A 57,671-nucleotide genomic window follows, 5' to 3' on the forward strand; every position below is an offset into this window, starting at 1 on the left:
TGGCGAGCGCGCCGCATCCTTGACAGCCTTCTGCGGCGCGCGCCATGCGCCAATCCCGAGCATCTAGGGTTCATCAACCGTCCCTTGACGGAGTGCTGGCCCGACCTCGGAGTCGAACAAATGGGCAGCGGGATATGATTCGTCGATATTGATGATCGGCGGTGGCATTCAGGAAAGATTTCCGCCTCTGGCGGCAAAAGCGGGACGAGCAATATTCCTACGGCGTCAGATCGCTCTGCTCGCGCTTGAGCAAGGTAGCGTCGCGCGACTCCTGCTTGGCGTGAAACAGCAAAGGGCATTCAATCACGATGCAGCTTTACGTGCTGTCGGGCTCAACGCCACGTGGATCGAGCCCAACGCCGCCGTTGGCAACCGCGACGCGAATTATGACGCCGGGCCACATGCGGCGGTGGCTGCAAGGGTACCGAGCCTCTCCCGCACTTTCGACCCCATCGCCGAAGTGCGACTACTCCAGGACGCCGAAGCCGGTCTTATCGCCAGCGGGCCAGCCAAACTCTCACCTTCCTAAACGGCAGCCGCTAAGGTGAGCCGTCGAAAGCCGACATTCAGGTTAACGTCAGCTGGCCGTGTTAGGGCTCGCTTATTCAAGGCGGTACCGGCGCTTGCCGAAGCTAAGAAGGGTTGGCATGCCCTTTGCCGTGCTTGATGTGCGGCAACACGGTGAGAGCTCCGCTGAAGCAAGCGAGAGGGAGCAATGCCCTCGAGACCGTGTCCGATTTTGACTGGAAAATATTCCGCGACAAAAGAGACGAAAGGTGTGGAATGACTTTGGACACCAAGATGGAACTGCGTATGGGGTCCCCGGCTCCTGCGCTGAAAGTGGAGAACTGGCTGCGTGGCGAGCCCCTCACGAGCCTTCGGCCCGGCAAGGTCTACCTCGTTGAATTTTGGGCGACTTGGTGCCGACCATGTGTCCACGCCATGCCCCATTTGATCGAACTGCAGGAGAAATATAAAGACAGCGGATTTGAGATTATCGGAGTCGCAGCTTGCGAAAAGGCTGCAACCGCGGACGAAGCGCGGACCAACGTGGATGCCTGGCTGACCGAGAAGTTCCCGAATCTGAATTATCGGACAGCGTTCGATTGCACTGGCGAAATGAAAAAGCTCTGGCTGGAACCCAGCTCTTCGTTCGGGATTCCCACCTCGTTCGTGGTCGACCGCGACGGCCACATCGCTTATATCGGCCACCCGGCACCTCTCGATGACGTTTTGCCGAAAGTCCTTAACGGCAGCTGGCGCAGCAGCTATGAAGCGAAAGCCGTCGATGCAAAGCGAATCTCGCGTGTGCGCGAATCGTCGCTGAGTCAGCCGATATACGCCAAACTTGGGCCGGCGATGCAGGACGAGGATTGGGCAGCGGCACTATTGGCCATCGAAGAAGGCCTCGCCGTGATGCCAGACTCTTTTGATTTTCGGCGGGTTCATGCGGATATTCTGCTTCACAAGCTGCGCGACATCAAAACCGGCTTGCCGCTTATGCGCGAATTGGTCGAGGACGCGATCAACAAAAAGTTCGAAGCGATGTCTTGGGTGGTGATGGCGCTGAACCAACTCTTCCATCCCACGATCGACAACTCCCATCTTCCGCATGATGATCGCTTTGCGATGGGCAAGGAGCTCTCCGAACAGATCCTGGAACTTAATCCTCCGCAAGGCGATGGAGACTTTAAATTCGGGTGTTACTTTCCGGTCGCTCAGTATTATTACGAGAGCGGCAACAAGGACCGGGCGATCGAGTTGATCGAGGTGGCAATCAAATCGCTGGACCATTCGGAGCCAGTGCCGGACCAAACCAAACAGCGCTACCTCACCTCGTTGCTCCAAGCCCTGGCCAACTACACGGGTGAGCCTGCCTGTCACGCGGGTCTCTGTGTGGCTCCGCAAAACAAGACTTCCGAAACTCAAAACGCTGTCACTTCCTGAGCAAGGATCGCGAAGGGCATGACAATTGGAATTGAACACCGGCAAATCCGCCCGCCCAGGCGCACTTCGCAGCAAACGTCGATGCCGCAAAAGTGCGCGGCTTGCGGCAGGTGGAATTTCCATTGCGTTTACCTCGGGTCGAACCGCCGCGCAGGCGTTCGCGCCGCGGTGAAAGGTCTCGCATTGGTGGACGTGCTCGAGGTCGGCCACGGGACACTGTTGCGTGGGATCGGCTCGCCCAAGCCATTCCCCGCCCACGCAAGCGCCCGAACCACACATCGCAGAAAAAGAGATCGTCCTTCAAGAGGAGTACTGAAATTGGGGAAAAGCGAAATTCCTCATGAACCGGTTGGCCCTGCTGTCCACGGGGACGACGAGGCCCTTGCTTCCCCGTTCGTCAAATGCCTCCTGCGGCTCATTCGTACTCAGGATTCCTTCGGCTTATGGGAAGGCCATTCGGATGCCGAGCTGCTGGCCGAGTTCATCATCACCAAGCAACAGCAACGTGCGGTACCCTTTGGCGGCGATCCCGATCCTGACGCGCTGTGGAGGCTCGACATGTTTTACACCGCCGTAGCGCTTGCGATCGAGGAGCGCTCCGGCGTGTCGACGTCGCCGACAATAGAAATGAAACCCGTGGGGGCTTCCGGCGGTTGGGCGTTCTGTCGAGACGTCCACCGGTTCGGCTTCGAGACTTTCCGCAAACTTGCTGAGGCCGGTACGAAACTGGTCGACGATGCGACTGCAGCCATTGAAGCCTAGCCCGAGATGGAGCGCATCAAGAAACCATTGTTCCAGGAAGGATCTATGTCAGACCTAGATAGGATGAGGAAAAAAGTCTGAAAGCTCCAGTTGCGTGCAGCTATTGCCAAGATGGCATTGCAGGACCTCGTCGAGGGTCTGCCGGGCAAGTGGGCCGACATACAGGAAGTCGCCGAGAAAACCCAAGCCGTTTATGCCGAGTTGGATGTTGCCAAGAGAGAACTCGCTTCAATGAAGAATTTAGGATGATGCGCACATTCACCACCCGTGACGGCTCCATTTGGATGCCGCCGTACCTGACCTCCATCGATAGCAAATCTGCATCGGCTGCTGCCGTTGTTTCAAGGTCTGCTCGCGCGATGTCATGCATCTTCACGGCGTTGATGATGCGGGTGAAATCCTCGCCCCTGCGATGACGAGGACGACGATTTCGACGGCAAGCTCAATCGCATGATCATGGTTGTCGATGATGCCGGCCGCTGCATAGGCTGCGGAGCCTGCGGCCGCGTCTGCCCCAAGAACTGCCAGACGCATGTTGCGGCCGACGAGCTCGCAACATGATCTGGCGAAAACCAGGGGAGCGGCGTGCACTTCATCTTTTTGTCGGCTCGTGGGGCTGGTCCTGTGCAGCAATGCGTCGATGGTTTACTTCGCTTTGGATTCGCTCCGTGTGGCAGTCGTCACGACGCTGGCCTGTTCGCTGCTGCTTCAGGCCGGCTACTTCGGCCGCGTGCTCTTTCTGATCTGGCAGTCCTCTAGCCGCGCTCGTGGAACTCGCCACAGGGGCCAGCATGCCGATGGTTACAGGAAAGCTCGGGTACCAGTCGTCTGACTCTGATCAACTGCGGAATGCAATTTTCAGCTGTGTCCCGGCTTGGTCGAATGCCCAGCATGTGCTGCTGCTTTGATGCGCGGATGACAGGATCAGTGCTCAGACCCACACCAATTTTGGTCACCCTCTGATGACTGAGCTGATCGTATAGGGAATCTGTGTTCGGCTAACACGCGACCATACCCCTGGGCTGACCGGTGCGTAGCAGGTTCAGGTACTTTTTTGCTGGAGATAGCATGCTGGAAAAATTCGAACGTTATCCGCTCACCTTTGGACCCACGCCGATCGAGAGGCTCGACCGCCTCGGCAAGCATCTGGGCGACAAGGTGGAAATCTACGTCAAACGCGAGGACTGCAACTCCGGTCTCGCGTTCGGCGGAAACAAGCTGCGCAAGCTCGAATACATTGTGCCCGACGCGATCGCGTCAGATGCCGATACGCTCGTCACAATCGGTGGCGTGCAGTCCAACCATACGCGCATGGTCGCTGCGGTCGCCGCCAAGATCGGCATGAAATGCCTCCTGGTCCAGGAGAGCTGGGTCCCACATGATGATGCTGTCTACGACCGGGTCGGCAATATCCTCTTGAGCCGCATCATGGGGGCAGAGGTGCGCCTGGTTGACGAGGGCTTTGACATCGGCATCCGCCGCAGCTGGGAAAAGGCACTTTATGAAGTCAAGGCAAGGGGCGGCAGGCCATATGCGATACCTGCCGGCGCCTCTGTCCACAAATACGGCGGCCTGGGCTATGTGGGGTTCGCTGAGGAGGTGCGTGCCCAGGAAGAGCAGCTTGGGTTTGCCTTCGACTATATCGTCGTCTGTACGGTGACTGGTTCAACCCACGGCGGCATGCTCGTCGGGTTCGCCAAGGATGGTCGACAGCGCAACGTGATCGGTATCGATGCCTCCGCCATGCCCGCCAAGACCAAGGCGCAGGTGCTTGGCATCGCCCAAAATACAGCGAAGCTCGTCCACCTCGGAGCGGAAATTGTCGAGGCAGACGTGGTGTTGTTCATGGACTACGCGTACCCGGGTTATGGCGTTCCATCGGAGGAAACCAAAGAGGCAATCCGTTTGTGCGCGCGGCTCGAGGGCATGATTACGGACCCCGTTTACGAGGGCAAATCGATGCAAGGGATGATCGACCTCGTCCAGAGGGGCTTCTTTCCACAGGGATCGAGGGTCCTCTACGCACATCTAGGCGGCGCACCGGCGATCAACGGGTACGGCTACACCTTTCGCAACGGCTGACGTTCGGCAGTCTGCGATTCCGCGGTCGCGCTCGAACGTGGGTAGGTAGCGTCGTTCGAGCGCTTGGCTGGAGAAGTGGAGGCAGCGACGGGCATCCACTAATTGGTACCATTACGTGCTGTCGGTGCTCAACGCCACGCGCATTGAGCGCATGCCGCCGTTGGCAACCGCGAGGCGAATTTTGACTCCGGGGCAAGAATCCACACGCGGCGGTGGCGGCACGAGGACCAAGCCGGCGAGTTCGGGCTTTCGAACTGGCGCCAAACTGCCACTGCTCGAGGACCGAGGCCAGTCTAATCACAGGCGAGCCGTCCAAGCTCTCAAGAGTGATAGGGCGAAACCCGACAGCGGCAGAAGACATGTCGGGTTCACGACAATCGGCCGCATTTGGCCTCGTGGAGAATTTCAAAGCATTTCCCGCCGCTTACCGGAGCTGAGGGAATTGGCACCTCCGTTGCAGCTTGATGTGCGGCAACACGGTGAGAGCTTCGCTGAAGCAAGCCAGAGGGAGCGATGCCCTCGAGACCGTGTCCGATTTTGACTGGAAAATATTCCGCGACAAAAGAGACGAAAGGTGTGGAATGACTTTGGACACCAAGATGGAACTGCGTATGGGGTCCCCGGCTCCTGCGATCAAAGTGGAGAACTGGCTGCGTGGCGAGCCCCTCACGAACTTTCGGCCCGGCAAGGTCTACCTCGTTGAGTTTTGGGCGACTTGGTGCGGACCATGTGTCGACGCCATGCCCCATTTGATCGAACTGCAGGAGAAATATGAAGGCAGCGGATTTGAGGCGGTCGGAGTTGCCGCCTGCGAACAGGGTCCTACCGCAGACGAGGCGCGGACCAACGTGGATGCCTGGCTGACCGAGGAGTTCCCGAATCTGAATTATCGTATCGGGTTCGATTACATTGGCGAAATGAACAAGCTCTGGATGGATCCCAGCTCTTCGATTGGGATTCCCACCTCGTTCGTGGTCGACCGCGACGGCCACATCGCTTTTATCGGCCACCCGGCGGAACTCGATGACGTTTTGCCGAAAGTCCTTAACGGCAGCTGGCGCAGCAGCTATGAAGCGAAAGCCGCCGATGCAAAGCGCATCGCGCATAACCAACTTGCAGCGCGCGAAATGTCGCTTACCGGGCCGATATACGCCAAACTTGAGCCGGCGATGCAGGCCGAGGATTGGACGGCGGCGCTCTTGGCCATCGAAGAAGGCCTCGCCTTGATGCCAGACTCTTGTGAGTTCCGGCAGATTCATGCGGATCTTCTGCTTCACAAGCTGCGCGACATCAAGACCGGCATGCCGGTCATGCGAGAATTGGTCGAGGACGCGATCGACAAAACGTCCGACGCGGTGTCGTGGATGGCCTTGGCCCTCAACCAACTCTTCGATCCCACGATGGACAATTCCCATCTTCCGCGCGCGGAGCGCTTTGCGATGGGCAACGAGCTCTCGGAACAGATACTGGCACTCAATCCCCCGAACGGCGATGGCCCGTTTAAATACCTCCGGTACCTCCCGGTAGCTCAGTATTATTACGAGAGCGGCAACAAAGATCGCGCAATCGAGTTGATCGAGGTGGCACTGAAATCGGTGGACCGGCTGGGGCCAATTCCGGACCACACCAAACAGTACTATCTTACCCCATTGCTCGAAGCACTGGCCAACTACACGGGTGAGCCTGCCTGTCACGCGGATCTTTGTGTGGCTCCGCAAAAGAAGGCACCCGAAACTCAAAACGAAGTCACTTCCTGAGCAAGAATCGCGAAGGGACTGACAATTGGAATTGAACACTGGCCAATCCGCCCATCGAAGCTCTCTTCGCAGCAAGTATGTCGATGCAGCAGGGCGGCGGCTTGCGGAAGGTTGGATTTCAATTGCGTTGACCACCGGTCGGATCGCGGCGCAGACGATGTGCGCCGCGAATTCGCGCCGCAGGTCTCGCACTCGTGGACATGTCGAGGTCGGCCACGGGGCACTCTTGGGGTTGGCCCGCCCAAGCCATTCGTCGGCCACGCAAGCGGACCCGGAGTGGGCATCGCAGGAAAAGGAAATCGTACCTCGAAGACGAAGACTGAAATGACGAACAACGAAATTCCTCCGGTTGGCCCTGCTGTCAACAATGACGACGAGGCCCTTGCTTCCCCGTTCGTCAAATGCCTCCTGCGGCTCATTCGTACTCAGGATTCCTTCGGCTTATGGGAAGGCCATTCGGATGCCGAGCTGCTGGCCGAGTTCATCATCACCAAGCAACAGCAACGTGCGGTACCCTTTGGCGGCGATCCCGATCCTGACGCGCTGTGGAGGCTCGACATGTTTACACCGCCGTAGCGCTTGCGATCGAGGAGCGCTCCGGCGTGTCGACGTCGCCAATAATTGGAATGAAGCCCCTGCGGGCTTCCAGCGGTTGGGCGTTCTGTCGAGACGTCCACCGGTTCGGCTTCGAGACTTTCCGCAAACTTGCTGAGGCCGGTACGAAACTGGTCGACGATGCGACTGCAGCCATTGAAGCCTAGCCCGAGATGGAGCGCATCAACAAAACCATTGTTCCAGGAAGGATCTATGTCAGACCTAGATAAGATGAGGAAGAAAGTCCGAAAGCTCCAGTTGCGTGCAGCTATTGCCAAGATGGCATTGCAGGACCTTGTCGAGGGTCTGCCGGGCAAGTGGGCCGACATACAGGAAGTCGCCGAGAAAACCCAAGCCGTTTATGCCGAGTTGGATGTTGCCAAGAGAGAACTCGCTTCAATGAAGAATTTAGGATGATGCGCACATTCACCACCCGTGACGGCTCCATTTGGATGCCGTCGTACCTGACCTCCATCGATAGCAAGACCTGCATCGGCTGCTGCCGTTGTTTCAAGGTCTGCTCGCGCGATGTCATGCATCTTCACGGCGTTGATGATGCGGGTGAAATCCTCGGCCCCTGCGATGACGAGGACGACGATTTCGACGGCAAGCTCAATCGCATGATCATGGTTGTCGATGATGCCGGCCGCTGCATCGGCTGCGGAGCCTGCGGCCGCGTCTGCCCCAAGAACTGCCAGACGCATGTTGCGGCCGACGAGCTCGCAACATGATCTGGCGAAAACCAGGAGAACGGCGTTGCACTTCATCTTTTTGTCGGCTCGTGGGGCTGGTCCTGTGCAGCAATGCGTCGATGGTTTACTTCGCTTTGGATTCGCTCCGTGTGGCAGTCGTCACGACGCTGGCCTGTTCGCTGCTGCTTCAGGCCGGCTACTTCGGCTGCGTGCTCTTTTTCGCGGACGTCGATGATCTGTAGAACTGTTCATTCGCTCCGCAGAGGGCCGGCGAATCCAATCTCTTCCTAAGCCCGTTGGCCGTAATCGAAAGACACGGGGCCGGCGAGTTCGTGCTCAGCTGCCACTGTGCTAGCAAGGGAACGGAATCCAATCCCGGAGCAGATGGCCAGAGTTGAGCGAAGACTGCGGTCGGAGCTCCTGCGCTTCCGGGTCTCCAAGGGGACGACTTTGCGAACCGAAGGGACTTTGAACCGTTGACGTGGCCGGCGTGCGGTAGGTTGGGCCAGCGACAGGGATCCCAGCCGGCCGGGAAGCACCGCCCTCTCAATGTGCGTTGACTTCGCTTCCTTTGGCGAAATGTGGGTAACGGCGAGGGCCGCACTCTTCCCGGGCCGTCGACATTCCCGCCCTTTTGGTGCGTGCGCCGTTAGGCGCGACAATTCGGTGCCCGCGTGTAACTGCGCGCATTCGCCGAAGCTTAGACGTGGTGCATTCCCGCTCGCCCGTTTGGCGGACAGTTCCGGCCGTGCTGGTTTTGCCGGCCTAACGCCCGCCGCTCGTCACTGCCACACCCCTCTCCGGCAACGGCTCGGCGCATCGCGCAAGCCGGTTTAGCGATCAGGCCAGGCCCTTCGCGAGTTCCAACGCCTGCCGTTCGAAGAGGCGGCGGTAAATGCCACCATCGTGATTGATCAGGGCGGCATGATCGCCGTCCTCCATGATGCGGCCACGGTCGAAGACGAGCAGCCGATCGAGCGAGCGGACCGTCGACAGCCGGTGTGCGATGACGAGTGTGGTTCGGCCCACCATCAACCGATCCACCGCTTGTTGAATGAGCACCTCGGATTCCGAATCGAGGCTCGATGTGGCCTCGTCCAGAATAAGGATCGGCGCGTTCGCGAGGAAGGCGCGCGCGATCGCCACGCGCTGGCGCTCGCCGCCGGAGAGCTTCAAACCCCTTTCGCCGACCAATGTCCCATAGCCCTTCGGCAGGGGCGCGATGAATTCGTGGGCACTTGCCAGTCGTGCCGCTTGCTCGATCTCGGCCTGGCTCGCGCCAGGCCGGCCATAGGCGATGTTCTCGGCAAGCGACCTGTGAAACAGGATCGGCTCCTGCTGCACGATCGCGATCTGCGAACGAAGGGACTCTTGGGTCACCTCCGAGACGTCCTGACCGTCTATCAGGATCCGGCCGCCGCTCAGGTCGTAGAGTCTCTGGATCAGCTTCACGAATGTTGTCTTGCCGGAACCGGAGGGTCCAACCAACCCAACCCTTTCGCCAGCTTCAATCGACAGCGAACATTCGCTATAGAGCGGCAGGGGATGGTTGGCGTAGCGGAAGTGGACGTTCTCGAAATCGATACGGCCGTTCGTGATCCGGATCGGCTTGGCCTCTGGACGATCGGCAACATCCACCTGCTGATTGTGGATGGCCACCAGTTCTTCCATATCATTAACCGAGTGCTGCACGTTGCGGACATGCATGCCGGCATCACGCAGATAGCCCTGCAGGACGATGAAGGACGTGAGAACATATGCTATCTCGCCCGGCGTTGCCTGTCCATGCGACCACAGAAGCAGGGCATATCCGACCACCGCCACCCTGAGCGCAACCAAAGTTACGCCTTGGGTTGAGCCGATGATCGTTCCGCGCACCCAGCTCCGGCGCGCGCGGTGCCGCCATTTCGTCATGATATTTGCAAGCCGCTCGTCTTCGCGAACCTCTGCGCCGAAGCCCTTGACCACAGCGTTGCAACTGACCGCGTCCGCAAGCGCGCCGCTGAGCCTTGTGTCCCATCGGTTGGCAAGGCTCGCCGCTGGCGCGACATAGCCGAGCGACAGCGAAATCGAAAACGCAAGGTAGACGAGAGAGCCGCAAGCAAAGATCACGCCCATGACCGGCCAGTGCCAGCCGAGCAGCACCGTCGAGCCGATCAAGATGACAAACGACGGGAGCAGCGTGACGAGTATCGTGCTGTTGAGGAGGTCGAGCGCCCACATGCCGCGCGTTATCTTGCGCACTGTCGAGCCGGCGAAGCTGTTTGCATGCCAGTCTGTCGAAAAGCGCTGCACATGATGGAACGCTTCGGTCGCGACGTCGGAAATCATTTTCAACACCAGGTCGCTCAGGCCAATGAAGGCGACGTGGCGCATGGCAATGCCACCGAGTGCCAATGCAATCGGTACAGAGAATGCTGCAACAGCTGAATCCGAAGCTGGTGCTGCCGCATTAGCAGCACGAGAAACAGCGTCGATGAGTCGGCCAGAATAGAGCGGCATCAACACGTCAGCCAGCGTGGAGGCGAGCATCGCGGTCATGATGATCGCGAGCCGGGCCGGCTGCCTGTTCCAGAGGCGAACAGTGAAGGCGAAAACGTCGCGACAAGTGGCGCCGCGCCCATGGACGGGGAAACGTCTCATAGTTTCCAAGCGGGCGCATCAACACGCTCGGTCCCAAAGACGATAAAAGACAAAACTGGAATTTCGACCTCCCCCATAACAGCATCAATTTTGGCGGGCAGCTCTTGCCGCCTCACGACGGTGAGTTCAAAAGTCGTGCCAACTGAGCGGGAACATCCGAAGGACAAATTCAGCAGGTTACCGAGCCTGGAGAAAGTCAGCCGCCATCCAGTCGAATACGATTGCTACGGCTGCTCAACTCGGGAGATTGGAAAAGAAGGTCGATGTATCGATTGAATTTTGAGCTTGTTCTTGCCTCGATCAAATAAGTACAGTTGCAATGCAGCTTTCTCAGGCCCGGCACTTAGGTGCTGATTTCAAAAGCGCGCCGCGAATACTTTCCTGCCCATATTCCGTCAATCGAATGCTCGACTGTCGGATTGTGCGCTCCCCGACACAGTGCTGTCGGTTCGCCTCCTGGGTACCTCCCCCGTCGATTGACGACCTGAAGGAGAAGCTTCGCTCGCAAGCTGGCACGACTCTTGAGGGTACTCCAGGTGGCGGAAGGAACTCCGGCTCGAGTCCCGTTGACTTCGGATGTTGCGAGGCTGGGTTGGAGCAAACTGTGCACCAATGAGAACGCAATGAAGGAGACATCATGGAACTCCGGCGGATTGCGGTGGAGTTAGACCTATTCCTCAAGATGACTGATGATGTCGCTCAATCCGAACAGTTGTTCGAACTGTTGTCTGCGTTTGCGCTGAATTTCGATTGCCCGTGGATTGCCTATGGGCCGCTCGCATCAGAGAGGGCTTTCAAGCCGAACCGAGAGGGTTCTGTGGTGATGTGGAATTATCCTGCTGAATGGCAGGAGCGCTACTCGAGAATGGGCTATGCCAAAATAGACCCCCTCATCAAGAAAGGTCGAAAGGAGGCGGGACCCTTTCGATGGAGCGAGGTGTATACTGATGAAAACATAACTGAAGATGGACGCCGCGTCTTGGACGAAGCAGCAACATTCGGCTTGAGGTCAGGCGTTACCGTCCCATTACATGGCCCTGGTGGCAGCTTTAGGTTTGTGAGTTTTGCTCAATCCTCGGACTGCGAATTGCAGAATAGAGCGATCACCTACCTGCAAATGGCCGCGCTGCGGTTTCATCGGATGGTTACGAAGTTCGACACTACGACTGCGTCGGAACGAGCTCATAACCTGTCTCCGAGAGAAATAGAGTGCATTGATTTGGTGTCACAAGGAAAATCATCTTGGGAAATAGGAACTATTTTAGGCAGATCACGAAATACGATAGATTTCCATTTAAAAAATGTAATGCGGAAGTTGGATGCGACCAGCAGAACGGTAGCTGTTGTAAAAGCTTTGAACCTTGGGATTATCGAACCGCCGTAGGTGCGCAGCTAGTTCTCCGCCCGTAGTAGCGCGCGTGATAGCCGAGACGCTCCGGCGTGCGCTCGCTCTTCGAAGCACCCAGCGCCTCGTCCATCTCGGCCTCGAGCACCTCCTGCATCACGGCGCGAATCACCTCGTGCAATCCATCGGCTTCGAAAGCAAAATGTCGTTGACGCTGCTATGGCGGATTTATCTTCAGGCTTGGTCCTGGTGGCGATGCTGAGTTCGCTTCGCTGAGATTGGGCGGTCATGACAGGGTGGTGTTCAATGTCACCGATTCCTGGAAGAAATTACCATCCGTATTAAGCGACTGACGATGAGTGATGTGTGTCCAAAATCTGACAGCTGTCAGAAAACATGTCGGGTTCAATACAGCGGAGCGTCTTAGCTCTGTCGGGCTTTTCGAAGCCTATCTCGCAGTAACTGCGCGCCAGGCGCACTAGCTCGGCCTTTGCTGGTCGATGTGCGGCAATATAGTGTGAGGGCTGACCCGCATGAGAACACGGAACTCGCTCGATGAAGGATGATCGACGGCATCCAGAAAGCTTCTCTCCGGCGGGTTCGAGGGTGCTGCGCGCGCATCTCGGCGACGGGCCAGCGACCAACGGTTGAGGCTACATCTCCGGAGCGAGTGATGCCTCGAAAGATGCAATGCTGTCTCTGGTCCGACGCGCTGGAAGTTTGTGAAGGTCGGCCCGGCAAGTCGGTGAACCGGGCGGCTTAGGCTGCCAAAAAGGGTAGATGTCTGCGTTGCCTCGGTAGATCAGCAGGCGGTATCAGAAAGCCAAAGGCACACGCACACCATCGTGGCGCTTCGCAGGAAGTAGATGGGAGTAATCACCAGTGATTTTACCGGAACTTCGCTCAGCAAACACAGCCGGCAGGGTTTTGGAGATAACGACGACCACGGGATGCGTCGTAGGATGTTCATATTGTCCCCAGGACAAGTTCGCGGTCCGGCAAAGAAAAGTGTCTCATGCGAGTCATCTGGATCTTGAAGATTTCAAGCGGTGTCTGGCCCGCGTACCGACTTCCGTCGACATTGGTTTTGCGGGATACTCCGAACCTTGGCTCAATCCGGACTGTACCGAAATGGTGGAGCACGCCTTCGCCAAAGGCCATGGCATCAGGATTTTTACGACGCTGGTGGGAATGAACGGGCAGGACCTGCAGCGATTGCAAGCCTTGCGCTTGGGCGTATTCGTGGTCCATGTTTTCGATGACGGCACCTACATGAACAGCCGCCTGGTCGGAGACAAGTATCGCGATCTGGTTCGTCAACTCGTCGACGCGGACATCCCCTTGATCCGATTCGTGGCCTTGGGCGAGCCCCACCCAGATATAGCCGACATTATTCCTACCGAAGCCCTGATAAAAGCGCGGCCGGTGAGCAGTAGGGGTGGAAGCGTCGACCCTAAGATCGTTGCACCACGTCAGCCAGTGGTCGGAGCCCTAACCTGCGTGGACGCACGACAGTATCGGAATGTTCTTCTTCCAAACGGCGACGTTACCCTGTGCTCTATGGATTTTGAACGGCGTCACGTATTGGGCAACCTTCTATATGAGGGTTACTCCGCTCTGTTTGAAAAGCCAGTTTTTCGCGAAATCGTCGACCGCATGAATGGAGCAGATGGTTTTCTGCTTTGCAGGATGTGTGAATTCGCCGACCCAAACGACCGGACCTGAGTGCATGCCGGCCGAGAGGGCGTGCCTGGCAGTGCGGATGGCCCCACGACAGATGCACCTGCCCGCGACGCCATCGTGTTTTCACGTTACGCCAGTATGTTCCTGTAGGCGCGGCAGTGGGTCTCGAGCATTTCGGAGACGAGCTCATCGAAAGGTCTTCGCCTTCCAACCGAGCTTGTCGGCCTGCCTAGCTTGAGGTAACGCCGATCACAGGTCAACCATCGGTCGGATGGAAACAGTGTTAGTCGATCCCGATCAGAGCTTGATTGCTTACTCACGGCTCACCTCGTCAAACCTTCACCCTCCCGGACGATCTCCTTTTCGACTCGCCTGAAGGCAGCAGCCCAGCTGCGGCCGGGGATGGTTGCCGTCGCGGTAGTGGACGTTCTCGAAACCGATGCGGCCCTTCGCCAGCGCGTCTCCCGGTTGCTTCCGCCTGGCCTACGAACGGGCTTTCCGTCAAGGGGGTCCACGGCGGCCCCGCCCTCTTGATCCGGCGGCTCGGGCCAGACATCGCGCAAGAGATCGGAATCCGCATTCTTCTCAAAGAGAGCGTGGCTTTCGCTGTGTCATCGGTCATCAAATAGTTTCTTGAATCAGGTTGGTGTCCGCAGACCGAGGTTGAACGGCGAATATTGATGACCGCCGCGAAGCCGCTCGCTCGCTACGGCGCTATTGAGGAGCGCGCTCGCGAGCGGCTTCGCTACCGCCGAGCGACACAACCTCTGGCGACGCGACCCTGCTGATCTCCTTGGACATTTGTCCGGAGGCGCTATGGGCAGCGATGGGTGGTACGTCAACTACCTGATGCCATAGTAGCGATGCTTTCGCGGAAGCTTTAGAAGCCATCCTGTTGCAGCACATTCTCCGAAAGCATCCGAATGGAGGGCAACGCAACCCAACAATATTTGATGAGGATGCCGGCATCACCAGACTAACCAAGGCTGCCTCCGGCATTCTGCTCTCAATGTTAGATGACGAACATCTACCGCGAGCAACCAGCGATTAATCGCTCTCTTCTTTGAACGACCCAAGTGCAGAGGACTCAATATGAACACCGACCCTTTCACGGCCCATGAGTCCAACGTTCGTCGCTACGGTCGGTCGTTTCCCGCCGTCTTTGCGAGGGCACTTGGGGCCACCATCTGGGACGAGACCGGTAACGCATACATCGACTTCCTCGTTGGGTCCGGGGCGCTCAATTACGGGCACAACAATCCGGATATCATGGCGCCGGCGATTGAATATCTCGTCGGTGAGAACATTCTTCTGTCGCTTGATATGCATACGGCGGCAAAGCGTGACTTCATTGAAGGGTTCGTCGATTGGATCCTGAAACCCAGAGGCCTTTCATACAAGATTCAGTTTCCTGGGCCGACCGGCACGAACGCCAACGAAGCGGCTCTGGCGCTGGCGCGAAAATACACCGGCCGCTCGAGCGTCATGGCCTTTACGAATGCGTTCCACGGTATGTCGCTCGGCTCTCTAGCGGTGTCGGGCTCGGCCTCAACCAGGGAACTGGGAGGCGTTGCTCGCCACGATGTGATCCGTGTTCCCTATGACGGCTATCCGAGCCAAGCTTTCGATTCCGCCAGTTACATCGACAGCGTTTTGAGCGACCCGGGGAGCGGCATAGAAAAGCCTGCCGCAATCATTCTGGAGACCATCCAGGCCGAAGGCGGCATGAACGCCGCATCCGCAGCTTGGCTCACGGAAATTCAGCGCATTTGCCGTACTCACGGCATTGTTTTTATCGTCGACGATATTCAGGCGGGTGCGGGCCGAACTGGCGATTTCTTCTCATTCGAGTCCGCGAAAATCGAACCGGATATTGTGTGTCTTTCCAAGTCACTAAGCGGTTCAGGTAGTCCGCTGTCCATCGTTCTGATTCGACCCGACTTGGACATATGGAAGCCCGGAGAACATAGCGGGACCTTCAGAGGCAACAATTTCGCCTTCGTGACGGCAGGAGCCATGTGCAAGATGTGGTCGGATAGGAAATTTACTGCAGGTGTCGAGCGGACAGCCGTCAGGCTGCAAACGCACCTCGATCGCCTGGTTGCGAAATTTCCAAGATACATCGAACAGAAGCGCGGCCGCGGTCTGATGGCCGGCCTGAAATGCCGTTCACCGGCAGTTGTCGGCCGCGTGCACGATGTCGCATTCGAAAATGGCCTTCTTATCGAATCCTCGGGGCCAAATCGCGACGTTATCAAAGTCCTCCGCCGATAACCATCACCGATGCCGAACTCGATCGTGGCATCACCATCCTTGATCACGCACTACAGGAGCAAGACAATGCCTAGTCAGATATCTCAAGTGCCAGCCATCTCCCCGGTTTCGATCAGAGAACGGATTGGCTCGATCAACACTGCGGAGATCATCTCGGTCCTGAAAGGTGAGCTCACCGCTCTGCACATCAAGCAAGCTTTCAGCACCGAAGTAGCCGAGGAGATCACCACGAACTTTATTGGAAGCTCCGGTCTCAGAGAGCGTAAAGATGGTGTGCCCGGACAATATGTCGGCGCATCTCACTACAGGAAGGATGCAGCCACCTATTTCACAGATGCCGAAAACGCGCGGCCGTACGTCGATGCCCTTTTTAAGAATTTGGTTGACCCGGTTCGAGCAGTATTCGGGGCGTTGAAGCGAGAGCTTCACAACCAGGGAATCGAATTGCGGCTAGCCCGTTCCGAACACGGCCAGGCCAATGTTTGTCGCGGCCTCAGTTGGTCGGGCACAGGCACGTTTTCCTTGGATCCCCACGACGACGTCGCTCAAGTCTTACGTGCTGGCGATGATTACGAGCTTTCTGCGGTGGCGCACAATACGGTCGCAGCGCTCAACCTCTATCCCAGCATGCCTGAGGAAGGCGGCAATCTGAAGCTCTGGAGCCACAAGCCGACGGTTGCGGACCGGATATCGCAAGGTGTGGAGACCACTGGATATCCCTATTCGGCAGCCTATCTGGAAGCCGTCCCTTGCCGCGAGTTCGAGCTCAAAACCGGGGATATCGCCCTAATCGATGGCGGCTTCGTTCACGGGGTTACCGGTCAATCAGGCGACGGAAAGCGTCGCCTGGTGCTGAATTGCTTTTTCGGATTTGCGCGGCCTGATCTTGTTCTCTGGTGGACGTGACGTGGGACGTCGCAGCTGCGACAGTTCAAGCATCTGTAGCCTTCCCAATGGGTGACCTGCCATATGTAATTCCACCAGGCTGGGATTAGAAGCCGGCTTTTATTGAAGGATGGTCGGGCGAAGAAAGCGTTTTACGGACGATCAAATCGAATTGATCGCGAGCATGAGCGTGTCGCCCGGGAAATCGACATAATCGCCGAGCGCCGGTGTCGGACAACTTCCTAAGAGCGGAACGAAATTGAAGCAGACGGTCAAAGTCTCTCTATCCGCTGGTGCGCGCCGCAGCGAGAAGCTGCACGCACCGCTCTCGGCCGCCGCCGCTCCATCATTCCCTAGGTGCTATGGCACCGAGCTGACCTCGAATTGGAGTGCCGTTCGACGCGGCGATCCCGCCAAGGCAGGATGGCAAACGGCCTCCACCAGATAATTTAGCGGCACGCCCGCAACAGTTCGAAGATGGAGGATTGCGCCCAGGCACACCGAGCCTACCATGGGTTCACCATCTTGAATCGCAAATCCGTGAACAGGGCCAACCTTTATAGACGTGGACAAAACGGTGAGCACAGCAGATCTCTACTGCCGGCAAGAGGGTATCAGATGGTCAAGCGTTCCCAAGCGGACCATCCGCCCAAGCAAACGGCAAGTGAGGTCGTCATCGCCAGCGCTTAGTGCTGCTACGCCAGATCGAACTTTCCAAGCCCTTCGACGACCTCGATGCGCGAACCATATTCCATGGACGCCGATGCAACCTTCCCCAGGATGCGATCGGCGGCGGGTCCCGTGGCCAAATGCGGCACCAGGCGGCGCTGCAGGACTTCGTCCTTCAGCCCTTCCTCGCCACCTAAAATGACCGGGTGGAGGGTCAGAGATGTCAACTGACAGTTCTGATCGAATGAACAGACGCCGACGACGCTTTCCCAAACCTCGTTTGCCTTCCAGAAGTTCGACCGTGAATGGAATATGAAATTGCCGAGGCTATGGAAAATGGGCCGGCCCTGATAGATCTCGATGGGCAAGAGTGCCGGAACGCCATGGCTGACGAAGATCGCCGCACCTGCATCGATGCATTGCCGCGCGACGGCGCTGATCCAGTCGGGCGACTGTAGCCAATCGCCCGCCCAGTGGTGATGATGCAGATAGGCAATTACTAGATTGCCAGCATCTGCGGCGGTTTGGATGGCCCGGAGATTGTGCTTGAGATCTTCTCTGTCGATCTCGACAGTTCGCTTGAATCGGTCCGATTTGCGAAAGGCAGCGAGCCCGATCCACAGTTCGCCTTGGTCGAGCGGCGGCTGGTCCTCCGGCTCGTATAGGTCCAAAGAGGAGTACCCAGCCTTGTCAAGTATCGCCTCAAGGCGGTCAAATGCCTCGGCGTCGATGTCGAGAATGCGAGAAATTCGGAGGCGATTGATGCCAGGTCGCTCTGGGCTGTAGTCCGTGGCGTCAGCCGCGTACCTCAAGTCCTCCCCTGGCCCCCCATCCATGGCAACCATCGCGACGGCTCGTTCGCCGAAAGTAGCGTTGCCAGGTCGGAGCGCCTCGCTTGCGTTCCGCCCAATGCCCGCATGCAGAAATCCCCTCTTGCCGACCTCTTGCAAAGTTGAGAGGATGCCCGAGGGTCCCAAATCGAATGCATGATTGTTGGACAGTGAGAGGGCTTTGAAGCCGATCTCCTCCAGCGCATCCAGAACAAACGGTTTGCTGCATCCGAACCAGTAGCCTTTCGTGGGCCACCCACAATGAGAACCGTATATCGTCCCCTCGAAGTTCGTGAATGCGAGATCCGCGCCCTTCAGGATCGCCTTGACGCGATCGAACTCGGGGCTTCTGACATTTCGCGTGTCGTGATGAATCAGGGACTGGCCAGTGACTGCCAAGGTAAAGTTGTTGTTCATTAGTGTGCCTTTTTCGTCTAGATTCTTCCCAACCTGAGCGCAATTTTCTGTTCGCCCGATTTGTTGTCAGTCATAAAGCCTACGAAAGGGGCGGCCTCACAGCGAAAAAGACTCAGGTGCAGGATTACTTATTTTCGCTACCGCGCAGAAGGCTGGATACGTCGTCCACATTCGCCCGCTCACACGCTGGCTAGCAGAGCTGCTGAAACAAGCGCAAACAGCGTGTCGTAAATCGCTAGGCCGTTCGTTGCCGGTGGACTGAGCCGTCGAGCCATCGGATCGATGGAATCGAACTCGCCATTCTGGCTGTTTGCGACGGCGGTGGGCGCTGGGGGCCCCGCAGCACTGATGCGATCGATACAGTCGTTCCGGCGGCAATGCCCATCTTCGGTCGGGTAACTGGCCGGATTGATGATGCGGATCCGACCCGCCTAAATTTCGGCAAAGGCCGCGTGAACGGGGAAACAACCGACGTGTGCATCCTCAGCCGCTGGCGTGGACACGTTCGGTGACGGAGCTCGGACTGACGCTCAATGAGGCGAAGACTTCGCGAAGAATGCCCGCAGGGAACGCTTTGACTTCCTTGGTTACAGGTTCGGCCCGCACCGGTAACTATTGCTCTTCCTTCAGCCACGTTCGGAAGCGGATCGCATCGCAACCTGCGAATAGTCGAAATGCCTCTGTCCATCCCCTGGTAATCAAGTCGTTGCAACAGACGCTTCAACTAACTTCACAGAATCTTTGCAACCGAAAAACGCTGACACTGGTATATCTGTGCAAAGTTCTAGTTAGGCACGGATGCAAGCTGATGTGTATTTATCCCCATACCATCACGCAGCAAGAAGGGTAAAGGTCGCCAATGGCACAAAGAGCGCTAATCCTGGTTGAAGGTCATGGAAGGAGCAATGGTCTGCCATACGTCCAAGCAGCCCAGCGCCTTGGCCTTCATCCGATTACTCTGTCGGTTGATCCAGCTCAGTACGACTATCTTACGGCAGAAAGGCTTGAGGCGATCCGGGTCGATACAGACGATCTCGATGCGCTGATCTCCGAATGTTCTCGGCTGAGTGAGACTTATGACATTGCTGGCATTACATCGCCTTGGGAGGCGGTTTACGCAACAGTTGGCAAACTTTGCCGGCATTTCGATCTACCAGGACCTAACCCCACATCAATTGAACGATGCTGCGATAAATTCTCTCAACGTCAACTGCTGGCGGAGGGTGGCGTTCCAATACCTGCTTATCGCTTGGCAGCGAATGCGGCGGAGGTAGAAAGCTTTGCCGCCGAGATTGGCCTACCGGTGATTCTTAAGCCGGCCGTGGGCGTAGGCAGTAGAGGGGTCCGATTGTGCCGCAACGTCGATGAGCTAGCCGAACATGCGACCTATTTGTTGGGCGGAAGGCACATATGGCGGTCTTCACCAAGGATACTGGTCGAAGAATTCGCACAAGGCCCCCTTTATGTCGCTCATTTAATGGGAAATGACGTCATTGGAATTATCGCCTATGAGTTCGGCCCGCCACCACATTTCGTCGCTCATGAATGCATCTTTCCGGCTCTGCTAACCGATGACGAGTACACACACATCGCCGAAGTTTCGCGAAAAAGTTTGCAAGCTCTCGGCCTCGGCTGGGGACCGACAAACATTGAACTGCGGTGGACGAAGCTTGGCCCGGTGGTTATCGAAGTCAATCCGCGTATGGCGGGCGGAGATCCTAAACTCATCCAGCTGGGGTGCGGTCTCGATCTCATTACTGAGCACACCAAGCTTGTCACCGGCGAGGAATGGGATTTGCGTCCAACCTATTCGCAGACTGTGGTCTACCGATCCTTAGTTCCTGACCGCGATGGCATCCTCGATTGGATCGATGGAGGCAGCCGGGCGGCCGCCGTGCCAGGTATCGTCGAGGTCAAACTCTATGTTGAACCCAAAACCCCGGTCGTTAGGAGGGGCGATTCCCGAGATCCGATCGGACATGTCATCGCCGCTTCACCCAGCCTTACTCAGACCCAGGCGATACTTCAGCGTGGCATCGACTTAATCAGCTGGTCGATCACACCATTTCCGACCGCTCGCGAATAGGGCCGTGTGGCGTTTATCTCCTCCCACCAGCAAAGTTGACTCCAAGTAAGAGGTGAGTATCTCTGAACCTTAGTGCAATTTAACATAGACGGTCGCGTGTCAAAGACGATGTTATCTTTGTTTCTGGCGTCGTCTCTTTCACGATGGACAGTAATGGAGGACCTGATGCCGAAGCCTACCAAGCATAGCGCTTCTTCTCGATCGGAGCAGCCAGAATCGCACCGCCCTTCGTGCATTGCCGGAGATGGCGGCGTCGAGCAATTCACTGGGGCGAGCGATATTGAACAGCAGATGCGAGATTTTTTCATGGAGTGCGATAAGGCGCCGCGATTGAATGAAATGGCCGAATTTTTTTCAGCGACCGCTGCTGGACGATCAGGAGTTCCGACCAAAGTGCCGCGAGTTGATCCGCGCCTTTTCCGGGGGGATGTGGCGTTGGTAAGCTTCAACAATGCGCATCGCCAGATCTGGGGCTATTTCGGCCATCATTATTATAGCAGTATTCCATATCGTCTTGAAGAGGACATTCGCCTTGGCGATGCATTCTTACGATATGGGCGCACTACTGCAAGTGACAACAGCCCAGCGCGAATCTATGTACTCGGCGCGGCCGAAGGCATACTCGCTCGAACGCTAGCCAAATTAGGCAACGGAAAGATTGAGACCCTTTCGTGCAGTCCGAATAAAGAAAACGAGAAGAGTTTCTTTCTTCACGGACGACCCGAGCACGCGACGTTCTTTCTGGGCCCATTCCATCACTTGACCCGGAGCCGAATGGCGGCGACGCCGGGGCTCAGGCGTTTTTCCGACGGATTCGACATCATCCTCGAGGATACTACGTTTCAAATGTATTCTCCCGATCGAGCAGCGCAGATTGGCTTTGTGAAACGTCATCTGAAAGACGACGGGATATTGCTATTGTTAGAAAAATTCAGGCAAGCGGAGACCGAGGAATACCTCCGTCGTGAGCTGCAGAAGGACCATGGTTATAAAACGCGTTTCTTCTTGTCGAGTGATATCAAAATGAAAAATGACGTCATTCTCAAGCAGATGAACATTAACGAGGCGACACTCGATAGTTTATCAACGGCATTGGCAGGTTATTTCAAATATGGTTGCGTGACATGGAGCTGTGGTAATTTCTGCACGCTCGCTGCTAGCAACAGCGGGCACAATCTGCGGCGCCTAATTTCGGCGATGGCCCCGCCGTGCATTCCAAATGAATATGTCTACATAGAAGCTCCCGCTTCGCTGCCGGGATTGGCCTTTGAAGCACCATCATTTCGACGCTTGGGGCGCCCTCCAGACGGATTTGGACGCGAATAGCCGAGGTATTGGACTTAAATCGGTCAGTTTGGCACAGCGCTTTTTTGTGAATTGCGAGGTTCACCTAATTACTGCGCTGCTCAAGGCTGTCGACCCGCCAGGCGGAAGCAGAAAAATGCGGGCTGCCTGAAAACAAGTTGGTTCGGTGGCGAGGGACCCAATGCGACTAAGTCGCATCAAGCAATACGATAGTGCCTATACCCAACGACAGGAGAATTGCATATGTCGGACAAGTTTATCTATGACGATAATTCGGCTTCTGTGTATGAGAAATATACCACTATGGTGGGAAAAGTCGCTGAAGCAGGCGAAACTGCGGTTTTTCTCGAAAGATTTTCCAGCGGAGGGAGTGCTCTTGAACTTGGTATAGGCAACGGGCGCGTAGCGGTGCCCTTGAGCGAACTCGGCGTCAAGGTCGAAGGGATAGACAATTCGGAAAGCATGTTGAAACTTCTCGCCAACTGTACTGATCAGATCAAGGCGTGGAAGGGGAATATTGCCGATTTTAAGTTAGAGCAACACTACCGACTAATCTACTGTGTATTTGGCACGTTAATGCTGCTCGTTAGACGGGAAGAGCAAATAAGTTGCCTCAGATCGGCCGCGGATTTGCTGGATGATGACGGGGCTTTAATTATAGAAATGCCTGTGCCATCTTTGGATGGTTTCGTCAAAGGTCATAGGATGACTACTCGGCTCTTGGATCAGGAAAATACACTGCTTACTGCGGAAGTTCACGATTCAGTGAATCAGATGTTGACTTCAACCTCCCTCTGGTTTTCCGGTACATCGATCACCCGACTCCCCCAATGTATTCGATACGTCTATCACCAAGAGCTCGATACCATGGCCGAATGCGTAGGACTCAAGCTAGCGGAGCGGTGGGAAGATTGGGCGGAAGGTGCGTTCACCGATATCTCCAAACGTCATATCTCGGTGTACCGCCGGACTAGCGTGTAGTCCGTAACCCGCCTTCGAACTCTTATCAGTGAGCACCTCGGCAACATACCCGATGCTTGGACAGTCGGGCCTCCGGAGTCGCCCGGTCAGAGTGCACGGCTGGATGTATCCCTGGACTTCATGGCGGGCGGGAACCTTTTCACAGATCGCGCCATGAAGTTGGATCGCGTTGGAATTTGGTCGCGCAACCTTCCGTGCTTGAGAGTTACCGGTTCATGCGTGCGGTCTGCTGATCGAGTGGCTTGGCGGGGAACCTCTTCGATCCGTCGATCTTTCGCATCGAGATTTGGCCGGACGCCGCCAACTTCCAGAACAACATTTCTGTGTCTTCGGCCAATGGCAGCAGTGGGTCTTGATGCATCCCTTGAACTTCTCATGCAGAGGCGCGATCGCGTTGGTTGAGCGCGCGCTTTTCCACTGGCTCGGCTCAGCGGGTGAAGGTGAAAAGGCGCTCACCGGCGGCCTCCTTCAGGCAGTCGGCCACCGCCCGCACCTGCCGCGTAGATCATATCGGGTGTAATCGGCGCTGATGTCCTCCTAAAGGCGTTCGAGAGCTCGGGCGAGCAGAGTCCTGTGCATGTGAGCCTGCGTCTTCCGACCGACACCCGCCCACAGCGCGGCGAAGCCCTGTCCAATCCCGGTGCGGCATATGCGAACGGTCGCTGCCTACGTCTTTGTCTCCGCACCAGTTGAAGCGACGCCGATCGGTCGGCTGCGAGTTGGCGCCGAAGAGGCGACGGGCGCACGAACAGTCCTCTGCTGAGGTCGAGAATTTAACCAAGCATCATCCACTCGGTGCGGGGCTCAACTTAAGAAGACGTGGCCGATCCGTTTCCGCTCATCACCTGTCCGACTCGCCGCGTGAACTGGGCGTCGATGTAGCCGATGGGGCCCGCCGATTGCATCTGCATCAAGGGGTGCGGCAAGCTACCGTCGATGAATGCTGGACATTGAGAGGGGCAGCTGATGTTCGGTCTGGGGTTCTTCAGGCTCGCGTGAAGCGCAGGTTCTTAACCCAGTCCGTGTTCAACTCGAAACCATCTACGATGACGTTCAGCGTCGCCCTCCAAGGCAGGTCGGTTTCGGGCTGGAGCAGGAACCAAAGATCGCTGTCGGCGGCGACGATGGGCGCGTTCATCGCGCCGAGATCGGAGCGCAGCCGGAAAATGCCACGTTGTGAGTCGCCCTCGATCTCGACCTCAAGGCCTTGCGCCTTGTTGGCGTAGCGTCCGGCGAGAGGAACGGCCGCCTTGCCGTCTGCGGCCAGGGGTGCGTAGACCCTCGGCGCTCCGCAGAACATGCCATCGAGCTTACCGTCCGGTCGTGGACTGAGAACAAGGTCGGTAATCCCGCGCTCGGGCTTGGCGCCCCCAGGATGGGCGAAATCGAACCCGGTCACGCCACTGGAACTCAGGAAGGTCGGCACGCCGTTCTTGACGACGATCTCGAACACGTCGGGGCCGCCTTCCTGCCGATAGTGGCCAGGAGCTAGTTCGAGTTGCGCCGGCGCGGTCGTGCCGAAATAGATGTCGGCAATACGGCGGGCGACCTTGAACGCGGCGATCTGGTCGTTGTTGGCGATGATGACGATGCCGAGCCCGTGGTCGACGAAGCGCATTGATTGCGACTTGCCGCCGGCAACCCCTCCGCCGTGGCCGACCGCGCGGCGGCCGCGATACACGTCCGTCACGAGCCCGAGCCCATAGAAGCCGGTCGCGCCGTTGTCGAAGACGCAAGGCGTCGCCATGCGCTCATACATTTCCGCTGTGCCGATCTTGGGATTGATTAAATTCTGCTGCCAGATCACCATGTCGTCGAGCGTTGAAACTATGCCGCCTCCGCCATCTTCTTCGATCCCCCAGCCCAAATGGGCCCAGCCCTCGGCGCGTTTTGTGTAGTGGGCGGCTAGCCGTTTCATCACCGAGCCGTCGCGTACCATGAGCGAGGTGTCGTACATGCCAAGCGGGCCAGTGACGCGATTCCGCAATACCTCGTTAAAGGTCGCGCCCTCGATCTGCTCAATGATTTCGTACAACATGAAGAATCCGGAATTCGAATAGATCATGGCACTGCCGGGCTTGAAGTCGAGCTCGTCCTGCCTGGCGATGATCTCACGGATGGTCTGGCGGTCCGACGGCGCAAACCACGACAGACCGCTAAAGACCATGACCTCCATATAGTCGCGGTAGCCGCTGGTGTTGGACGCAAGTTGCCTGAGCGTGAGCGGGTATTCGAACCGGGGCACATAGGGCAGGTGCTTCTGAACCTCGTCCTCCAGGTTGAGCTTACCTTCTGCCTCAAGCATCAGGACCAGCAACACGGTGAACTGCTTGCTCTGCGACCCTATGCGCATGATGGTCTTCCGCCCCATTGGGACGTCATCGTTGATGTTCGCCAGGCCATAGGCATTGGCGAAAATCTCGCGACCATTCTCCGTCACCGCGACGACAGCGCCGGGCATTTCCGGCCCGCTGAACTCGCTGAACAAAGCATCGACGCGCTTGGCAAAATCGGCGTGTGACATAGACATGATCGTGATTCCTGGATAGTGATTCTGGTGAATAAGGCTGGGCAAGATAGTCTTGGTGCCGAACCAACCAGTTTATCGGCTACGAACCGCGCAGTGTATAGCTGAGTAATGAGCCTAGGATTGTGTTGTAGATATCGTCGAGTCAAACATATTTTATGTATTGTCGTCATCTATAAACGAGATTGAGGCAGAGCCACATAAAACCTGAAGTGGTGGACGGGTCCTCCCGGGCCATCGCTTTCCAAAACACGGCTACCAATCAAGACGGATCGGATGACGCCAGCGCCCTTGCGCAGATCTGCACCCCGATACAACTGGCTCATGCTGCGGTATCCTGTCCGGCGATCCCGGAGAATGCCGCGACTAAGATGGGCATGCGGTCACCGAACCGCCTTCAGATGAGTGATGATCCGCTTATCATCCCGCCGGCAGTGGCGCGCTGATCATTCCCGGCCGCTCTGCCGGAGAGCACCGCGACAATGCCGTCAATTACACCACCTCTCAGTGAACGCGATCGCGCGCACCACGCTGCCTCGGCTGCCGCCGCTCCCCTATAGGTGCCACAGTCCCTGCTACAAAGCGTTCGCTTTCCACGAGGCGTGCCACGAACTTGGCCTGCATTCGCACCAGACCATACACGTCGAAGGCCAATGAAAAGGCCGAGCGCTTCCGCCATCGCCCGGCGATACCCTCGATGGGACCGCGGACTATGGTTCGAGTCGACTCATCTCAAAAACAGATGACCGCAATACAAACATTGAATTTGACGTAAGCTCCGGGGAATTTGAAAGTCGAATAAACAAACATAAGCCAAAAAAAGGGGCGGAAACAATGGGACTCTTTGGCAGCGCTTCGTGTAGCCGCCTCCGGTGTCGCGGTTAGACACTGCCTTCGGTCGCCGGCCCAGTTTGGTCGCGATTATAGGATTTAGCTAACGCAAGACCCATTCCAGCCGCGACCAGCACTAAGGTAACGGCTGTGGTCCGCGAATAGATTAGGCTCTGCCGAGTGAGTGGATGTGCTACGCAGCACAAGACCGCAAACTCAAATCCACATCCGTGCACGTGCATCGACCGCGCCACTGCTAAGAAAGGAATGGACATGACAATTTCTCGACGCGAAATCATCAAAACGGGTTTGGCCGCCGGAGCGGCTGCTTCGATTCCATCGGTCCTGCGGGCACAGACATTGGCAGCCGACGCTCGGACGGTCCGAATGGTGAAGCCCCCCCTCAACGGCTTCGATCCGGTCTTCTCGAGCAATTATTACGTCGGCGACCACGGCTTGGCAGTTTACGACACGCTGTTTGCGCTTGATTCCAAATTAATGCCGCAGCCGCAAATGGTGGGGAAGTGGGGCGTTTCCGACGACAAGAAGACCTACACGTTTGAGCTCCGGGATGATCTTGGCTGGCACGATGACACCCCCGTCACTGCGGCAGATTGTGTCGCATCGATCCGTCGCTGGGGCCAGATACATCCTGGCGGGAAGCTGCTCATGGAGCGCGTAAAGGATATCTCGAAGCACGACAACAAGACCTTCACCATCGTCCTCAAGGAGCCGCTTGGGCTTGTGATTGATATCCTGGCGGACCTTACGACACCGTGCCTTTTCATCATGCGCGAGAGGGATGCGAATCTTTCTCCGACGGAGCGCGTGACGGCGAATATCGGATCGGGGCCGTTCAAGTTCAACGAGGCTCTTGCCAAGCCGGGCGCGAGCTTCACCTATGACCGTAATGAACACTATGTCCCGCGCAAGGAGCCATCTGACGGACTCGCCGGCGGGAAGGTGGTCAAGGTCGATCGGGTCATCTGGGTTGATATCGCCGATCAGCAGACGGCCGTCGCGGCCTTGCAAGCGGGTGAAGTCGATTTCGTCACAGGGCCACCCGCCGATCTTTACTCAGCGATCGAAGGCGATCTTAATCTCGAACTTGAGGTTCTGAACAAGTCAGGCGATGTACTTTTCCTGCGCATGAACTGCCTGCAGAAGCCGTTCGAAAACGTCAAGGCACGCCAAGCGATGCTTCATCTGATCGATCAGGAGGCGGTGATGCAAGCTGTGGTCGGAAACCCACAATATTTCAACACCATCACTGCGGCATTTGGGAGTGGAACGCCCTATTCCAATGACGAAAACACGGGATGGTTCAAGAAGGGGGGGAATCCGGAAAAGGCCAAGCAGCTCTTCAAGGAGGCGGGATATGCTGGCGAAAAGATCGTCATTACCGATTCCACAGACTGGTCAGAAGGCCACATTGCCGCGCAGATTGTGGCGGATCAGCTGCGCAAGATTGGGATCAAGGCTGAGCTTGCGCCGAGCGACTGGGGCGGGGTTAGCGAACGCGTGAGGAACAGAGGCCCTGTCGAGGACGGCGGCTGGAGCATACACATTAACGGCGAATCCAACTTCGATCGCAACAACGTGTTCAACGCCACTCAAACAGCGAATGGTGAGAAGGGATTCACTGGCTGGCCGACGAGCGACGAATATGAGGCTCTTCGGGCCCAATGGGCGGATGTCGAACCGCTAGAAGAGCGCAAGGCGCTGGCGCGCAAGATGCAAAAACTGTATTGGGATTTTGTTGGGACCGTTCTGTTGGGTCGATATGTCTCGCCGATTGCCCGCAGGAAGACGCTCACCGGTCTCATTGGCATGCCGGCGCTCGTGCCCATGTGGAACATGCAGAAGGCTTGAGAGCGCAATGGCCGCCTACATCCTTCGCCGATCGATCTCAGCCATCGCGGTCATGGCGATGGTCGGGATTTTCGTCTTCCTCCTTCTTAGGCTGGCGCCCGGCGACCCCGCAATTAGGATGGCCGGCAGGGTGGCCACCGAGGAGAGGATCGCCACCATCCGCGAGCAACTGGGTTTGAATGATCCCATGCCGGTTCAGTTCATCCGTTGGGTGCGCGACATGCTCGGCGGTGATTTCGGCACCTCGATTTTAGCTGGGCGACCGGTTCTCGAGCTCCTGTCGCAAAGGCTTGAACCGACCCTTTCCCTGTCGATCCTGACGATGATCCTTTCTGTGACCGTCGGGGTCTCTTTCGGCATCCTTGCCGCGTGGTGGACTGGCGGTTTCGTAGACCGCTTCCTAACGGCCTTTTCAGCATTTGGTTATTCCGTCCCGGTTTTTGTCATCGGATATTTCATCATATACTTCTGCGCTATCAGGACACACTGGCTTCCGGTCCAGGGATATGTGCCGCTGTATGGTGGCCTCGGACCATGGTTCGCGCACTTGATCCTGCCTACAGTGGCCTTAGGTCTTGGCTACATTGCATTCATCGCCCGGGTTACGCGGGCAAGCATGCTCGAGGTTCTGTCGGAAGACTATATGCGAACGGCCGCCGCCAAGGGCGCTTCCTCCTATGCCATGCTTGTTCACCATGCCTTGAAGAATGCCGGCGTCCCAATCCTGACAGTCATCGGCATAAGCTTCGCCTATCTGATCGGCGGAGTCGTCCTAACGGAAACGGTGTTCAACATACCCGGTGTCGGTCGTTTGGTGGTCGACGCGATCAACAACCGCGACTACCCGATCATTCAGAGTGTGCTCATCCTGACTTCGGGTTTGTACGTTCTTATCAACCTCACAGTCGATCTGGCGTACACCGTGATCGATCCCCGTATCCGGTACTAATATGACGAGTTTATCCGCATCAGTTGAGCACCTCCCTGCAGGCCGCCTGCGAACATCTGATCTTCCCCGTCTGGCAAGGCGCCATCCGTTGGTCTTGATAGGCGGCGGCCTGCTGGGGCTTCTGATCATCCTGGCGCTCGCGGCTCCACTTTACGCCGGCGATCCGGGGAACATGGATCCGTTCAAACGCCTTCAGCCGCCTTCCGCCGAAATGTGGTTTGGGAGCGACAATCTGGGCCGGGATGTGTTTGCGCGAACGATCTTCGGTGCCCGCATCTCCCTCCTGGTCGGGCTGCTGTCGGCAGCGAGCGCGGCCGTGGTCGGGCTCCTGATCGGTGTCATCGCAGGTTACAGCCGCAGCTTCGACAATGTCGTCATGCGGGTCATGGACGGCCTGATGTCGATCCCGACGATTCTGCTGGCGATTGCGCTCATTTCTCTGATAGGACCGGGGATCGGCATCCTCATCGTCGCCATCGCCATCCCTGAGACGCCAGCCGTCGCGCGGCTGGTTCGTTCTGTGGTTCTGGGTGTTCGCGAGCGTCCCTATGTGGAGGCCGCGCTCTGCGGCGGGGCGCGCCTGCCGAAAGTGCTGTGGCGACATATCCTGCCGAGCACCATTCCGGCGCTAATGGTCCAGGGCGCTACCGTCTGCGCCAGCGCGATCCTGACGGAGGCGGGGCTGAGCTTCCTCGGCGTGGGCGTGCCGCCCGAGATTCCGAGCTGGGGCAACATGATCGCCAGTTCGCGGCTGTATCTCGCCATCGCCCCATTGACGATCTTCGCCCCCGGTATCTGTCTTGCCGTCACCGTCCTTGCCGTCAACCTGCTCGGGGACGGCCTGCGCGACCTGTTCGATCCCCGCGCCAAGCAGAGGCGCTGACATGCAGATGCATCAAGGGTTAGGGAACGACTTGCTGCTCGACGTGCGAAACCTCGAAACGCATTTCTTTGGCGAAGAAAGCGTCACTCGTGCCCTGGGCGGCATCAGCTTCCAGGTCAAGAAAGGCGAGACGCTCGGCGTCGTTGGCGAATCCGGATGCGGGAAGAGCGTCACCGCCCTGTCGATCCTTCGCCTGCTGCCGAAGCAGACCGCCAGGACCGTCGGCGGCGAGGTCCGTTTCCAGGGACGCGACCTGCTTCAGCTGTCCGATCGGGAGATGCGAAAGATCCGCGGCGACCGGATCGCCATGATCTTTCAGGAGCCGATGACGAGCCTGAACCCGGTCTATACGGTCGGCCACCAGATCGCCGAGGCGGTGCAGATCCACACCAAGGCTTCCCGCCCGGCGGCCATGAAGAAAGCCGAAGAGATGCTGCGTCTCGTGCGCATCGCGGATCCCGAGCGTCGCGTCAACAACTATCCTCACGAAATGTCAGGCGGCATGCGCCAGCGCGCCATGATCGCCATGGCTCTTGCCTGCTCGCCGGAACTGTTGATCGCCGACGAGCCGACCACTGCGCTCGACGTTACTATCCAGGCGCAGATCCTGCGGCTCATCGTCGATCTGAAAGAGCGCACGGGAACGGCCGTCATTTTCATCACGCATGACCTCGGCGTTGTCGCCGAGACATGCCAACGCGTGATCGTGATGTATGCTGGTCGGATCGTGGAACAGGCCAACGTTATCGATTTGTTTGCGCGTCCGGCGCATCCCTACACTCAAGGGCTCATGCGATCGGTGCCTGACCGGCGGCGCGGCCGTCAGCGCCGCCTCCCGGAAATCCCCGGCATTGTCCCAAGCCTGCGCGAGCCCATTGTCGGCTGCAGCTTTGCGCCTCGCTGCCCGTTCGCGATCGACATTTGCCGCGAGAAGACACCCGTCCTGCGTGATGTCGGGTCGAGCCACGCCGCAGCTTGCTGGCGCGCCGAAGAGGTGATGGGCGCATGAACGGTCCTTTGCTGAAAGTCGAGAATCTGACCAAGCATTATCCGCTCGGTGCTGGATTCCTGACGAAGACAATTCCGGTGATCCGGGCGGTGGATGATGTATCCTTCACCGTTGAGGCGGGCGAAACGCTTTGCATCGTCGGTGAATCCGGCTGTGGCAAGTCGACTGTCGCGCGGCTCCTGATGCGGCTTGTGCAGCCGACGGGTGGGCGCGTGTTGATCGACGGGACCGACATTGCGGGCCTCAAGAAGGACGCGCTTCACGCGTGGCGCCGTCGCATGCAGATGGTGTTTCAGGATCCTTACTCGTCGCTAAATCCGCGCCTCACGGCCGGGCAAATTATCACCGAACCCGTCGAGAATTTTGAACGTCTCAGCCGGAAGCAGCGCCAGGCACTCGCCACGGACCTTCTGCGAAAAGTCGGAATGTCGCCCGAGATGATGCATAGGCTGCCCTCCGAGCTGTCGGGCGGACAGCGCCAGCGGCTCGGTATCGCACGCGCCCTGGCGCTCAACCCCTCGCTGATCATCGCCGACGAGGCCGTGTCAGCGCTCGACGTCTCCGTGCAGGCACAGATCCTGAACCTGCTTCTGGATCTCCAGCAGCAGATGGGCATCGCCTTCGTCTTCATCTCGCATGACCTCGGCGTCGTGGAGCATATCGGCCATCGCGTCGCGGTCATGTATCTGGGGCGCATCGTGGAACTCGCACCCTGCGAGGCGCTCTTTGCCAAGCCGGTCCATCCCTACACCGAGGCGCTAGTCGCGGCCGCACCGGTGCCGGATCCGACCTTCGTTCGGCTGCAGGCGCCAGTTGAGGGCGAGGTGCCAAGCCCCATCAAGCCGCCGAGCGGGTGCGCGTTCCACCCGCGCTGCCCGCTCGCCACTGAGCGCTGCCGCGTCGAGGTGCCGCCTCTGGTGCCATTGGCAGATGGGCGCGTCGTGGCCTGCCATGTGCGCGCTCCGGCTACAGGCATGCCGGTCCACCCGGCTCCGGCGGATAATTCTTCGCTCCGTCCCGTGGCCTAACCACCGGTCCCTTCTGACGCCGAACATCGTTGCCGCGTGCGGCAAGCATAAAGGAGAAGCCTATGGAGAAATATACACAGAGCGGTTCTCATCTGGTCGAGCAGGGTGGAGACTACGATGTGGTCGGCTCGATTCAAACCAACGTCGCAGACGGCTTCACGATGGTAGCAGTTGGCGACCTCATCGTATCGCGGCCCCTGACCAAATATCAACATCCCGGCTTTGGCGACGTCGTGAAGATTCTTCATGACGCCGACGTCACATTTGGCAATATGGAGACCCTTATCTTCGACATCCGTTCGTTCAAGGGAAGTCCGCAGGCTGAGTACGGTGGTGCATATCACGTGAGCCTACCGGAGCTCGGCCCTGATCTGAAGGCGATGGGATTCAACCTAATGAGTCGCGCAAATAACCACACGCTTGACTGGGGCGTTGAAGGCATGCGCGAAACTAGCCGCGTGCTCGATGAGAGCAGCATCGTACACGCGGGTGCTGGGGAGAATCATGCCGAAGCCGGTGCTGCTCGCTTTCTGGAGACCGCTCGAGGTCGGGTGGCGTTGGTGTCGCTCGCCACGACCTTTATGCCAATGTCTCGAGCGTGCGATCCCGCAGGCGAAGCACCCGGCAGACCAGGGCTCAATGCCCTTCGTTTGACGCGAAACATCATCGTTCCCCCGGAGATGATTGAGAGCGTCAGACGGCTACGTGATGTGTTACCAGGCTATAACGCCGGCGAAGTAGATCAAGGTCAGGTCGTACTCCTTGGGCAGACTTTTAAGGCAGGCGAGAAACCCAGTTTTAGCTACGAAGAAAACCGTCGCGATGTCGCCGACATCTTAAGAAACGTTCGCAGGGGCAAACAGTTCTCCGACTTTTGCATCATCACGAACCATGGTCACGAGCCTGATTGGATCGAGGAGGTTAGCCAGGAACCGCCGGATTACGAGCAATCCTTCGCGCGGAAGATGATCGATGCCGGGGCAGACGCATATATCGGGCACGGACCGCATCTGCTGCGCGGTATCGAGATCTACAGGGGCCGGCCAATCTTTTATAGCTTGGGAAATTTCTTCTATGACGATCTGCGGACGCCCGTGGGGGCTGACATGTTCGAAGCCTATGGCAGGGACCCTCGGATCGACACAGATGCCGAGGTGACGGCCGACGAGGAGGCAAAAGGATACCCGACGCCAGACGGCTTTGTGGGAGCGCTCGCGGCACCGATTTTCTATGAGAGCGTTATCGCGGTCAGTCGCTTTGAGCAGAACCAGCTTGCTGAATTGCGACTCCATCCTATCGAGCTTGGCTACTCCAAGAGGTTTGCCAACCGGGGTATCCCGCGGCTGGTGACCGCGCCTCAGGCAAAGGCCATTCTCGAACGTCTACAGAGGCTATCCGAGGCATTTGGGACCGAGATCGCCATCGAGAATGACGTTGGGGTGATCAGATTGAGTCCGATTTCGCCGTGATCGTCCGCTGGGCTGCGGGATCTAATCATCTATTCTTCATTCGGAGTCATCGAAATATGATTTGAGCATTTATGGCCGGCGGCCGCAGGCGATCACGCTTGGCTCCGACCCTCCCCACAACGCGGAGACAGTCGTCAACGAACTGCGCTCGAGGAGCGGATGCCGGCCACCACATATGGGATTTCAAATGCGGGCCGCTCCATCGCGGACATCGGTTTGACTAACTCGCGGGCAGCAGGATGGGGCCTTCAGTTGCCTGTTTCAACTCATTTGCGATTGCCGTTTCGGGCCGGTCAAGAGCGGCTGCGCTTGCTTTCTCGTGCTGCCAACCCGTTTTTCGTTGTCAGTAGGGGCCACCGCGGATGTTTATGGCAGGGGCGTGGGGTGGACGGGCTCGGCCGCAGGCGGCATGCGGTCGAGGCCGGATCGAGAATGGCGTTGGGGATAAGTAGGTGATCGCTTTGATGGTCGGTGCACGCACGCACCAAATCGCACAAGCATAGCCGCCATCTCGTTTCCAGATGCCGACAATACATAAACAGTGTTTGACGGAAGCTGCCGAGCGATTGATCATTGAATGAGTAAGATGCCCCAGCCGTTGATTTGGGACTACAGATGCATACCGTCAAACTACATCGCGATCTGCAGAACAAGGCAGCCACGCGCCTACGTTCACCAAAAGCGCATGAAGGCTGCGGCAGCGTACCCTTCGACAACCGATGAGGACCCTTCGCGCCGTCGCGTGCTCTTTCGCGCGCCACTGGCGAGGAGCTGTGTCGACGGGAGCTCAATCTTGTCGCTCCGGCCCTCCCTTCGCCTGCCAGCATCATGCCGGCTGTCCAGCTTTTCCTTTCGGCTCTCTTGATCGTCTCCCTCATTGCCGGCTTGCTGAGGTAGCGGTTTGCTGATCAGCGCCCTTCCGCCAGTTGGGCAGAAGCCGGGAAGACCCACATAACAGGAGCTTAAGTTCCATGAACGTTTCAACAGAAGTTGGCGAGATTGTTGAGGTGTCCGAAAGAAAGTCGCTGCCCTCCAAAGCGCGAGCGGTCATAATCGGAGGCGGGGTGTCGGGATGCTCCGTTGCATATCATTTAGCAAAGCTTGGATGGACCGACGTCATTCTACTTGAGCGCAAGAAACTTACTTGCGGCACAACGTGGCACGCGGCCGGCTTAGTGAGCGAGCCGCCTACCGGTTCTAGGGTTATGACAAATCTGTACAAGTACTCGATGCAACTTTACTCGAGTTTGGAGGCCGAAACAGGAATAGCGACCGGACTCCGCCGCACAGGATCATTGTCAATCGCACTTACGGAGGAGCGAAAGCATGAATTGTACAGGCAGCTGTCTCTCGCCCCTGCGGTCGACGTCCAGGCGCGAAAGATCTCTGTACATGAACTCAAGGAAATGTACCCTCATGTAGATGTATCTGATGTCACCGCTGCGCTTCATTTTCCTAATGATGGGCAATGTGATCCAACTAATGTTACGATGGCGTTAGCCAAAGGCGCACGAAAGCGGGGCGCCGCGATATTCGAAGGAGTGCAAGTCACTGGTGTTCAGACGAGCAACGGCCGGGTGTCGAGCGTGACATGGGAGAAGGATGGCGAGCGAGGGCTAATTGAAACAGACAACGTCGTAAACTGCGCCGGTATGTGGGCTCGAGAATTAGGCTTGAGAAGTAACATCGGGATACCACTGCATGCATGCGAACATTTTTACATGCTAACTGAACCAATAGAAGGGCTGACCCGACTGCCGGTACTTCGTGTTCGTGACGAGCAGACGTACTACAAGGAAGATGCTGGGAAAATTCTCTTTGGGGCGGTAGAACTGAAGGCGAAGCCGTGGGGGATGGATGGCATCCCAGAAAGCTTCTGCTTTGATCAATTGCCCGAGGACTTTGCGCATTTCGAACCTATTATGGAGAGGGCTCTGAAGCGCATGCCGATCTTGGCAACTGCTGGTATCCGGACCTTCTTCAATGGGCCAGAAAGCTTCACGCCGGACGATAACTACCACTTGGGAGAAGCACCCGAACTTAGGGGCTATTGGGTAGCTTGCGGTTACAACACCGGAGGGATAGCCTCCTCGGGTGGTGCGGGCTTAGCGCTGGCCCAGTGGATGAATGATGGAGAGCCGCCATTCGATGTGTCGGGCGTGGACATCCGTCGGATGCAGCCTTTTCAAAGGAATCGCTCCTACTTGAAGGAGCGGGTGTCGGAGGTAGTGGGGCTCACCTATGCCGACGACTTCCCCGCCCGTCAGAAGACAACTTCTCGTGGTATTCGACGCTCGCCAATTCACGAGCATCTTAAGGTGCGTGGGGCGGTGTTCGGCGAGGCGGTGGGCTGGGAGCGAGCGAACTGGTTTGCCAGGGAGGATCAGGAGCGCGAGTATCGGTACTCCTGGCACCGCCAGAACTGGTTCGATAACCAGCGCGATGAGCACGTTGCTGTGCGCGAACAGGTCGGGATTTTCGACTTGACCTCATTTGGAAAAATCCGTGTGGAGGGACGAGATGCCTGCAGCTTCCTCCAGCAGCTTTGCTCCAACGACGTTGACGTGCCAGTCGGTCGGATAGTCTATACGCAAATGCTGAACGAGCGCGGCGGGATCGAGAGCGACCTTACCGTGAGTCGCCTCACGGAGACTGCTTACCTGCTCGTCGTTTCGGCATACACATTGTATCGTGACTTGTATTGGCTTCGGCGGCATGTCGACGACAGGTTCGTCGTTATTACCGATATGTCAGCTTCGGAAAGCGTCCTTGCGGTGATGGGGCCGAAATCGCGCGAACTGCTTGGCAGAGTAAGCCCGAATGATTTCTACAATACGAACAATCCTTTCGGCACCTTCCAAGAAATAGAGATCGGCATGAGTTTGGCGCGGGCGCATAGAGTAACTTATGTCGGCGAGATGGGTTGGGAGATTTTCGTCCCAACGGATCAAGCCGCGCATGTTTTCGAAGTAATCGAGGTTGCCGGCGCTGACATCGGACTCAAGCTGTGTGGGCTGCATGCCATTCTCTCGTGCCGCATCGAAAAGGCATATCGTGGTTTTGGGGAAGATATTGGCAGTGATGATCATGTACTTGAAGCGGGATTGGGTTTCGCCGTAAAAACAGCGAAGCCTGCATTTATTGGGCGAGATTCAGTGCTGAGAAAACGTGAGGCAGGGTTGGAGCGTCGGTTGGTGCAGTTTCTGCTCAAAGATCCCGCTGCACTGATGCATCGCAACGAGGTCATCTTGCGAGATGGTCGAATGGTGGGAACGATCACGTCTGGTGACTACGGGCATACACTCGGCGGTGCGGTAGGCCTCGGATACGTGCCTTGCAAGAATGAAAGCGAAGACGAGCTTCTCTCCTCCTCTTACGAAATCGAAATCGCAGGTGAGCGCTTTGCGGCGGACGTTTCGCTTAAGCCGATGTATGATCCAAAGAGCGAGCGGGTGCGGGCTTGAATTGCCACGGGAGCGGTTCGGAATTCAGCGGGTTAGGCGTGCAACGATCCAGCAGCGTTTGAAAGGCACACTGAACCGCGGGAAGGCCCAAGAAGTCATAATTGCGGGCTGCCGCCCAAAGCTGGTTCCCGTTCGACGGTGCCCAAGTGATGTGCCAACGGCCGCCTAATCTACAAAAGATTATTGCCTCACAATGCATTCGCTTCATCTCGAAACCAGATTAGCGCAATTCATAAACTGAATTTGACACCAGCCCGCATGTCGAATGAACCTCCTGAATAGGTTCGAACGCCGAGAGCTGATGCCTTGCCCAGGCATATGAAGCGACCGAGTGACACCCAGAGTCTTTCCGATCTCGACTGTGAGTAGCCCCATTTCAAACGAAGAGTATTCGATAGCGTTACCCCATGAAGACTGATAGAAAATCCGTTGCAGGCAAAGAGCTGATCGTCCAGGAACACACCCAACTCTTGGTAGTTGGTGCAGGTCCTGCTGGTCTAGCTGCCGCAACTGAAGCGGCTCGGCGAGGCCTCTCAGTCGTGCTCGTGGACGAGAATCCGGTTGCCTTCAAAACCATGGGCGAAGACGTGCCGCTACAATACGGACGGGGCATGTCCGGCGTAGCACGCAACCACAACGCAATGATCGAGGCGTTCCTCACTAGCGAGCCACTGATCCAGGCAGCGTACGAAGGCGGGGTGGACGTGCGGCTCGGCACCGCATGTTGGGGGCTTTATGCAAATGGTCCCGGTGTCCACTGGCTACCAGGCACGGTTGCCGGCTTGTCCGACCATGATCGCGGCTGGCTGATTGGAGCCGAACACGTCATTGTCGCGGCCGGCCGGCGAGATATGGGACTGGGATTTCCCGGTTGGGAGAAGCCGGGCGTGATGGGCGCCACGGCGGCGGTTACACTCGCGGCACGCTTCCGAGCGCTGCACCCTAGGCGGGTGGTGATCCTCGGGACGTCCGCAGAGGCGCTGAGTGCTGCTGCAGCACTTGGGAACGCCGGCATTGAAATCGCCGCGATTGTCGAACAGGCGATCGAGCCCGTCGGTCCCTCTCAACTTGTGACCGATTTGCGCGCCGCTGGGTGCGAATTCTTGACCAGTCATGTCGTGCGCGAGGCGGTGGGGCGGCGATCGGTCGAGGAAGTGCTCATCGTCGCTGTTGACCAGGCCGGTCGGGCCTTTGGCGAAGAGCGCCGCATCAGCTGCGAGGGCGTCTTGCTAGCGGTCGGCGCAACTCCGGTGGTCGATCTCCTCGCCGCCCATGGCTGTCATGTCGAATTTCACTCCGAACGCGGCGGCTATGCGCCGGTAGTGGATGGGGATCAGCGTACCAGCGTCCGCAATGTCTTCGCGGCCGGCGATTGTGCCGGCATCTGGCCTAGGAAATCGCTCGACCGCAGCATCGCTGCGGGCGAAGGCCTTCGCGCGGTAGCCGCCATTCTAGGGGGGGCTAAAAATCCTCTACCCGCCGAGGTCAGGGAGTCCGACTGGCCGGCCTATGATTTGTCAGCCTATCGCAAGGCTTGGGTACGCGCCAGCGTCGTGGAGGCGCGTGGGGAATTCCACGTATGTCAATGTGAGGAGGTCACCGCCCTCGATATCCTCGAGGTCCGTCCGCCTCGCTATCTCGGCTGGCAAGCCGACCGCAGCAAGAATCGGTCGCTCTGCTCACTGCTTGAGGAAGTTCCCCCAAACCCAGACCAGGTCAAGCGGCTCACCCGCGCGGGCATGGGACCGTGCCAAGGACGGCGCTGCCGTGAGCAGATAGCGGCCTTGCTTGCGCTAAAAGCCACCGTGCCGCTCGCGGATATTCCTCTTGCGGGGTACCGCGCGCCGGTGCGCCCGCTTCCGCTGGCGATCGCAAGCCAGCTTCTGGAATCTGATGATCAAGCCAAAAACTGGGAGCCTTGGTTCGGAATCCCCTCGCAATGGGTACCTCCAGGGGAGGTTCCGGAGCTGTTTACAGTTGCGACAAGTGAGGAAACGTCGTTGGGGCAATGAGGCTATGACTGAGGTCAAGGGTGCATCAGTCGTCATCGTCGGCGGCGGCGTTACAGGGCTGAGCGCCGCATGGTGGCTGGCACAAGCCGGCGTCGACGTACTAGTTGTCGAGAAAGGGATCGTCGGTTGGGAGGCGTCTGGCCGCAACGGCGGCGGCTGCGGGCACCTCTTATCGCCTCTTTACCCCGAGATGCTGCGTCTGTGGCCCATCATGGATGAACTGCTCGGCTACCCGACAGAGTTCTCTCCCAACCGCATAAACGTTGCCGTTACCGAGCAACAATTGGTGGACAACACCCACAGTGCTGAGTCGGCACAACGACATGGATACCGGAGCGAGCTTCTCGACAGTAAGCAATGCCGTGAACTGATCCCCCTGATTGGGGATAACGTCGCAGGCGCGCATTTTTACCACTTTGGCGGGCACGCAAATCCACACCGCACCGTTCAGGCCTACGCGTGGGCAATGCAGGATCACGGTGGCCGACTGATGCAGCACTGCAGGGTTGTTGGGTTCCGCACCGAAGGTGAGAGGGTGGTGTGCGTAGAGACGGAGCGCGGCCCGCTTGGCTGCGATCAACTTTTGATTGCGGCAGGTCCACACACTGGTCGCTTGTCCGCGATGCTGGGTCAGGAAGTCCCCATGCAAAGCGCGCGCGCTGAAATGATTGTTACTGAACCACTTCCCATAATGGCTTGTGGCGGTGTGGACGGTAATGGCCTTCACGGCCGACAGACACTCCGGGGCAATTTGGCCTTTGGAGGCGGTCCGCACGAATGGCTGAAGTTGTCCGAGGCAGGCGGGTTTGCTAGCCCCTCGACCCCGCTGCTGGGCCATATTGGCCGTCGTTTGATTGAGATGATGCCGAAGACCGCGCACGCCCGCATCATTCGATCTTGGGCCGGTATAATCGAGAATACGCCTGACGGGCGTCCTGTGATCGACCGGCTCTCTACCTTTCCTAATGTGGTTGTTGCGACCATGTCCAGCGTGGGCTTTGGTCTCTCGCCATCCAGCGGGCGGGCGATCCGCGACGTGATTGTAGACGGCACCTGTAGCTTCGCGGACATTTACTCATTCAGGTTGGCACGATTTGCGAGACTCGAGCCCGACTGGCGTGAATTGCAGGGATGGATAGCGCTCTCGACGGAGTAGGCCGGTCTCCCGATGAGGTGCGCAGAGGACTCTCACGCCGGCAGGATAGCCCCACATGACAAGATCAATTGATTTTGGAGATGAACCTCGCCACGACGATCTTTTAAGTTTTGTAGCCAAAGAAGTCCAGCGGGTTCTGGCTCAGCACGAGGAGGTCATTAAAGAAAGGAGTTCAATCTCTTCGCATGTAAAACCCTGTTCAAAGCGCCCGCAAGGGATTCATGACCGTTTAACCGCACTGGCCTTCGAATTTGTTCTCAGGCTTGCAGCCGAAGCAGGACGTCGTTCCCATGAAGGCGTAGGTGAGACGGCTCCCCCCAGTGTGCGAACCGAGGGCGCGCGTGAAGGCGCAGTCTTAGAAGCGCGAGATCAGCAAAACGATTGTCAACGTATCGAAGACTGGGCGGGCACTGTTGCTGGCCCTACTTATCTGAAAGTACATTTCGGCATACCGCGATCGACATTGCATTGGTGGCAACGGCACAACGATGTGGTTGCGTTGCGGAAAGGCGCCCGCAAGCATGTATTCCCCTTGGCTCAGTTCGTCGACGGCAGGCCCGCGCCAGGAATACGACAAGTGCTCTCGTTGATCGCCAATCCCAGAGCGGCCTGGCTCTGGCTGACCTCCCCTTCACCTCAACTTGATGGCCGAACTCCCATAGAGCTGCTACGGCAAGAGCTGGCTGCAGAAGTCCTTCGGGCTGCACGAGATTTTTCTTTGACCTTAAAGTAACCGACAAAAGCTCTTGCAAATGAGAGGGCTAGTCTAGGCGCGAGTGGTCCGCTGCGCTTTGAAAACTTAGGGCTGCGCTACGCATATTGCCTCAACGTGCAATATATTCAGAATGTCCAAGTAATATTCGTATAGTATGTACTAATTGTATAAATCTTATTTGCGATTAGTGACAAATCGGCAACGGATGCTGTGCATCGATCCGAAATGTAGGCATATATATATTGAATTTCTCAATCTTACGTATAGCCTGATTTACGAAAAAGCGGCGCGACGTGCATCTTTTTCCATTGTGTGGAGCGGGAGGGATGCTGGTCTTCCGAAAGAGGATGGCCCCCGGCCCTTTTTTAATTTTTTGAGTTGGAGATCAAAAATGAACATCAAGAGCGTTCTTCTCGGCTCCGCTGCGGCGCTGATCGCAGTTTCCGGTGCGTGTGCCGCCGACGCTGTCGTCGTCGCCGAGCCGGAACCCGCCGAATACGTCAAGATCTGCGACGTCTACGGCGCTGGCTACTTCTACATCCCCGGCACCGAAACCTGTCTGCGCATCGGCGGCTATGTCCGGTGGGATGCTTCGGCCGGCCAGGAAGGTTCGTTCAACGGTCGCCGTGTCGTCGACCATGAGGACGGCAGCATCAACGACACCTGGCACAAACAGGGCCGCTTCTCGCTGAAGACCTGGACGGCCCAGGAAACTGAACTCGGCACCCTCAAGTCCTACACTCAGAATAACTTAAGTTATACCAATGGCATTGACAGCAGCACGTTGAAGTTTGCCTGGATTCAACTCGGTGGGCTTCGCGTGGGTAAGGACGAATCGGCCTTCGACACGTTCATCGGCTACGCCGGCAACGTCATCAACGATACGCTGGTTCCCTACGGCGATTTCGACACCAACGTCGTGCAGTACTACTTCGACGCCGGCAGTGGTTTCTCGGCTATGGTCTCGCTCGAAGAAGGATCGGGGGCTGCTGGTACGATCGACAGTTATATACCGCATGTGGTGGGCGGCGTGAAGTACATGCAGGGCTGGGGCGCCGTCACCGGTGTTCTGGCTTATGACAGCAACTACGAAGAGGTGGCTGGCAAGATTCGCTTGGACTTGGCCCCGGCGCAGAACCTAGCACTGTTCGTTATGGTTGGCTACGGCACGAACGACAAGCTCTCGGATCCAGCCTATGCGGTCCCTGCTGGCGGCCGCGGTTTCTACAAGCAGTGGGGCGGCAACTGGGCAATCTGGAGCGGTGGCACCTACACCATTAACGAAAAAACCAGGTTCAATCTCCAGGCTTCGTACGATGAAGACAAAAACCTCGGCGTCGCCGCAAACGTTGAATACGACATTGTCCCCGGTCTGACGATCACGGCCGAAGTCGACTACATCAACGAAGGCAACTCCAACTGGACTGGTATTCCGGCGGGTGAGGATAACGCCATCGGGGGCATCCTCCGTTTTCAGCGGTCGTTCTAACGCAACGAAGCTTAGAACTCAGCGTCCGTCGGAGGTGTTGCGTGCGAATGCGGCTCCTTCGGTCGGTGAGGACCAAGCCATCGCTCCGGGAAGTCCGCCATCCTGCGAAAGGCGCCCAAGGTCTTGAGCTTGTCGGGATACAACACATGGACCATCTGGAAACGCGATGCACCCGCCTCAGACTTTATATTGGCGACTCAATGCCGGGCGGCGCATAGTTAGGCAGACGGTGGGCGGGCCAAGATACGGAACAAGTCGAGCGAACCGAAGTGCAGATCAAAGATGTCCTTCTCGCGCCTGGCAACGGTGCATTTTTTTATGACGATCAGGAAGCCATCAGGTCCGGCGCAATCCAGGACGGCTTCATCTATGTTGGCCCGCCGACAACGCCCGGGTTCCATTCGATTCGCATTGCAGCTTCGTCGCTAAGTATCGGTTTAGTCCTTCCTGACGACCACGTTGTCTGGGGCGACATGATGAATGTCCAGTACTCTGGTACGGGTGGACGTGATCCTTTGTTCGATACGAACCAAATCTCAAATTTGACTTCGCGCGTTATCGCGCCACGGCTTCTCGATGTTGATGCCTCTAGCTTTCGTACTTCTTGCGCAAAGGTTTTCGAACATGTTGAAGATCAACGGTTGCCCCTGGCCGTGGAGTATGGCGTTAGCCAAGCTCTTCTTCGCGCAGGCGCCTATCTTCAGCGCAAGACAATGGCGGAGATCGTATGCTTGGAGTTTGGCCTTCCTCTGCCGACGCGCCGAGTCCCGATCTACTGCCAGAGCGGAGACGCTCGCGAAATCAACGTTGATAAGATGATCCTGAAGGCAGTAGATGTGCTTCCCCACGGTCTGATTAACTCGCGACAGAAATTTGGAGTCGACGGCCAAACGTTCATAGGGTTCGTCAAGTGGGTAGCATCGCGTACGCGTCAAATCGGCCGCCCTGGCTATCATCCGGTACTGCATTTCGATGTATATGGCTGGATCGGCCAAGAAATCGGAATGGAGACGCAAAGGATCGCCGACTTTATCTGCAAGGTCGCAGATGCCGTCCCGGATTTCACACTCAACATCGAGTCCCCTGCTGATTTTGGCTCGACGCAAGCTCAAATTGAAAACTACGCCAAAATCGTATCGCTTTTGGAGTGCCGGGGTTCCAGCGCACGGATTGTTGTAGATGAGAGATGCAATACGCTTGAGGACATTCGGCTCTTCGCCGAAGCGAACGCCGCGCATCTGGTCCAAATAAAGACGCCAGACGTCGGCTCAATCGCCGATACGGCGCGCGCAGTTCTCATCTGCAAGGAAAATAGGGTGGGGGCGTATGTCGGGGGAAGCTGTACCGAGACAGATCTCTCCGCCCAAGTTTCTGTCCACGTATCTGTGGCTACTCAGGCCGACATGATGCTTGCAAAGCCGGGAATGGGCGTCGACGAGGCGTTCTCAGTTGTTGGGAACGAGCAAAATCGGTTGCTGGCGATGCTGAGCCGTCGTCGAAATCAAAACGAAAAAACAGTATGAAAAGTACGGTGCCGCATGCAGAATTCTCTTGAGGCCATCACTGTCGTAGCCGTGGAGCAGGCCGTGGCCGCGCCTTATGCATCGTCTCGTCTCGCTGACGCGGGCGCCCGGGTCATCAAGATCGAAAGGCCAGAAGGGGACTTTGCCCGCAACTATGACAAGTTGGTGCAGGGGCAGAGCGCTTACTTCGTTTGGCTCAACCGGGGTAAAGAGTCGGTCTGTCTGGACCTGAGGTTGGAGGCAGACCGCGAGGTCCTCGACGCGCTCATTGCCGCAGCTGACGTCTTTATCCAGAATCTGAAGCCAGGCAGTATCGAAAAACTGGGGTTTGGATCTGCTGATCTTCGTCGACGACATACCGGGCTGATCACCTGCGACATCTCTGGTTTCGGTGAGAATGGGCCGTATTCCCATTTGAAGGCTTATGATCTCATCGTTCAAGCCGAAACAGGCCTGTGCGCCATCACCGGCAACCAACAGGGACCCGCGCGTGTAGGAGTGTCGGTTTGTGACATCTCTGCAGGTATGACTGCGCACAGTGCAATTCTTCAGGCACTATATCACCGGGAGGTCACTGGCGAGGGGGTCGGGATTCAGGTGTCCCTGTTCGATGCTGTCGCTGACTGGATGAATGTACCGGTTCTGCAAAACGACTATAGCGCCTATCAAACGGTACGTGCGGGCGTGAAACACCCCTCACTGGCACCGTATGGCGCGTATCGCTGCGCCGACGGCAAAGACGTGATCTTCTCCGTTCAGAATGACCGGGAATGGGTGAATTTCTGCGAGAAATTTCTGCTGCGGCCTGAACTCACACGTGCACCCGGGTTTGCCGATAATATGGAGCGCCTCGGTCGACGTGCGCAACTTGATGAGATCATTGAAAGGCGGTTTTCCGAACTGTCCTGCCACGAAGCAATGCACGAGCTTGAGGCGGCCGGATTGGCATATGGGCGACTGAACGAGGTGGCGGATATTTCGAGGCATCCACACATCCGCAGGGTTGAGGTTGGCACCCCACAAGGAACTGTAGAGACCATCGCTCCGGCGGCGATCTTCAACTCTGAGCGCCCCTCGTTGCGCGCAGTTCCGGCTCTTGGTGCGCATACGGAGGCTATCCGAGAGGAGGTTCGAGCAGGGTTGCGCGCAAGAGCCGCGTCAGCGTGAGCGTGCCTCTGGTCGGGAAGGGGCGCGGTCGCAATTTACACAGTGCATGCCTAGCCCGCGATATGTCAGCGCTACGACCGCCCAGCAAGCTCACTAACACCGCCGCACTAAAATCGACGGCAAAGGCCACTTCATGAAGCACACTGGTCCGGCCGCTGGAAGCTCGTTGTCGATTCCCCGCTGGAGATCTCTGCTCTTCGTTCCCGCTCATGTTCGGCGCTTTGTGGACACGGCTCATGAACGGGGGGCAGATGGCGTCATACTCGACCTCGAGGACTCCGTTCCGGAGGATCGAAAAGATGAGTCACGGCGCCAGCTTTCTGCATCCGTGGCAAAGGTGGGCAGAAGGGGTGCTTATGTTTTAGTTCGCGTGAATCGCGGTTTGCGAGCCTTGGCGTCCGATCTCGATGCAGCCGTGATGGCGGGCGTTGATGCCCTTGTTCTTCCTAAGACGGATTCGGCAGCGTTGGTATTAGAGATCGCGAATGCGGTATCGGAACTCGAACGGGAAAGAAATCTTGCGGTGGGTCGAATCCGGTTCCTTGCCTTGATCGAGACCCCGGCAGCATTACAAAGTCTCTCAGCCATTGCGTCGGCCCATCCCAGGATGGTTGCAATGGCGCTCGGTCCTGAAGACTTCAGTGCCTCTGTTGGCGGTGCACCGGAACTCGACCTTCTTTTGACACCGAGCCTTTCCGTTCTGTTTGCCGCTCGCGCCGCAGGCTTGCTACCACTTGGCTCTATAGGAAGTATCAGCGAGTTCTCAGACAAGGACAGACTTCGTGAAGCTGCGGCGCATGCGCGGCGGCTTGGCTTTGCCGGAGCTTTGGCGATCCATCCAGCCCAGGTGGCCATATTCAATAAGACTTTCTCACCAAGCCCACAGGAACTCGAGTGGGCGCGTCGTGTCCTTGTGGCGGAAAAAGAAGCGACGGCGCAGGGCAGAGGCGCGTTCGCCCTGGACGGAAAGATGGTCGATCCTCCGGTTATCCGAAGGGCGCGAGATATCATCGCCACGGATCCGGCCGCCGAGTTGGCCGTTTGAGTCCTCGGCGGGTTGATCAAATCAGACTGGGACAACACGACAGCAAGGCGTCATGCAACTCGGCACAATTATTGCTGTCGCGCCATCGCATTTCGAGATAGATTAGATCGATTGCAATCTCCGCCCTCGGAAGAGTACCCGTGGAAATCAGGCAGTTAAGATACTTCGTTGGCGTGGTCGAAGCAGGCAGTTTCACGAAGGCCGCTGGCTTTCTGAATGTCGCCCAGAGTGCGCTTAGTCTGCATGTACGCCAACTGGAGGAAGGCTTCGGCACTCAGCTGCTGATACGCGACAGGACCGGCGTGAGCGTGACGGCGTCAGGAGCCAAACTGCTCGAGCGGGCGCGGGCGATTCTCAAAGAAATTCGACTTACCGAGGCGGAATTGACCAACACAGCCGCTTCCCCTGCCGGGGAGGTGACTATTGGCATTCCGTCTGGGGCTGCTCGCGTCCTGAGCGGTCCGCTGCTTGAGGCGGTGAGAAATGAACTGCCTAGGGTGTCCCTCAAGATGGTCGAGGGCATGACGGGACCGTTGGAGGAGTGGATGGCCGGTGGACGCTTCAATCTGGCGGTTTTGTACCGCACTGCGGACAGTGTGGGGCGAATGACTGTGCTAGCGCGCGAAGATCTTTGTCTGGTGGCTCCGTCCGGCCAGCCACCGTTCGAAGATGCGATATCTCTGGCGGACCTGCATGCATTCCCGTTGGCGGTTCCCATGCGAAATAACAATGTCAGGCGTTCGGTGGCTGACGTCGTCGCACAACACGGTTGCGCGCTGGACGTCAAGTTTGAAGTGGACTCCCTCTCAACGATCATCAACATGGTCGTAGAGGGAAAAGCGCATTCTATTCTCGCCCCGTCTGCCGTTCAGAAAGAAGCCTCTCAAGGGCTGGTCCGGACGGTCAAGATCGTCGATCCGGTGATTACCCGCTCCGTCGTGCTTGCTGTAAATTCCAAAGATGAGCGTTCTGCGGCTGTTTCCGCGGTCCGCAAGCTCGTTCCGAAGGTCGCCAGAGAATTGATTGAAATTCGGGGCTGGGCAGCGGTGGCGCCTGAGGCGACCTGACAACCTAACCTGTAAAGCTGGGGCATAATCTTTTGCGGCCATCAGGATCAGCTCGATCTGGATTCCAGATGGATTTCGGCAATATTCGATATTTGACCCGCCGCCACCATCGCGATGAAACTGGCTCAAGCGAGTTCAGAAGGTTCAGAAGTTTCGATATCGAAACTGCGCTCGTATGGCAAGAATTCAGTCAAGTGGAGCCCGCGATGTCCGACGCCAAGAGCTTCGAGCTCTTCATTAATGGCAAATGGCGAGCCGGTGGTAGCCGAGCCACTTTGCCGGTGATCAACCCGGCGACGGAGAAGGTATTTGCCTCAGTGGCCTCGGCTACGGTGTCAGACTTGGATGAAGCTCTTACTTCGGCAGAACGCAGCCGCAAGGCGTGGTCCTCACGACCCGCCAAAGAGCGTGGCGAGATCCTCGTCTCTGCCGCCAGCATTCTGGCAGAGAAAGCTGGCGCCGCAGCCAGGGACCTGTCGTCCGAACAGGGAAAGACGATCGCCGAAGCGACAGGAGAATACGCGCGCGCGGTCGAAACGCTGGAATGGAATGGCCGGCATGCCGATGAGTTGTCGGCCCCGATTCCGTTGGGCTTGAACAGGATGATAGCCCCGGAGCCGCTCGGTGTCGTCGCTGCATTTACGCCATGGAACTATCCGGCCGTTCTTATCGCCCGCAAGCTCGCCCCCGCGCTGGCGGCAGGCTGCCCGGTGATCCTCAAAGGGGCCGAGGAGACGCCAAGCGTGGCTGTCCATATCGTGGAATCTTTGCGTCAAGCAGGGATACCGGAAGGCGTGGTCAACCTGGTCTTCGGTGTTCCTGTGCATATATCGCGGCATCTGCTCAGTTCGCCAATTGTGAAAGTCTTGACGTTCACGGGGTCGACCGCTGTTGGAAAACAGCTGGCCACGCTCGCCGCGAAGAATTTGCAGCGCTGCATTTTTGAACTCGGGGGACATTCCCCGGTCATTGTGTGCGAAGATGCGGATCTGGCAAAGGCGATACCGGCTATTTCGGAATACAAATTCGAGTGCGCGGGCCAGAGCTGTAATGCGCCCAGCAGGATTCTTGTCGCCCGATCCCGCTATGAGGAATTCCTGTTCCGGATGACGGAGGCGGTCCGAAAAATCAGAATCGGTCCACCGGATGACCCTGCAACGCAAATGGGGCCAATGGCAAACGCGCGTCGAATAGAGGCCATGAAGCGCCTGACCAAGGATGCGGTAGAAGGCGGCGCCCGCGTCGAGACCGGTGGCACCCCCCTTGACCGACCGGGGTTTTACTGGCCTCCAACCATTTTAACGGGCGTACCGAAGGAAGCTAGAGTGCTTCATGAAGAGCCGTTCGGACCGATACTCACTGTGGCTCCTTTCGATACGATCGAAGAGGCGATCGATGAAGCCAACGCCACGGAGTACGGTCTGGCCGCCTACTTGTTTACTGGCGCGGCCGATACGCAACAGAGGCTTGTGAGCGGTCTTTCTGCGGGCGCTGTTAGTGTGAATTACCTGAAAGGGGTTTCCGCTGATGCCCCTTATGGAGGAGTCAAGCAAAGCGGCTATGGATATGAAGGCGGCGAGCAGGGGGTGCGAAGCTTCCAGATTCTGAAAATGGTCAACGGCCTCGGTTCATTTGGATGAAATCCGGTGGGAAATAGAACACGGACCATCTCCGGTAGCGACATCACAAGGAGTGTCGCCGACGCCCTTCAGTACATCTCGTACTATCATCCGCCAGATTATATCCGGTCTCTTTCTGAAGCATACACGCGAGAACAGAGCCCGTCGGCGAAGAATGCCATAGGTCAGATTCTGCTGAACTCCCGCATGGCGGCCTTTGGTCGGCGCCCGATCTGTCAGGACACCGGGCTTGTGGTGGTCTTCGCAAAGGTCGGCATGGACGCCCGCATCAAGTCAACGGCCAGTTTCGCTGATCTTGTGAATGAGGGCGTACGTCAAGCCTATCTCGATCCGGACAATCCCCTTCGGGTATCGATCGTTGCGGATCCCCTCGCTAGACGGGTCAACACCCGCGACAACACGCCGGCAGTTGTCCATGTCGACTTGGTGCAAGGTAACCAGATTGAGATCACCATCGCCGCGAAAGGCGGCGGGTCGGAGAACAAGGCACGTTTTACCACTCTCAATCCCAGCGCCTCCGTTTCCGACTGGGTGGTCAATACCGTTTCGACGCTTGGCAGCGGGTGGTGTCCACCTGGACTGATCTCTGTCGGCATCGGTGGTAGCGCTGAAAAGGCGATGCTGCTGGCCAAGGAAGCCATGAACGAGCCCATCGATATGGCGGAACTGATCGCAAGGGGGGCGATAAGCCCAGAAGAGGGACTGCGGATTGAGCTTTATGAGCGCATCAACGCGCTTGGCATCGGCGCCCAAGGGCTTGGTGGTCTGACAACAGTCGTTGACGTCAAGGTTGCGACCTATCCTACTCATGCGGCTTCCAAGCCCGTGGCGCTCATCCCGCAATGCGCCGCCAACCGGCACCTGAAGTTTACTTTGGACGGCTCTGGACCCATCAGCCTCCAGCCGCCCGATTTGCGCGAATGGCCCGACATCGGAGCCGACGAATTGAACCCAGCCGGCGTCCGGCGGGTCAATTTAGATTCCCTCACGAACGAAGAGACGGCATCGTGGCGCTGCGGTGAAACGCTCCTGCTGTCTGGAAAGATACTGACGGGCCGTGACGCTGCCCACAAACGAATGATCGAGCTGCTCGATGCCGGCAAGCCGCTTCCGGTCGATCTGCGGGGACGCGTGATCTACTACGTCGGGCCCGTCCGGGCTGTGAGGAATGAGGTCGTTGGACCTGCTGGTCCAACAACCTCCAGCCGCTTGGACGATTTTACGGACAAGGTGCTCGCCGAAACCGGCCTTTTCGCGATGGTGGGCAAAGCGGAAAGGGGACCGGCGGCCATCGAGTCGATTGTAAGACACAAAACGCCCTATCTTGCTGCAGTGGGTGGCGCTGCGTACCTGATTTCAAAATCGATTAAGGCGGCGCGGATCGTTGCCTTTGAAGACCTGGGCATGGAAGCCATCTATGAATTCGATGTGCAGGACATGCCCGTTATCATGGCCGTCGATGTTGAGGGAAACTCCATTCACAATTCCGGGCCTCTTGAATGGCGTAAGCGTATGGCGGCAGACAGCATCGCACGCAACATCGGCGTTTGAGTCTTTCCGTTGGGCGATTTACGCCAGCCTCCCGCACGGATTTTGTGTCGCATGACGACAAGCTGCATTTTATGGTTCAGCTCTACTGGGGCGAGCCAGTTAAGTTCCAAACCGAATTCGCCGTCACGCGTTCGATGCTGATGCTGTTGAGGGTGCCAGCCAAGTCAAGCACCGGAGAGGCCAAAGATGCGCTATGTCTTTGCGATTTATGAAGAGGACGTCGCCGAAAGGAAATATCCTCTAGAAATGCGTCGTTCGCAACTGATGACCTCACACACTGACGCGGCGCGAGCCAAGGATGGATGACTTTCACTACATTCGCCCTCTTCAATTAATACATTGTGTTGGCACTGCTTACGCTGTCCAACGCGGCTTGAGAGAAAGGTCATGAAGTCTAAGCACGATCCTGTGCGACTGGACGCTTGGGATGTTCGGATTCTCTTGGAGCTCCAGTCAGATGGTCGCATCTCGAAAAGCAAGCTCGCAAAGCGTGTTCACCTTTCGCCTTCGGCTTGTTCGGACCGGCTCCGTTTACTTCAGGCCGCAGGGATCATTGAGGGGTTCTACGCGCGATTGAGTCCCGCCCTCGTCGGGGGGGTTATTTTTGTGATGGTAGAGGTGGTACTAGATCGCCACCGTCTTGAGGACCAACGACATTTCGAAGCTGCGGTCCAAGACATTCCGGAAATCCTGGACTGCTGGGCTATCGGTGGGAGGATCGATTATCTGATGCGCGTTTCGTCTCCTTCTATGGTCGCATATCAGGATTTCATGGAGAGACTGTTGCAGTCAGGCTTCGGGATCGATCAATACTACAGCCTTGTCGTGACGAAACCAGTGAAAACCAATTCACCGATCCCCTTGTCGGCAATAAGGCAACGATAAAACGTCAAGGCGTGGTTTTCACGGCGATTGGCCTCGATTCCGTTAATATCTCGGCTAAACCTGTTCATTTCCGCGAAACTCAACAGGTGTTTGCTATTATTGTTTGGTTTCTACAAGGGCGACAGGGTCCGCCCTGCTGACTGATCGCAGACTGGGAGAGGACGATGACCTTAAGCAATTTGGGAACCGAGCAACTCCGGGAGAAGGATCGAAGCTTCGTCTTTCATCCGTCTACGCATTTGGCCAAGCACAGCCGCGGCGAGACGCCAAACCGGATCATGGCCGGAGCGGAAGGCGTGTACATTTGGGATACGGAAGGGCGAAAGAGCCTAGATGGCTTCGGAGGGCTCTACTGCGTCAATATGGGATACGGTTGCACGGAGATAGCCGATGCCATCGCAAAGCAAGCGCACGAGCTGCCGTTCGCCCATGTCTACGCGAGCCAGGGCACCGAGCCAGTCGCCCTCCTGGCAGAGGCCGTGGTCGATTATTTCGGTCAGAACATGCGGAGGGTCTTTTTCGGCCTTTCCGGCTCCGACGCCAACGAAACCAACATCAAGCTGGTCTGGTACTACAACAACATTCTCGGGCGCCCTGAGAAAAAGAAGATCATCTCGCGGCATCGCGGATATCACGGGTCCGGGCTGGTCACCGGTAGCCTGACAGGCCTACCCTTTTTTCACGATTTCTTCGACCTGCCTCTGGATTTGGTGCGCCATACGACGACGCCGCACCATTACCGCCAAGCGCGTGATGGCGAAAGCCAGGAAGCATTCTCTAAGCGCTGTGCCGATGAACTTGAGGCGTTGATCCTCGCCGAAGGCGCAGAGACGGTTGCAGCTTTCATCGGAGAGCCGGTACTTGGGACCGGCGGCATCGTTCCGCCCTCAAACGGATACTGGACGGCCATTCAGGCGATCCTCGACAAGTACGACATTCTTCTGATCGCTGATGAAGTGGTCTGCGGCTTCGCGCGAACCGGTGAAAAATTCGGCTCTCACCTGTATGGCATGCGTCCGGATTTTGTTACCATTGCCAAAGGCTTGAGCTCTGCCTACCTACCCATCTCCGGGTCAATTATCGGCGACCGCGTCTGGACGGTCTTGGAACAAGGAACGGAGAAGCACGGCCCACTCGGCCACGGCTGGACATATTCCGGTCACACGCTTTGCGCGGCAGCCGCGCTCGCCAATGTTAAATTGATAAAAGAAAGGAATATCTTGGAACATGTTCGGGATGTCGGACCCTACTGGCATGCCCGCATGAAAGCCGAACTGGAGGAACATCCCATCGTTGGCGAGGTTCGCGGCGTCGGCGTTCTGTCCGCTGTGGAGCTGATGCGGGATCCTAAAGGACGGGTACCGTTCGAATCCAGGCTTCAGGTCGGCGTGCGCGCCGCCGCTGCTCTGTTTGAGAATGGTGTCATCGGCCGGGCTATGCCGCATGGCGATATTCTCGGATTTGCCCCACCACTGATCATTACTCGAAAAGAGATCGACATCATTGTCGATGCGACCGCGAAGTCAGTCGACACAACATATCGCGCGCTTAAGGCCGAGGGCGCGGTATGATCATGACGGCCCTTGGATTTGCTGCGGGCAACCAGTCAAATCCCAAGCGTTCGCTTGAACGCGTCTGACGGGCATTCGCCTGCCGTGGTGCCGCTTCTGTTCATGAGCGAAGGTGCATGTCCCCGCGGGGACTCGACCAGGTTGTGGCACCTCCTAGCAAGGGCTCTGGTTTCTTTCGCCATAGCCAGAATCTGACGAGGAGCGTCGCCGCGGGTAACCGCCGGGACGCTATCATCCAGGGCGCCAAGTCTATCCGTTTCCGGATCCTTGGCAATTCCCTGGGGCGAATGAAGCCAAACTCAGACGGATACCCGCCAAACTTTCACCGCAGCGGTCTTTGGCGGATCAGCAACTCGTAATGGCGCTGTAGAAAGCTCTGAGCGATCACAGGCGCGGCTGGCGCCAAGTGCTGCCATGTAGAGAGCACGGCGGACCGCGCGATCGGCCGCAATCTGGCATCTATGATTGAGGTTGCCGCTCTTGTTGTCGGAGGGAGCAAGGCCGGCGAGTGCTGCGATCGAGTTGGGTGAACGCTAGCCGAGCTCGGGCATGTGCGCCAGCAGAGAGAACGCGGTGACCATGGAGACACCGGGCACGGAGACCATCAGCGCGTGGTCCCGGGAATTGCCTCGGCTCGACGAATGGCTTCGGCGATCCGGCTCTCGAGCGCCTAATGCGTGCGTTGAAGGCGGCGATCAGCTCTTCGAGTTCGGCGATGACAATCTCGTCGAAGGCTTCGCCGCGATAATTCTTCAATCTTGCCCTGGATATCGATCAGTTGGCCACTGTGACGGGCAAGTGATTGAAGCTGTTTCGCCTTCTTCGCGCGGCGCCGGCTCGGCTTTAGGGTGATAGCCATAGCCGCTCAACACCTTGGCGTCGAGAGGGTCAGGCTTGGCGACCGCGCCGACGCAACGGCTGCCTTGGCGATGATGCAGCAGTCGGTCATGGACCCCTGTCGCTTCCATGACAACGAAGTCAGCCAGGGTGAAGGCCTGCCGGATAGGCAGCGATCGCATCGACCTGATTTTCGATGCGCTGGCAACGACCGCTTGCCTCATCAAAAAAAATCGAGCCACTGCTTGCAGATGTCGCAGCCGACATAGCTCTGCCGTTCATGTCCACGCCTCTTCCTGTGGTGCGGGTCTGCTTATGACAGTCGGTGCAACTGTTCAGGTTGATGGTTCACCGGTGGGAAGGGGCCGAGCCATGCCGCGGCCTGTCCCGAAAGGGACGACCAGGATCCTCTCGGCCTCCTTCCGGAACAACACACAGGTCCTGCCTCCCGCCGTCCATGTTTTGCAGGCCTGACCACCAGCCAGTCGCCAAAAATCCGCCACGTGCGTCCCAAGGAAGATCGATCTGCGTTCTCGGCCCGCTCCTGTCGCCGATCCACCCGATCTTCTCGAAGAAAGCCGGCTTCTCAAGGACCCAAGGCGCTCGCTCTCGGCGGTGCAATCCGGATGATCTGTCACACACGAGTGTGGATCCATCTCATTCTCAGATGGCTTCAATACATGAACTGGATTTGACCCAAAGCCGCTCGCTGGTTCATCCTTGAGTTCGATGAAGACGTGATAATTTGGGATTCCAGATGAGCAGCGTAGAAACTTTCCGAGAATTGCAGGTCGAGGTAACTGAGTGGCGGCGCTACCTCCACCAACATCCCGAACTCGGTTACCAGCTACACAACACAGCGAGATTCGTAACCGAGAAACTAGCTTCGTTCGGCATAAATCACATAGAAACAGGAATAGCTGAAACCGGGATCGTTGCGTTGATCCAAGGCGAAGGCGGGGATGGGCCGACGATTGCACTCAGAGCCGATATGGATGCCCTTCCGATTCTCGAAGCATCAAACAAACCCTGGTCGTCGACAATACCGGGGAAGATGCATGCATGCGGCCATGATGGCCACACGGCCATGCTGCTAGGAGCAGCCAAGCACCTTGCAAGTACACGCAACTTCAAGGGTACCGTCGCTCTTATCTTTCAGCCCGCGGAAGAAGATGGAATGGGTGGCCAAAGGATGGTCCAGGAAGGGATCATGGACCGTTTCGGCATCTCCCAGGTTTTCGGTCTGCACTGTGCGCCAGATTTGGCCGTGGGCAAGTTCAGCACTCGCTATGGCCCACTGTTGGCTGCGCTCGATGAGTTTGACGTAGTCGTTAAAGGTAGAGGTGGTCATCCAAGCGAGCCTCATAAATGCGTCGATCCTATTGTCATTGCAGCGCAGATCGTCCTTGGCCTGCAGACTTTGGTCTCTCGCAGCACAGACGCGCTAGAGTCACTCGTCATCTCCATCACCAAACTAAATGCGGGAACGGCTTACAACATTATTCCTGATCGCGTTGAATTGGCCGGCACCGTCCGGGCTTTTGCGCCTCACCTGCGGGACTTCGCGGAACAACATATACGCGCAGCCGCCCAAGGCATCGCACGAGGATTTGGCGGGGATGTTGATTTCAAATACCGGCGATTCGAGCCCGTCACCATCAACTCCACTGACGAGACCAATCTAGCGCTCAAGGCAGCAGGCATTCTGGTTGGCCCTGAAGCCGTGGACGACAAGTTGCCAGCCAACATGGGATCCGAGGATTTTTCTTATATGCTGGAAGCACGGCCGGGCTCTTACGTATTCTTGGGCAATGGATCAAGCGCTACCTGGCATCATCCGGCATTTGATTTCAACGACGAAGCCATACCCTACGGCGTCGGATTTTGGGTTAAGGTGGTGGAGACCGCGCTGGCTGCGTAACATTGGCGCACGGCGCTACCAAACCATGGACGCTGAGACCGTCTTCATGTTAGTCTACCTAGGCTGGTTTGCGTCCATAAGGAAACCGTTGCTGTTGTTTACGGGTCTCGGCTTTGCGCGAACGAGGCGCGGCGGGTTCCAAAGCACGCCATCGCCGGGGCCGACAATGCGCCAAGAACGCACGTCCAGCCAGCATACGATATTTCCCCAGAGACGAGATCAGCCACGAGTTGAAGGCGATGTCGCAATGGCTTGAAGAGCATCGTGACCTGCTTGGCTTGGTGCGGGGGGGTCCGCAGGGCCGCCAGCTGGACTCATGATTGAGCAACGGACGAAGCAATCGTTTTTAGCTCAAAAGCGCCGCCTGTGAAAACTGTCTCTTCCCCCATAGCAAAATGGCGATGAACATGGCACGCCCCAAGCTCGGCAATCCGGGCCACGCCTCGCCTGGGCCGCCCGACTGGATCCAGGGCCGCTAGATGGCAAGTTCTGCAAAAAGGGGCGGCCATAGTGGTGGTCATGCGGCTTGACGCAGTGCAACTTTCTTGTGTTCGCGTAGATCGTCCATGTTGATGTAGCGGTTGGCCTCCATCTAGTTTTCGTTGGTCTCGACGACCAGCGCCCTGACCCGGCGCAGGCAGCTTTCGGCGTTCGGGAAGATGCGCACGACATAGGCGCGCCGGCGGATTTCCTCGTTGAGGCGTTCCAGCATGTTGGTGGACTTCAGGTGCTTGTGGTGCTGGCGCGGCAGGCAAAAGAAGGTCAGCGTGCATTCGATGGTCTCCTCTACCCAGCTCGTCAGTCGCGGACAGCGGCCCGACCATTTGGCAAGCCATGCGGCGAGATCGGCCTTGGCCTCGGCGAGATCGCGCCGGTCGTAGAGCCAGCGCAACTCCTGCAGGCAATCGTCGCCGTGCTTTCTCGGCAGGTGATCGAGCGCGTTCCTGAGGAAGTGCACGTAGCAGCGCTGCCAGGCGGCTTCGGGGATCACCTCGCCGATCGCCGCGACCAGGCCGGCATGGTCGTCAGAGACAACCAGCTCGACGCCCTTGAGGCCGCGCGCCTTCAGCGCGACGAGGAAATCCCTCCAGGCCGAGCGGCTTTCGCGATTGGCCATTTCCACTGCCAGGATCTGGCGCCGCCCGTCCCAGTCGATGCCGACCGCGATCAGCACCGCCTGGCTCGTGACGATGCCGGCCTCGCGCACCTTCTCGTAGCGGGCATCGAGGATGAGATAGGCAAAGGGCTCCTGAAGCGGGCGCTCGGCAAAGGCCTTCAGGCTCTCGTCCAGCCGCTTGTTGATGGCCGAGATCGACGAGGCCGAGAACGCATGGCCGCACAGCTCTTCGGTAATCGCCTTGACCTTCCGGGTCGACACGCCCTGCACATACATCTCCGCAAGCGTGGCCACCAAGGCCCGCTCGGAACGCTGGTAACGCTCGAAAAGTTCGGTCGAGAAGCGGCCCGCCCGGTCCTGCGGAACCCGCAGCTCAAGCTTGCCGACCCGCGTGACAAGGGTACGGCCATAGTAGCCCAAGTGATAGCCGAGACGCTCCGGCGTGCGCTCGCTCTTCGAAGCACCCAGCACCTCGTCCATCTCGGCCTCGAGCACCTCCTGCATCACCGCGCGGATCACCTCGTGCAATCGATCCGGGTTCGAAAGCAGGATGTCTTTGACGGCGGCTATGGCGGATTTATCTTCAGTCTTGGTCATGGTGGCGTTCCTTCAAAGGAATCGGTGACGTTGAATGCCATGACCGCCCTCTCAGCGAATTTGCAGAAATCAGCACACGACCCGGATGGCGTTCCGGGTCGTCCGCCGGCACTCCGCCTGGTCCGAAGGATCCACCTCCTACCGGATGTCCTGTAGGATGAGGGGACCAGAAACTTTCCGCACAGGCACTGCTCTCGCCGACAGACGGCAACCTTTGCTTGTTGGGCCGCGACGCGGGCTCTGGTCCATCAAGTGGACGTTGGCAAAGCTTCTTGAGCAGCTTACCACGGTTGATGGACGGACCCGCTCGCCGTCAGATCTGCAGTTCAAAATATCCATGGCCGGCGATTGGCTGCAGACTGGCTAGTTGCTGAGGTTCGGAAATGGTGTGATC

Annotated in this window: 43 protein-coding genes and 6 pseudogenes (2 of these 49 running past the window's edge); 40 read left to right on the forward strand and 9 right to left on the reverse strand. The window is 57.5% G+C overall.

Annotated features, from left to right (window positions below; all coding sequences use genetic code 11):
• The 13 genes and pseudogenes from RPF88_RS25160 to RPF88_RS25220 all read left to right on the forward strand — a co-directional run.
• Positions 1 to 138: the 3' portion of a lysine N(6)-hydroxylase/L-ornithine N(5)-oxygenase family protein gene (locus RPF88_RS25160; protein ID WP_063169368.1), read on the forward strand. It extends 1,161 nt beyond the left edge of the window; only the last 138 of its 1,299 coding nucleotides appear in the window; the start codon falls outside the window, past its left edge; its stop codon occupies positions 136 to 138.
• A gap of 13 nt (positions 139 to 151) precedes the next feature.
• Entirely contained in the window at positions 152 to 529 is a 378-nt protein-coding gene (locus tag RPF88_RS25165; protein ID WP_024505270.1) for a hypothetical protein, read from the forward strand.
• Between the two features lie 272 nt (positions 530 to 801).
• Positions 802 to 1,947, forward strand: a complete 1,146-nt coding sequence (locus tag RPF88_RS25170; protein WP_063170388.1) for a TlpA family protein disulfide reductase — start codon at positions 802 to 804, stop codon at positions 1,945 to 1,947.
• Positions 1,948 to 2,265: 318 nt separating this feature from the next.
• Positions 2,266 to 2,709, forward strand: a complete 444-nt coding sequence (locus RPF88_RS25175; RefSeq protein WP_224571203.1) for a DUF269 domain-containing protein — start codon at positions 2,266 to 2,268, stop codon at positions 2,707 to 2,709.
• Positions 2,710 to 2,799: 90 nt separating this feature from the next.
• Positions 2,800 to 2,958 carry a CCE_0567 family metalloprotein gene (locus tag RPF88_RS25180; RefSeq protein ID WP_224571204.1) on the forward strand — a complete coding sequence of 53 codons (159 nt, stop codon included), beginning with the start codon at positions 2,800 to 2,802 and terminating at the stop codon, positions 2,956 to 2,958.
• Positions 2,955 to 3,270 (forward strand): annotated as a pseudogene (fdxB, locus tag RPF88_RS25185) (ferredoxin III, nif-specific). Before RPF88_RS25180 ends, fdxB (RPF88_RS25185) begins: the two are co-directional and overlap by 4 nt.
• Before the next feature lie 79 nt (positions 3,271 to 3,349).
• The gene (locus RPF88_RS25190; RefSeq protein ID WP_127230899.1) at positions 3,350 to 3,541 is read left to right on the forward strand and encodes an exopolysaccharide production repressor protein; all 192 of its coding nucleotides are present in this window, start codon (positions 3,350 to 3,352) and stop codon (positions 3,539 to 3,541) included.
• A gap of 236 nt (positions 3,542 to 3,777) precedes the next feature.
• Entirely contained in the window at positions 3,778 to 4,791 is a 1,014-nt protein-coding gene (locus RPF88_RS25195) for a 1-aminocyclopropane-1-carboxylate deaminase (protein WP_024505903.1), read from the forward strand.
• 599 nt (positions 4,792 to 5,390) lie between these two features.
• Entirely contained in the window at positions 5,391 to 6,548 is a 1,158-nt protein-coding gene (locus tag RPF88_RS25200; RefSeq protein WP_063170386.1) for a TlpA disulfide reductase family protein, read from the forward strand.
• Between the two features lie 324 nt (positions 6,549 to 6,872).
• Positions 6,873 to 7,309, forward strand: a pseudogene (locus RPF88_RS25205) (DUF269 domain-containing protein).
• Between the two features lie 46 nt (positions 7,310 to 7,355).
• Positions 7,356 to 7,559, forward strand: a complete 204-nt coding sequence (locus RPF88_RS25210) for a CCE_0567 family metalloprotein (RefSeq protein ID WP_063169367.1) — start codon at positions 7,356 to 7,358, stop codon at positions 7,557 to 7,559.
• Entirely contained in the window at positions 7,556 to 7,873 is a 318-nt protein-coding gene (gene fdxB / locus RPF88_RS25215; RefSeq protein ID WP_174800308.1) for a ferredoxin III, nif-specific, read from the forward strand. Before RPF88_RS25210 ends, fdxB (RPF88_RS25215) begins: the two co-directional genes overlap by 4 nt.
• Positions 7,870 to 8,076 carry an exopolysaccharide production repressor protein gene (locus RPF88_RS25220; RefSeq protein WP_095489408.1) on the forward strand — a complete coding sequence of 69 codons (207 nt, stop codon included), beginning with the start codon at positions 7,870 to 7,872 and terminating at the stop codon, positions 8,074 to 8,076. Before fdxB (RPF88_RS25215) ends, RPF88_RS25220 begins: the two co-directional genes overlap by 4 nt.
• 598 nt (positions 8,077 to 8,674) lie before the next feature.
• Here RPF88_RS25220 and RPF88_RS25225 read toward each other — a convergent pair.
• Positions 8,675 to 10,477 carry an ABC transporter ATP-binding protein gene (locus tag RPF88_RS25225; RefSeq protein ID WP_135921821.1) on the reverse strand — a complete coding sequence of 601 codons (1,803 nt, stop codon included), beginning with the start codon at positions 10,475 to 10,477 and terminating at the stop codon, positions 8,675 to 8,677.
• Between the two features lie 637 nt (positions 10,478 to 11,114).
• On the opposite strand from RPF88_RS25225, the gene RPF88_RS25230 reads away from it, so the two are divergent.
• Positions 11,115 to 11,861: a LuxR family transcriptional regulator gene (locus tag RPF88_RS25230; RefSeq protein ID WP_126097332.1), complete on the forward strand. Its 747-nt coding sequence runs from the start codon at positions 11,115 to 11,117 to the stop codon at positions 11,859 to 11,861.
• Between the two features lie 16 nt (positions 11,862 to 11,877).
• Here RPF88_RS25230 and RPF88_RS25235 read toward each other — a convergent pair.
• Positions 11,878 to 12,112 (reverse strand): annotated as a pseudogene (locus RPF88_RS25235) (transposase); the annotation flags it as partial.
• A 718-nt stretch (positions 12,113 to 12,830) separates the two neighbouring features.
• Here RPF88_RS25235 and RPF88_RS25240 point away from each other — a divergent pair.
• The 3 genes and pseudogenes from RPF88_RS25240 to RPF88_RS25250 all read left to right on the forward strand — a co-directional run bounded on the left by RPF88_RS25240 (position 12,831) and on the right by RPF88_RS25250 (position 16,685).
• Entirely contained in the window at positions 12,831 to 13,547 is a 717-nt protein-coding gene (locus RPF88_RS25240) for a radical SAM/SPASM domain-containing protein (RefSeq protein ID WP_224571099.1), read from the forward strand.
• 1,050 nt (positions 13,548 to 14,597) lie between these two features.
• Positions 14,598 to 15,853: pseudogene (gene ectB, locus RPF88_RS25245) on the forward strand (diaminobutyrate--2-oxoglutarate transaminase).
• Complete coding sequence (locus tag RPF88_RS25250) at positions 15,846 to 16,685, forward strand: 2OG-Fe(II)-dependent halogenase WelO5 family protein (RefSeq protein ID WP_127399728.1); 840 nt, start codon at positions 15,846 to 15,848, stop codon at positions 16,683 to 16,685. The pseudogene ectB and the gene RPF88_RS25250 overlap by 8 nt, the downstream one beginning before the upstream one ends.
• A gap of 674 nt (positions 16,686 to 17,359) precedes the next feature.
• Here RPF88_RS25250 and RPF88_RS25255 read toward each other — a convergent pair.
• Positions 17,360 to 18,580, reverse strand: coding sequence for a CapA family protein (locus tag RPF88_RS25255; RefSeq protein ID WP_127399729.1), 1,221 nt, complete (start codon positions 18,578 to 18,580; stop codon positions 17,360 to 17,362).
• Between the two features lie 859 nt (positions 18,581 to 19,439).
• Here RPF88_RS25255 and RPF88_RS25260 point away from each other — a divergent pair.
• The 3 genes from RPF88_RS25260 to RPF88_RS25270 all read left to right on the forward strand — a co-directional run bounded on the left by RPF88_RS25260 (position 19,440) and on the right by RPF88_RS25270 (position 22,952).
• Positions 19,440 to 20,666 (forward strand): ATP-grasp domain-containing protein, encoded by a 1,227-nt coding sequence (locus RPF88_RS25260; RefSeq protein WP_127399730.1) that lies wholly within the window; start codon positions 19,440 to 19,442, stop codon positions 20,664 to 20,666.
• A gap of 291 nt (positions 20,667 to 20,957) precedes the next feature.
• Entirely contained in the window at positions 20,958 to 21,992 is a 1,035-nt protein-coding gene (locus tag RPF88_RS25265; protein WP_189347249.1) for a class I SAM-dependent methyltransferase, read from the forward strand.
• Positions 21,993 to 22,214: 222 nt separating this feature from the next.
• A complete protein-coding gene (locus RPF88_RS25270; protein WP_127399731.1) occupies positions 22,215 to 22,952 on the forward strand; it encodes a class I SAM-dependent methyltransferase in 738 nt (245 codons plus the stop codon).
• A gap of 205 nt (positions 22,953 to 23,157) precedes the next feature.
• Here RPF88_RS25270 and RPF88_RS25275 read toward each other — a convergent pair.
• Positions 23,158 to 23,442: pseudogene (locus RPF88_RS25275) on the reverse strand (IS256 family transposase); the annotation flags it as partial.
• Positions 23,443 to 23,937: 495 nt separating this feature from the next.
• The gene (locus RPF88_RS25280) at positions 23,938 to 25,482 is read right to left on the reverse strand and encodes a serine hydrolase domain-containing protein (RefSeq protein WP_287083555.1); all 1,545 of its coding nucleotides are present in this window, start codon (positions 25,480 to 25,482) and stop codon (positions 23,938 to 23,940) included.
• Positions 25,483 to 26,583: 1,101 nt separating this feature from the next.
• On the opposite strand from RPF88_RS25280, the gene RPF88_RS25285 reads away from it, so the two are divergent.
• The 19 genes from RPF88_RS25285 to RPF88_RS25375 all read left to right on the forward strand — a co-directional run bounded on the left by RPF88_RS25285 (position 26,584) and on the right by RPF88_RS25375 (position 52,805).
• A complete protein-coding gene (locus RPF88_RS25285; RefSeq protein ID WP_127399734.1) occupies positions 26,584 to 28,182 on the forward strand; it encodes an ABC transporter substrate-binding protein in 1,599 nt (532 codons plus the stop codon).
• A 7-nt stretch (positions 28,183 to 28,189) separates the two neighbouring features.
• Positions 28,190 to 29,131 (forward strand): ABC transporter permease, encoded by a 942-nt coding sequence (locus RPF88_RS25290; protein WP_287083554.1) that lies wholly within the window; start codon positions 28,190 to 28,192, stop codon positions 29,129 to 29,131.
• Position 29,132: 1 nt separating this feature from the next.
• Complete coding sequence (locus RPF88_RS25295) at positions 29,133 to 30,014, forward strand: ABC transporter permease (protein WP_337123431.1); 882 nt, start codon at positions 29,133 to 29,135, stop codon at positions 30,012 to 30,014.
• Between the two features lies 1 nt (position 30,015).
• Positions 30,016 to 31,023 carry an ABC transporter ATP-binding protein gene (locus RPF88_RS25300; protein ID WP_337123433.1) on the forward strand — a complete coding sequence of 336 codons (1,008 nt, stop codon included), beginning with the start codon at positions 30,016 to 30,018 and terminating at the stop codon, positions 31,021 to 31,023.
• Complete coding sequence (locus tag RPF88_RS25305) at positions 31,020 to 32,051, forward strand: ABC transporter ATP-binding protein (RefSeq protein ID WP_337123911.1); 1,032 nt, start codon at positions 31,020 to 31,022, stop codon at positions 32,049 to 32,051. The genes RPF88_RS25300 and RPF88_RS25305 overlap by 4 nt, the downstream gene beginning before the upstream one ends.
• A 62-nt stretch (positions 32,052 to 32,113) precedes the next feature.
• Positions 32,114 to 33,520 carry a CapA family protein gene (locus tag RPF88_RS25310; protein ID WP_127399959.1) on the forward strand — a complete coding sequence of 469 codons (1,407 nt, stop codon included), beginning with the start codon at positions 32,114 to 32,116 and terminating at the stop codon, positions 33,518 to 33,520.
• Between the two features lie 971 nt (positions 33,521 to 34,491).
• On the forward strand, positions 34,492 to 36,984 hold the full coding sequence (locus RPF88_RS25315; RefSeq protein ID WP_287083553.1) for a GcvT family protein: 2,493 nt from the start codon (positions 34,492 to 34,494) through the stop codon (positions 36,982 to 36,984).
• Positions 36,985 to 37,391: 407 nt separating this feature from the next.
• Complete coding sequence (locus RPF88_RS25320) at positions 37,392 to 38,996, forward strand: FAD-dependent oxidoreductase (protein WP_337123436.1); 1,605 nt, start codon at positions 37,392 to 37,394, stop codon at positions 38,994 to 38,996.
• 4 nt (positions 38,997 to 39,000) lie between these two features.
• On the forward strand, positions 39,001 to 40,152 hold the full coding sequence (locus RPF88_RS25325) for an NAD(P)/FAD-dependent oxidoreductase (RefSeq protein ID WP_127399956.1): 1,152 nt from the start codon (positions 39,001 to 39,003) through the stop codon (positions 40,150 to 40,152).
• Between the two features lie 55 nt (positions 40,153 to 40,207).
• Positions 40,208 to 40,885, forward strand: a complete 678-nt coding sequence (locus tag RPF88_RS25330) for an antitoxin Xre/MbcA/ParS-like domain-containing protein (protein WP_127399955.1) — start codon at positions 40,208 to 40,210, stop codon at positions 40,883 to 40,885.
• 373 nt (positions 40,886 to 41,258) lie between these two features.
• Positions 41,259 to 42,356 (forward strand): porin, encoded by a 1,098-nt coding sequence (locus tag RPF88_RS25335; RefSeq protein ID WP_287083552.1) that lies wholly within the window; start codon positions 41,259 to 41,261, stop codon positions 42,354 to 42,356.
• A gap of 269 nt (positions 42,357 to 42,625) precedes the next feature.
• Positions 42,626 to 43,879: a methylaspartate ammonia-lyase gene (locus RPF88_RS25340; RefSeq protein ID WP_127400309.1), complete on the forward strand. Its 1,254-nt coding sequence runs from the start codon at positions 42,626 to 42,628 to the stop codon at positions 43,877 to 43,879.
• Between the two features lie 15 nt (positions 43,880 to 43,894).
• The gene (locus tag RPF88_RS25345; RefSeq protein ID WP_127400308.1) at positions 43,895 to 45,046 is read left to right on the forward strand and encodes a CaiB/BaiF CoA transferase family protein; all 1,152 of its coding nucleotides are present in this window, start codon (positions 43,895 to 43,897) and stop codon (positions 45,044 to 45,046) included.
• A 133-nt stretch (positions 45,047 to 45,179) separates the two neighbouring features.
• On the forward strand, positions 45,180 to 46,091 hold the full coding sequence (locus RPF88_RS25350; protein ID WP_127400307.1) for an HpcH/HpaI aldolase/citrate lyase family protein: 912 nt from the start codon (positions 45,180 to 45,182) through the stop codon (positions 46,089 to 46,091).
• Between the two features lie 140 nt (positions 46,092 to 46,231).
• The gene (locus RPF88_RS25355; RefSeq protein ID WP_127400306.1) at positions 46,232 to 47,158 is read left to right on the forward strand and encodes a LysR family transcriptional regulator; all 927 of its coding nucleotides are present in this window, start codon (positions 46,232 to 46,234) and stop codon (positions 47,156 to 47,158) included.
• A 206-nt stretch (positions 47,159 to 47,364) separates the two neighbouring features.
• Positions 47,365 to 48,798, forward strand: a complete 1,434-nt coding sequence (locus RPF88_RS25360) for an NAD-dependent succinate-semialdehyde dehydrogenase (protein ID WP_287083557.1) — start codon at positions 47,365 to 47,367, stop codon at positions 48,796 to 48,798.
• Between the two features lie 6 nt (positions 48,799 to 48,804).
• Complete coding sequence (locus RPF88_RS25365) at positions 48,805 to 50,349, forward strand: fumarate hydratase (RefSeq protein ID WP_127399651.1); 1,545 nt, start codon at positions 48,805 to 48,807, stop codon at positions 50,347 to 50,349.
• A gap of 387 nt (positions 50,350 to 50,736) precedes the next feature.
• Complete coding sequence (locus RPF88_RS25370) at positions 50,737 to 51,234, forward strand: Lrp/AsnC family transcriptional regulator (RefSeq protein ID WP_127399652.1); 498 nt, start codon at positions 50,737 to 50,739, stop codon at positions 51,232 to 51,234.
• 164 nt (positions 51,235 to 51,398) lie between these two features.
• Positions 51,399 to 52,805, forward strand: a complete 1,407-nt coding sequence (locus RPF88_RS25375) for an aminotransferase (RefSeq protein ID WP_127399653.1) — start codon at positions 51,399 to 51,401, stop codon at positions 52,803 to 52,805.
• A gap of 299 nt (positions 52,806 to 53,104) precedes the next feature.
• Here the strand turns inward: RPF88_RS25375 and RPF88_RS33445 are convergent, their stop codons facing one another.
• Positions 53,105 to 53,323, reverse strand: coding sequence for a transposase (locus RPF88_RS33445; RefSeq protein WP_127399675.1), 219 nt, complete (start codon positions 53,321 to 53,323; stop codon positions 53,105 to 53,107).
• A gap of 460 nt (positions 53,324 to 53,783) precedes the next feature.
• Entirely contained in the window at positions 53,784 to 53,930 is a 147-nt protein-coding gene (locus RPF88_RS25380) for a hypothetical protein (protein WP_189347227.1), read from the reverse strand.
• A gap of 469 nt (positions 53,931 to 54,399) precedes the next feature.
• Between RPF88_RS25380 and RPF88_RS25385 the strand changes: the two genes are divergently transcribed.
• Entirely contained in the window at positions 54,400 to 55,563 is a 1,164-nt protein-coding gene (locus RPF88_RS25385; RefSeq protein WP_127399654.1) for a M20 aminoacylase family protein, read from the forward strand.
• Between the two features lie 517 nt (positions 55,564 to 56,080).
• Here the strand turns inward: RPF88_RS25385 and RPF88_RS25390 are convergent.
• Together RPF88_RS25390 and RPF88_RS25395 are read right to left on the reverse strand one after the other, a co-directional pair.
• A pseudogene (locus RPF88_RS25390) lies at positions 56,081 to 57,277 on the reverse strand (IS256 family transposase).
• A 363-nt stretch (positions 57,278 to 57,640) separates the two neighbouring features.
• On the reverse strand, positions 57,641 to 57,671 hold the 3' end of the coding sequence (locus RPF88_RS25395; protein ID WP_127399655.1) for an ATP-grasp domain-containing protein. 1,199 nt of this gene lie beyond the right edge of the window; 31 of the gene's 1,230 nt are visible here — the last part of the coding sequence; its start codon lies off the right edge, out of view — the gene reads right to left on this strand; the stop codon is at positions 57,641 to 57,643.

This window comes from Mesorhizobium sp. ISC11 (assembly GCF_037162595.1).
Lineage (GTDB): Bacteria > Pseudomonadota > Alphaproteobacteria > Rhizobiales > Rhizobiaceae > Mesorhizobium > Mesorhizobium ciceri.

What these genes read in the sequence shown, in the direction of transcription:
- RPF88_RS25370 (WP_127399652.1), top strand. Translation starts at nt 50,737, where the DNA reads ATGAAGTCTAAGCACGATCCTGTGCGACTGGACGCTTGGGATGTTCGG.
- RPF88_RS25165 (WP_024505270.1), top strand. Translation starts at nt 152, where the DNA reads ATGATCGGCGGTGGCATTCAGGAAAGATTTCCGCCTCTGGCGGCAAAA.
- RPF88_RS25250 (WP_127399728.1), top strand. Translation starts at nt 15,846, where the DNA reads ATGCCTAGTCAGATATCTCAAGTGCCAGCCATCTCCCCGGTTTCGATC.
- RPF88_RS25210 (WP_063169367.1), top strand. Translation starts at nt 7,356, where the DNA reads ATGTCAGACCTAGATAAGATGAGGAAGAAAGTCCGAAAGCTCCAGTTG.
- RPF88_RS25325 (WP_127399956.1), top strand. Translation starts at nt 39,001, where the DNA reads ATGACTGAGGTCAAGGGTGCATCAGTCGTCATCGTCGGCGGCGGCGTT.
- RPF88_RS25255 (WP_127399729.1), bottom strand. Translation starts at nt 18,580, where the DNA reads ATGAACAACAACTTTACCTTGGCAGTCACTGGCCAGTCCCTGATTCAT.
- RPF88_RS25295 (WP_337123431.1), top strand. Translation starts at nt 29,133, where the DNA reads ATGACGAGTTTATCCGCATCAGTTGAGCACCTCCCTGCAGGCCGCCTG.
- RPF88_RS25225 (WP_135921821.1), bottom strand. Translation starts at nt 10,477, where the DNA reads ATGAGACGTTTCCCCGTCCATGGGCGCGGCGCCACTTGTCGCGACGTT.
- RPF88_RS25260 (WP_127399730.1), top strand. Translation starts at nt 19,440, where the DNA reads ATGGCACAAAGAGCGCTAATCCTGGTTGAAGGTCATGGAAGGAGCAAT.
- RPF88_RS25335 (WP_287083552.1), top strand. Translation starts at nt 41,259, where the DNA reads ATGAACATCAAGAGCGTTCTTCTCGGCTCCGCTGCGGCGCTGATCGCA.
- RPF88_RS25385 (WP_127399654.1), top strand. Translation starts at nt 54,400, where the DNA reads ATGAGCAGCGTAGAAACTTTCCGAGAATTGCAGGTCGAGGTAACTGAG.
- RPF88_RS25270 (WP_127399731.1), top strand. Translation starts at nt 22,215, where the DNA reads ATGTCGGACAAGTTTATCTATGACGATAATTCGGCTTCTGTGTATGAG.
- RPF88_RS25170 (WP_063170388.1), top strand. Translation starts at nt 802, where the DNA reads ATGGAACTGCGTATGGGGTCCCCGGCTCCTGCGCTGAAAGTGGAGAAC.
- RPF88_RS25200 (WP_063170386.1), top strand. Translation starts at nt 5,391, where the DNA reads ATGGAACTGCGTATGGGGTCCCCGGCTCCTGCGATCAAAGTGGAGAAC.
- RPF88_RS25320 (WP_337123436.1), top strand. Translation starts at nt 37,392, where the DNA reads ATGAAGACTGATAGAAAATCCGTTGCAGGCAAAGAGCTGATCGTCCAG.
- RPF88_RS25330 (WP_127399955.1), top strand. Translation starts at nt 40,208, where the DNA reads ATGACAAGATCAATTGATTTTGGAGATGAACCTCGCCACGACGATCTT.
- RPF88_RS25290 (WP_287083554.1), top strand. Translation starts at nt 28,190, where the DNA reads ATGGCCGCCTACATCCTTCGCCGATCGATCTCAGCCATCGCGGTCATG.
- RPF88_RS25220 (WP_095489408.1), top strand. Translation starts at nt 7,870, where the DNA reads ATGATCTGGCGAAAACCAGGAGAACGGCGTTGCACTTCATCTTTTTGT.
- fdxB (WP_174800308.1), top strand. Translation starts at nt 7,556, where the DNA reads ATGATGCGCACATTCACCACCCGTGACGGCTCCATTTGGATGCCGTCG.
- RPF88_RS25285 (WP_127399734.1), top strand. Translation starts at nt 26,584, where the DNA reads ATGACAATTTCTCGACGCGAAATCATCAAAACGGGTTTGGCCGCCGGA.
- RPF88_RS25310 (WP_127399959.1), top strand. Translation starts at nt 32,114, where the DNA reads ATGGAGAAATATACACAGAGCGGTTCTCATCTGGTCGAGCAGGGTGGA.
- RPF88_RS25195 (WP_024505903.1), top strand. Translation starts at nt 3,778, where the DNA reads ATGCTGGAAAAATTCGAACGTTATCCGCTCACCTTTGGACCCACGCCG.
- RPF88_RS25345 (WP_127400308.1), top strand. Translation starts at nt 43,895, where the DNA reads ATGCAGAATTCTCTTGAGGCCATCACTGTCGTAGCCGTGGAGCAGGCC.
- RPF88_RS25265 (WP_189347249.1), top strand. Translation starts at nt 20,958, where the DNA reads ATGCGAGATTTTTTCATGGAGTGCGATAAGGCGCCGCGATTGAATGAA.
- RPF88_RS25360 (WP_287083557.1), top strand. Translation starts at nt 47,365, where the DNA reads ATGTCCGACGCCAAGAGCTTCGAGCTCTTCATTAATGGCAAATGGCGA.
- RPF88_RS25305 (WP_337123911.1), top strand. Translation starts at nt 31,020, where the DNA reads ATGAACGGTCCTTTGCTGAAAGTCGAGAATCTGACCAAGCATTATCCG.
- RPF88_RS25350 (WP_127400307.1), top strand. Translation starts at nt 45,180, where the DNA reads ATGAAGCACACTGGTCCGGCCGCTGGAAGCTCGTTGTCGATTCCCCGC.
- RPF88_RS25315 (WP_287083553.1), top strand. Translation starts at nt 34,492, where the DNA reads ATGAACGTTTCAACAGAAGTTGGCGAGATTGTTGAGGTGTCCGAAAGA.
- RPF88_RS25230 (WP_126097332.1), top strand. Translation starts at nt 11,115, where the DNA reads ATGGAACTCCGGCGGATTGCGGTGGAGTTAGACCTATTCCTCAAGATG.
- RPF88_RS25190 (WP_127230899.1), top strand. Translation starts at nt 3,350, where the DNA reads ATGGTTTACTTCGCTTTGGATTCGCTCCGTGTGGCAGTCGTCACGACG.
- RPF88_RS25375 (WP_127399653.1), top strand. Translation starts at nt 51,399, where the DNA reads ATGACCTTAAGCAATTTGGGAACCGAGCAACTCCGGGAGAAGGATCGA.
- RPF88_RS25300 (WP_337123433.1), top strand. Translation starts at nt 30,016, where the DNA reads ATGCAGATGCATCAAGGGTTAGGGAACGACTTGCTGCTCGACGTGCGA.
- RPF88_RS25280 (WP_287083555.1), bottom strand. Translation starts at nt 25,482, where the DNA reads ATGTCTATGTCACACGCCGATTTTGCCAAGCGCGTCGATGCTTTGTTC.